Consider the following 42,519-nt stretch of genomic DNA (forward strand, 5'->3'; position numbering starts at 1 on the left):
AGACAGTGATCTACACATCAGTCACCGCAGAGCGCGCTTAGCGATATATATCGCCAACGGCGCTCTGCGGTGACTGTTATGCGCCTCAGGCGCGGCGCCACTCGTCTTCTTCGGCCCAGCGATCCACCGGGTCGTCGTCAATGCGGTCGTGGGAACCCAGGCCGTCATGCGAGTCGTTGGAGAGCTCACGCTGCAAGCTCTCGAGGTCCATGTGTTGACTGCTGTATTTCAGCTGACGAGCAACCTTCGTCTGCTTTGCTTTTGCCCGGCCGCGGCCCATATGGGACCCCCTCGCACAATGACGGGGCGGCCAAACAGTGTGGCGGCCCCGTTCTGGTTTAGAAATCTGTCGTGCCAGTGAGTCTACCGTGTGCCACCGCGGGATGCGGAATCACTGCACCGCAACGCCGGGCAAAGCGCTGGCGAGCCGGGAGAATTTACATCGACGACTTACGCAGTGCCTTGGTGGCGTCGCGTTCGACCTTGGCGGGAAGTCCGCCTTGTGCGAGCAGGTCGCGAAGTTTGTCCGGGTCGGTTCCCGTCGCCAGATCGCGGACGCGCACTCCGTGTGAGGGACGCGAGATCACCTCGACACGATCACCGGCGGCCACCGATCCGGGTGTGCGCACGAGGAGATAAGTGCCCAGGTCGGCGCGGTCCATGAAGCGTTTGACCCAGTGCGCTTCCCGCGCCCATTCCGCGAAGGTCCGGCAGGGGATGCGGGGGATAGTGGCCTCGAGGATCACCTCGTCGCCGACCCGCCAACGTTCGCCGACGATCGCGTCGGTGGTCTCGATCCCCTCGATCCGCAGGTTCTCGCCGAACCATCCCGGCGGCAGTTCGCGGCCGAGTTCGTCCGCCCACCGGCGGGCCTCGAGTTCGCTGTAGGCGTAGACGGCCTGATCGATACCGCCGTGATGTTTGTGATCGACCACATGATCGTCGACCAGCCCGAGGTCCTCGACGCGGCGGGCACCGTCGAGGGGCCGCTTGTCGATACCGCTGGCGCCCACACCCGCGAGCACGACGTCGGTCGACGCCGCGCAGACCGCCAGCACGCGGCCGGTGGCGATCGGGGCGCGGTCGGTGGTCTCCATGGCGGTGGTCATCCTCAGCGCCCCCGCAACTTGTCGATGGCCGCGCGGCCGGCCTGTTCGTGTTCGGAGTCGGTCAGCGAATCGGGGTCGATGGAGGCGTCGACGCCGCGGATCACCAGGGCGGTGTCCACCGGGATCGTGCGTTTGACGAGGGCCAGTCCGATCGGGCCGAACTCGAAGTGATCGACCACACTTCCCAGCCGGCCGACCGCACGTCCGTCGGCGGTGACCGTCTCGCCGGGCTGCGGACGGTTGTCCGCCGATCCGTCGAGGTGCACCAGTGCGAGCCGACGCGGCGGCTTTCCGAGATTGTGAACACGCGCCACCGTCTCCTGACCGCGGTAACACCCCTTGTCCAGGTGTACCGCGCCTTGCTCTGCCACCCCACCGATCCATCCGAGTTCGTGAGGAATGGCGCGGTCGTCGGTGTCCAGACCCAGACGCGGTCGGACGGCGGCGACGCGCATCGCCTCATAAGCCCAGGTCCCGGCCGGGCGTGCACCGGCGGACACGAGTTCATCCCACCAGGTCTCGACCAGATATTCCGGGATCACCAGGTCGATGGTCGGGGTGCGGCGACCCTCACCGGTGGGCGGCATGATGCGCCAGAACCCCAGCGGCTCCTCGTCGTGATGGATCTCGGGCAGGTCGCCGGCCTGGTAGACCTGCGGATTCGCGCCGAGGTCGAGGAGTTCGGCGATGGGGCCGGTCATGATGTCGGGGCCGACCAGCGACAGGACCGCCATGTCGGGACGCGGCGCCACCTCGACCTTGGCCCAGAAGATCATCTTCGACAGGAAATCAGCGAGTGCGTCGGCACGCGTCCCCTCGGTGTCGACCCAGGCGATCTGGTCGACGTCGGTGACCACGAAGTGATCCTCGACCCGCCCGTTGAGGTCGAGGTTGAGGTCTTCGGCCGACCAGCGATCGGCGAGATCGAGAAGATGCTGACTGGAGATGGTGTGCAGCCAGCTCAGGCGCTCTTCGCCGTCGATCTCGATGACACCGCGATGGGATCGGTCGACCACCACGGCCGCACGGGCGGCAGCCCGCTGCTCGCCGAACGGATCGCCGAAATGCCATGCGACGCCCTCGTCGGGGGAGCCCTCCGGTGCGCCGACAGCACCGTCGCCGCGCAGTCTGGGCAAAAGGACCGATTGGGGAGAAAACGCCGAAGCCACGGATCCAATCCTACGTTCGACTGCGATGCGGGGAGTGCCGGCTGTTCTACGCTGTTGCGCATGTCGGAAACCTTGCTGCTGACCGTGGATGTCTCCAACCCGCAGGGCGCCGGTGCCCGAGACGGCGCCGGGGTGAGCGTGCACGACACCTCGACCCCGCTGCTCTACGCCGACGACCTCGCCGCGCTGCGCGGCGACGGCATCTTCGAGACGCTTCTGGTGGCCGGTGGTACCGCGCGCAACGTCGAACGCCACCTCGATCGCTTCGAACGCAGCGCCAAAGCACTGGACCTGCCGATACCCGACCGCGCCACCTGGGAGAGCGCGATCGAGCAGGCGCAGACGCTGTGGGCGGCCGAGCACGACGTCGACGCCGACGCCGTGATGCGCCTGGTTTATTCGCGTGGACGTGAGCGTGATCTCGAACATTCCGGCGAGGGTGAGTCCTGCGTCCCGACTGCGTATCTCACCGTCGCGCCGGCGGGGGAGCGTGGACCCCGGTTGCGCGAGCAGGGCGTGTCGGTGATCACGGTCGACCGCGGGTACTCGATCGACCTCGCCGCCAAGGCGCCCTGGCAGCTCCTGGGCGCCAAGACCCTCAGCTATGCGACGAATATGGCGGCCCTGCGCCATGCCGCCGAACGAGGTGTGGACGATGTGCTCTACACCTCGAGTGAAGGGGTGGTTCTCGAGGCGCCGCGTGCGAGTGTCGTTGCGGTGTATGACAAGACGTTGGTCACCACTCCTCCCGACTACGGGGTGTTGGCGGGGACGACGGTCGCGGCGACCTTCGCGCTGGCCCAGGAGGAGGGCTGGCGAACAGAGACCCGGGCGATGCGGACGCCGGATCTGATCAAGGCCGATTCGGTGTGGCTGATGTCGAGCCTGACGCTCGCGGCGCGAGTGACCTCACTCAACGGTTACGACTACGAGAATCCACTGCGGCCCAGGGAGATCCCGGACCTCGTGCGTCGCGCAGTTTTGGGCGAATAGTCCGGTTTATGTCGCCTCGTTGCCCAATTGTGATGCGGCACTCAGGTCTTTAGTCCTGCGTCGGTCCGCAGGTTTGGTGCAGCATTTGGTCGGGAGTAGCGTGACGGCAGAGCTACTACGCTTGGTAGTAGCTAAGGCTCGGCGATTGAGGCTTCATGGATGTTCTCGACGTTTCACGATGGCAATTCGGAATCACCACGGTCTACCACTTCATCCTGGTACCGCTGACCATCGGCCTGGCGCCGATGATCGCCATCATGCAGACCGTCTGGCATGTGACCGGCAATGTGCAGTGGTACCGGGCGACCAAGTTCTTCGGGAAGATCTTCCTGATCAACTTCGCCCTCGGTGTGGCGACGGGCATCGTGCAGGAATTCCAGTTCGGCATGAACTGGAGCGAATACAGTCGGTTCGTCGGCGACGTGTTCGGCGCCCCGCTCGCCTTCGAGGCACTCGTGGCCTTCTTCCTGGAGTCGACGTTCCTGGGGCTGTGGATCTTCGGCTGGCAGCGACTGCCGCGAGCGGTCCACCTCGCCTCGATCTGGCTGGTCGCCATCGGTGTGACCGCCTCGGCTTACTTCATCATCGCCGCGAACTCGTTCATGCAGCATCCGGTGGGCGCTCACTTCGTCAGCCGCGGACGCGCCGAGATGGTGAGCTTCTGGAAGGTCATCACCAACAACACGACGCTGGCCGCCTTCCCGCATGTGGTGGCCGGCTCGTGGCTCACAGCCGCGACATTGGTCGCCGCCGTCTGCATCTGGTGGATGGCGCGGGACATGGCACGTGCCAAGAAGCTGCGTGACGGCGACGAGGTTCCCGCACAGGGCGGTTCGGTCACGCCGACCGACGGGTCCACGGATGCGGAGGCCGATGCGCTCGAGAAGGATGCCGCGACGCTGTTCCGTCCCGTCACCCGGTTCTCGCTGTGGGTGATGATCGTGGCCGCGGTGATCCTGGTGATCACCGGCGACGTCCAGGGCAAGCTCATGTTCGAGCAGCAGCCGATGAAGATGGCCTCGGCAGAATCGCTGTGCCACACCGAGAAGAGCGCGTCGTTCTCCGTACTGACCATCGGCACGCAGAACAACTGCGAACACGTCACCCGCGTGATCGAGATCCCCGGCGTGACCTCGTTCCTGGGCACCAACAACTTCAACTCGACCCTGCGCGGCGTCGAGGAGCTGCAGCAGGAGCAGGAGGCCCGCTTCGGGCCCGGCAACTACAAGCCGAACCTGTTCGTCACGTACTGGGCGTTCCGCGCGATGATCACCTGGGCGCTCGGCTCGGCTGTGGTGGCACTCGGCGCACTGTGGCTGACCCGCAAGAAGCGGGTCGTCACGTCGCACAGGTTCGCGCTGCTGTGCCTGTGGCTGACGCCGACGCCGTTCCTGGCCAACGCATCCGGGTGGATCTTCACCGAGATGGGTCGCCAGCCATGGGTGGTGGCACCGAACCCGACCGGCGACCCGAACATCCACCTCACGGTCCAACAGGGCGTGTCGCATCATTCCGCAGGTATGGTGCTGGCGACCCTGATCATCTTCACGCTGCTCTACGGGTCGCTCGGAGTGATCTGGTTCCTGCTGATTCGCAGATATGTGATCGCCGGGCCGCTCAAGCACGATGCCGACCCGGCCGAGGACCGCAACCCCTATGACACCGACTCCGATCCGCACGAGCCTTCGGAGACCGAACAACTCTCGTTCGCGTACTGACCGAGAACGGCAAGGATTGACGAGATGACTCTTCCCGAGTTCTGGTTCTGCCTGATCGCCTTCATGTTCTTCGCCTACTTCGTGCTCGAGGGCTTCGATTTCGGCGTCGGCATCCTGATGGGCTTCGTCGGACGGGGGCGCACCGGCCTCGACGGCGACACCCGACGGCGTGTGCTGCTCAACACCATCGGCCCGGTCTGGGACGGTAACGAGGTGTGGCTGCTCACCGCGGGCGGTTCGCTGTTCGCGGCCTTCCCGGAGTGGTACGCGACGATGTTCTCCGGGTTCTACATCCCGCTGTTCATCATCTTGGTCGCATTGATCCTGCGCATCTGCGCGATCGAGTGGCGTCCCAAGATCGACGATGCGCGCTGGCGCCTGGCGGCCGACATCGGTATCGGTATCGGCTCGTGGATCCCGCCGATCCTGTGGGGTGTGGCATTCGCAAATGTCGTGCGCGGTGTGCCGATCGACGCGAACAAGCAGTTCACCGGCAGCTTCTGGAGTCTGCTGAACCCGTATGCACTGCTCGGCGGTGTGACGCTGCTGCTGGTCTTCATCACCCACGGCGCGTTGTTCATCGCGATCAAGACCGCAGGCGAGATGCGCAAAGACGCACTGCGCTACGCCAAGGGCATCGGCCTGCCCGCCGGACTGGTCGCCGCGGCGTTCCTGCTGTGGACCCAGATCTCCTACGGCAAGACCTGGACCTGGGTGGTGATCGCGTTGGCCGTGGTCGCGGTGGCGGTGTGCCTGGTGGCGACCTACCTGGAGAAGGAAGGTATCGGTTTCGCCGCGACGACGGCGGCCATCGGTCTGACGGTGATCCTGCTGTTCGGATCGTTGTGGCGCAACGTGATGCCCTCGACCACGAATCCCGCCTACAGCCTGACGATCGACAACGCGTCCTCGTCGCACTACACACTGGTGGTGATGACCTGGGCGGCGGTGATCGTCGCGCCGGTGGTGCTGATCTATCAGGGGTGGACCTACTGGGTGTTCAAACACCGTCTCACCACCCAGTCCATGCCGCCCAACTCGGGGCTGAAACTCCGGCCGGAGACGGCATCGGCGGTGTCGGCGACCGGTGTCAGCGGCGGAGCGGCGACCGGGGGGACGAGCTCCGGAGGACGGCACGAGGGCTGATGGCAGCCAACGTCGCCCAGGGTGATGCCCTCGGCGGGCTCGACACGCCGGCCTCGACACCGGCACGGCAACAGCCCACGCGGCGTCCGCCGCTGGACCCACGACTACTGCGGCATTCGCGTACCTCGCGCGTCTATCTGGTGGTGACCGCGGGATCGGGAGTCCTCGGAGCCATTACGGTGATCGTGATCGCTGCGATGGTGGCCTCGATCCTCTCCGAGCTGATCGTCGACCCGTCGGCGCGATCGCTGTCACAACAGAGTTGGCATATCGGGGTTCTCGCGGTGGCAGTGGCCGTGCGGGTGATCGCCACGGTGATCCACGACCGGTACGCCCACCGGGCCTCGGCGAAGGTCATCGCCGAGCTCCGGTGCGAAGCCGTCGACAAGATCTCCGACCCGAACCGAACAAGCGTCCGCGAGTTGTCTTCGCGCCGTGAGCATCTGGCGACAGTGCTCACCCGAGCCCTCGAAGCGCTGGAACCGTACCTGTCGGAATTCGTTCCGGCGCTGATCCTCACGGCGATCGTCACACCCGCGGTGATCGTGGCCATCGGGATCGCCGACATCGACTCCGCGGTGATCGTGATCATCACGCTCCCGCTCATCCCGATCTTCATGATCCTCATCGGCAAGATGACCCAGGACAGTACGCGGTTGCGGCTGGATGCGATGAGCCGACTCAGTGCGCAGCTCCTGGACCTGGTGTCGGGGATCCCCACGCTGCGTGCCCTCGGGCGTGCGCGGCGTCCGGCGGCGAAAGTCGCCGAACTCGGTCAGGCGCACCGCAAGACGACCATGCGCACCCTGCGCGTGGCGTTCCTGTCGGGAACGGTGCTCGAACTCCTGGCGACGCTGTCGGTCGCGCTGGTGGCCGTGACCATCGGATTGCGTCTGGTGAAGGGCGAGATGAGTTTGTACGCCGGGGTGTTCGCGCTGATCCTGGCGCCGGAGGCCTACCTGCCGCTGCGTGCGGTGGGCACCCAGTTCCACAATTCGGAGAACGGGCTCACTGCCGCCGACGATGTGTTCGAGATCATCGAGGCACCTGAGGATCACACCACGCGTACGAGGTCGGCCGCGATTGCCGGAACGGCGGTGACGCTGCTCAACGTCGGTGTGCACGGTCGTGACCGGTGGGCGCCGCATCGGCTCAACGGAGTGGCCGCACCCGGGCGGCTGACCGTGATCACCGGCCGCAACGGCTGTGGTAAATCGACCACCCTGCAGGCGATCCTGGGTCTGATCCCGCTCGACGAGGGCACGATCCTGCTCGGCGACATCCCGGTGGCGCAGTTCGATGCCAACAGCCTGTGGGAGCAGGTCGCCTGGCTGCCGCAGGATCCGGTACTCGTGCCGGGAACGGTGGCGCAGAACCTCGAACTACTCGGACCTCTGTCGAGGCCGCTGGCCGAGGTGGCCGCGGCCACCGGGTTCGACGAGGTGCTCGACGAGCTGCCGTCGGGTCTCGACACCGTGCTCGGCACCGGGGGAGTCGGTATGTCGGCGGGCCAGCGTCAACGTCTGGCGCTCACCCGCACACTGGCTTGCGCGGCACCGTTGCTGCTGCTCGACGAGCCGACCGCACACCTCGACGACGCCCACGAGGCACGGGTACTCGCCGCGCTGCGGGCACGTGCGCTCGCCGGCGACACGGTCGTGGTGGTCAGCCATCGCCCGGCACTTCTCACCGGTGCCGACGAGATCATCGACGCCGGAGGCGCTCATGTCGGTTGAGACCGCGGTCGAGAGGCCGGCAGCCGTCGGGGCGAGTGGGGATCCACTACGGCGTGCGCTGCAACTCCTGGGTATCCGACGTCGGGCGCTGCTGAAATCCATGGCACTGGGTGCCGGGGGCGCGTTGTCGGCGCTCGGGCTGGCAACGCTGTCGGCCTGGCTGATCACCCGCGCCTGGATGATGCCGCCGGTGCTCTCGTTGATGATGGCCGTGACAACTGTTCGCGCACTGGGCATCTCGCGCGGACTGTTGCGCTACCTCGAGCGACTGGCCACCCACGACATGGCATTGGATGCGATGTCGCGGGCACGGGCACGGATGTACACCGCGCTCGCCTCGGGTGCGCCCGGCTACTCGGTAACCCTGCGCAGATCAGATCTGTTGGCGCGCACCGGAGACGACGTCGACGAGATCGGCGAGTCGTTGATCCGCGCACTCATCCCGATCGGGGTCGCGGCGGTGACGTCGGTGGCCGCGGTGATCGTGGTCGCGATCGTCTCGCCGTGGGCTGCAGTCGTGACGGCACTGGCGCTGCTCGCCTCCGGTGTGGCGGCACCGATGCTCGCCGCGCGCGGTGCCCGCCGCAGCGAGATCGACAGCGACGCCGCCCGTGACCGCTCGACCGAGGCCACCACCACGCTGCTGTGGCACGGTGCCGAGCTCGCAGTCGCCCGCCGGCGTCGCGAGCTGGTCGAGGAGGTGGCGTCGGCGGAGAAGGACGTGGTCACCTCCCGTGACCGCGGTGTGCGGGTGTCGGCGATCGCCGCGGGCACCACACCCGCGGCGATCGGGGTCTCGGTGCTGGCCGCTGCCCTCATCGGGATCGGATTGTCGGGGTCGGTGTCGCCGATGGTGCTCGGCGTGCTGCTGCTGGTCCCGCTGAGTTCCTTCGAGACCACCGGACCGCTGGTGGCGGCCGGTACCCAGCTGCAGCGCAGCCGTAATGCGGCGCGGCGGGTCATGGCGCTCGTCGACGGTGCTGACGAATCGGAGACGACCGCACAGGGTGGTGACGACCGTGTGCCGGACGTGGTCGAAGGTGACCTCCCCGCGCCGATCGCCGAGCCGGTGACTCTGCGGATCGAAGGTTTGCGGTGGGGATTCCCCGGCGCGCGTGTACTCGGTCCGCGCGCCGGACTGAACCTGGTCTGTGAGCCGGGGGCGCGGGTCGCCGTCGTCGGACCGTCGGGCGCAGGAAAGACCACGCTGCTTCTCACACTGGCCGGACTTCTCGCGCCGCAGTCGGGTTCGGTGTCGGTGTGTGCCGACCACGTAGACCAGCCGCGTGAGTGTGCCCGGTTCTTCGCCGAAGACGCCCACGTGTTCTCCACGAGCATCCGCGAGAACCTGCTCGTATCGCGCGGAGATGCGACGACCGACGAGTTGCGGTCGGCATGTGAGCGAGTGGGGTTGTGGGAGTGGATCTCGGGCCTACCCGACGGCCTGGACACCGTGCTCACCGGCGGCGCGGATGCGCTCTCCGGCGGCCAGCGGCGCCGGCTACTGCTCGCGCGGGCGCTGATCAACACCGCGCCGGTCGTGCTCCTCGACGAACCCGCCGAACATCTCGACCGCGCCGATTCTGAGCGCGTGCAGCGAGAGTTGTTGTCGCGCAACGGCTTGTTCGGACCGGACCGCACGGTGGTGATGGTGACACACCGACTGCCACGCACCGCTGATCCCGATCACATCATCGTCGTCGACTGAGTGGTCTCGACTCAGCGGTCTCAATGGCCCACATCTCGCTCAGGGCGAACGCCCACCCGCCGAAAATCTGTTGCCGCGTGCTCTGGTCGCGCGTAACTTGGCGGTACACGAGGAAGGAGGTGGTCTGAAGTTGTATGACAAACGGACACGTGAGGTGACCATCCGCTGACGGCGGATCGCCGCAAGATTCGGCCTCGTTCGCCAGTCGGCGAATACCAGATGGCCACCCGACCCCCGCATCCGACCAGTCCGGTCGACAGTGCCCGCCTCACGCGGGTGGTGCGGGGGTCGTCCCGTATCCGCGGGCGTTCTGGTCGCGTTTCAGCCGATGTAGCGGGTGAGCTTGGCGCTGAGGCGAGGGAAGAACTCGCCGTCGGAATCGGCGCGCTCCTCGACGTACGCGAGGTCGCCGTCCTCCACGAGTCCGTAGAGTCGTTTGGCGGCGCCGGCTTTGGTGCCGGTCGCCGAGGTGATCACCACGTCGGTGCCCATCTCCCAGGACATCTGGTTGAGAGGTTTGCCGTAGAAGAGTTCGATCCAGCCCTCGGCGTGGGCGAGGAGAACCTCGATCGTGTCGTCCTCGCCGATGCGCCAGAAACCCGACTCACGGAGATCGGGTGCCAGGAATTTCGCGTCGTCGTCGATGCGCCACGAACGCGACTCCCAGTTCAGGTAGTTGCCGCCGTCGTGGCTGACGATGATCTGCTGGGCGAAGTGGTAGTCCTCGCCCGCCACGGGATCGCGACCTTCGCCGTCGCCGCGCCACACGCCGACCAGCGGCAGCAGCCCGAGCAAGCCGGGATGGAGGTCGGGACCCTCGCGAAGGTTGGCCGTGTCGTCGGGGAGAGGTAGATCGGGCAGAACAGGGATGTTCTTGCCACGCGTGTGCTCGGCGCGGGCCGCAGCCCGGTCGATGGCCTCATCTCCCGAACGGGTCACGATTCGTCAGTGACCAGTCGGTAGAGCACGTACAGGCCGAACCACACGATCGCCACAGTGGCGATTCCCAGGAGAACTTCGAAGAAAGTGACCACGAGGAGAGTCTAGCGCGCTCGTTTCGGTGATTGGATGGACCCCATGACCGGACCCGACCCGACCCCCGAGACGACCAGCACCGACGCAACTCCCACGAGCAAGGTGGTGTCGGCCTCGCGGGAGATCGCCGCACCCGCCGACGTGATCTTCGAGTTGATCGCCAACCCGGTAGCCCAGGTGCGCTGGGACGGCAATGACAACCTCGCCGCCGCACCGGTCGACGAGCGCATTCACAACCGCGGGGACATGTTCGCGATGATCCTCACCACCGAGGGGCAGGTGCGGGAGAACCACGTGGTGGAGTTCGAGGAGGGGCGGCGTATCGCCTGGATGCCCGCAGAGCCGGGTCGGCCGCCGTTCGGTCAGCTGTGGCGCTGGGAACTCGAGCCGATCGACCCGCAGCACACCCTAGTCACGCATACCTACGACTGGACCCGTCTGGAGACCCATGTCCCGATGCGCGTGGCCCGGGCCGAGGCGACCGGCGTGGCCAACCTCGCCGCCTCCCTCGATCGGCTAGCCGAGCTTGCCGAGGCGGTTGAATCGGGCTAGCCGAGCTTGCCGAGGCGGTTGAATCGGGCTAGCCGAGCTTGCCGAGGGTTCACTCGGCTGACCCCGCCATCACCCCGACGGGGCGGATGGCAAAAAACGTCCCCGTGAGGGCGGCGGAGGGCAATATGCCCTCGGCGGCCGTCACGGGGACGGTGTTTGCCACGCGACCGGTCAGCACCGGCCGGCGAGGCCCTACTTGACCGTGATCTCGTAGGTGTGGATGCCGGGACCGGTCGGCTCGACGGTGGTCTCACCGTTGCCGCTGCGCGACAGCGCGCGCAGGGTCCAGGTGCCGGGGGCGGCGAAGAAACGGAAGTCGCCAGAACCCGAGGCCACCACCTCGGCGGTGAACTCGCCGGTCGAGTCGAGCAGACGCACGAATGCGCCTGGTACCGCGGTACCTTCGGCATCGACGACCTGCCCGGTCAGCACGGTTTCCTTCTCGGCGTCGATGTTCGACGGCAGGGTCTGGCCCTGCTTGGGTGCTCCACACATGGTTACTTGCCCTCTCCCAGCTCGATCGGTGCGCCGACGAGCGAACCGTATTCGGTCCAGCTGCCGTCGTAGTTCTTCACGTCGGACTCGCCGAGCAGCTCGTGCAGTACGAACCAGGTGTGGCTCGAACGCTCGCCGATGCGGCAGTAGGCGATGGTCGACTTGGACTTGTCGAGGCCGGCCTCACCGTAGATCTTGTCGAGTTCCTCGTCGGACTTGAAGGTGCCGTCTTCGTTGGCCGCCTTGCTCCACGGCACGTTGATGGCGCTGGGGATGTGACCGGGACGCTGGCTCTGCTCCTGGGGGAGGTGAGCAGGTGCGAGGATCTTGCCGGAGAACTCGTCGAGGCTGCGCACGTCGACGAGGTTCTTGGTGCCGATGGCGTCGATGACCTCGTCACGGAAGGCGCGGATCGAGTTGTCGGGCTCCGACGCCTTGTAGGTGGTGGCGGTGCGGGTCACGGCGTCCGACGAGAGCGGGCGTCCGTCGAGTTCCCACTTCTTACGGCCGCCGTCGAGGAGCTTGACATCGTTATGGCCGTAGAGCTTGAAGTACCAGTAGGCGTAGGCGGCGAACCAGTTGTTGTTGCCTCCGTAGAGGATCACCGTGTCGTCGTTGCCGATACCGCGCTGCGAGAGCAGCTCGGAGAACTGTTCGGCGTTGACGAAATCGCGGCGGACCTGATCCTGCAGGTCGGTCTTCCAGTCGAGCTTGACCGCGCCCGGGATGTGACCGGTGTCGTAGGCGCTGGTGTCCTCGTCGACCTCGACGAACACGACGTTGTCGGTGTCGAGGTTCTGCTCAGCCCAATCAGCGCTGACCAGGACGTCATTACGTGCCATGGTATTTCCCTTTCGGATGGAGATCTCGTGATGCAGTTGTGTCGAGAGTGGGTTCGGTGAGCGTTGCCACCGCAGTACCGGCGGCGCTCACGCAGGAAGGCGCGCACCGAACGGCATGGAGAAGCCGGACTACCTCACACGCTGAGGTGATCGCGCGCAGGGATGCGATCGCCGACTAGAGACAGCAACAGGTGACGAGACGACAGAAGTCGATCGCCAGTCGGCGGGTGAGCATCAACTCACGACGCGGTTGCATACCGGCGAGGATACCGCAGAGCCCGCGGACCTCATAAGGGGTCCGCTGCTGATGGGGGACACATCGTCGGGTCGCACGACCCGATCCGAACCGGTCGAACGTCCGACTCGCCGACGCGATCGGCCGAGCGCACCTCAGAGATCCGATGTCGTCGGGCGCGCGGAGCGCGGGAAGAACTCGACCGCTCTGAGCCGTCGCGGCGTCTGCTCGCGCGCGGAGCCGTCAGCCGACCCGGCGTCGGCGAACTCGCCGCCGAGGATCACGTCGGACCCCTCGGTGTGTGCCTTCACCGCGACCATTCCCCACGGCAGGGGTAGCACCGGGAGGGTCCGCGTGAATGCGGCGAGGGCCGCCTGCCGCTGTGCGGCGTCGAGGTCGGGGGACGCGTGTTCGGCGGGCCCGCTGTAGAAGCCGGTGGCCACCACGCGCAGCGCACCGTCGACCACGTGCAGGTCGACGGTCACCGAGACCGTGCGCCGCAGCCCCGGCGCGACGGTGACGGTCCCCGTCGTCAGGATGCCGGTGGAGGCCGACAACAGGCCGTCGCCGGGGCCGCCACCGCCGGCCTTGTCGCGGGGTGCCGGCGTGGTCACCGTGAGGTCGGTGATGCCCAGGAAGCGCCCGAAGTTCACCGAGTCCAGCCGCAGCGAACCGTTCGCGTCGGACACCGTCAGCACATCGTGCGGGCCCACCGACCAGCGGTTGCCGGGCAGGGAGACCTCGTGCAGGGTGGATCGCAGGTCGCCGTGGCGTCCGTCGCCGAGGTCGACGCCGCGCGCGGTGATCCCGACCCGCGGATACTCGTGATGGCGCATCGACGAAGCGAAGGGGAACCCGCCGATCGTCACCTCCGGGTCGTAGTCGAGGCCGGATCCGCTCCTCAACGAGGTGGAGAGCCGATTCTCGGCGCTGATGGCCAGGCCGGTATCAACGGCGAACAGTGCGGCGATCACCACCACAGCCACGACGACCACACCGATGATCGTCTTGCGCACCGCACTGCTCATTCCTGGTGTTCGTTCCTGTCGGGTCGTTCCGGGCGTGGCCCTGATCGGCTGAGGATCTGCCGTCGAATGACCTGATCGGGGCCGGTCAGATGCGGCCCGAACCGAGCCAGATCGGCTCCGGCGACATACTCTGTTAACAGCGGAATGCCGGTTTGCGGTTATTCTGTCACCTGTCTCGTACTAGTTGGTAAGGCAACGTACACATAAGTTCATTCGAGATCGGAGTGGTTTGTGGATCTCTTGCTGTTGACAACCGATCCCACCCCGGAGTCCGTTCTGCCGTCGTTGTCATTGCTGGCTCATACCGTTCGTGTCGTCCCGACCGAGGTGTCTTCGCTGATGGAGGCGGGTAACGCCGACGTCGCGATCGTCGATGCGCGTAACGACCTGGCCGCCGCGCGAGGTCTGTGTCGACTGCTCGGCAGTACCGGTTCGCCGACCCCGGTGGTGGCTGTGCTCACCGAGGGCGGACTGGTGGCGATCAACGCTGAATGGGGTGTCGACGAGTTCCTGCTGCCGGCCACCGGCCCGGCCGAGCTCGACGCCCGGTTGCGACTTCTGGTCGTGCGCACCCGCGGTGTCACGACCGAGGAGTCCACCGGCAAGGTGGCGCTCGGCGAACTCGTGATCGACGAAGGTACCTACACAGCTCGTCTGCGCGGTCGTCCGCTCGACCTCACCTACAAGGAGTTCGAGCTGTTGAAATATCTCGCACAGAACGCCGGACGGGTGTTCACGCGTGCGCAGCTGCTGCAGGAGGTGTGGGGCTATGACTTCTTCGGCGGCACCCGCACCGTCGACGTCCACGTGCGACGCCTGCGCGCCAAACTCGGCAGCGAGCACGAGGCGCTGATCGGGACGGTGCGCAACGTCGGCTACAAGGCGGTTCGACCCACCCGTGGGCGCGGCGACACCGAGGACAGCGGTGATGTCGGCGACGACGTGAGCGGCATGGACATCGACGACATGCCCGACCCCGGTTTCGGTGACGGACTCGACGACATCGATGGACTCGACGGTCCTGACATGCCGGAAGGATCGCTGTCTGGCGACCAGGGTCAACCCAACCGGCCCGGCGGCCTGAGCCAACCCAACCGGCCCGGCGGCCTGAGCCACACCACCAGGCGGGGATGATCCGGTGACTGCCACCACCGTCGACACCGTCGTCGACGAGCTGGATCCGACTGTGATCGCCACAGTCGAACGGATGCTGGCCGAGGCAACCGCGGCCGACGGTGTGGCGCCGCTCTCCGAGCAGGCCGCGATGGCCGTCTCCCGACCAGTTGCCGGTGACGGAGTCACCCATCTGCTCGCCCGTGATGCGAACGACGACGCGGTGGTGGGCTATGCCAACCGGATCGCCGGACGCGACGGCGAACCGTCGATGGTCGAAGCCGTGGTCGAGGTGGGCGCACGGCGCCGGGGCCACGGTCGAGCGTTGGTGTCGGCGGCGCTGGAGCGCGGTGACAACGTGGGCAGTCCCGACATGAGCGGCGACGAGCAGGTCCGCGCCTGGGCGCATGGAGACCTTCCCGCGGCGCGAGCGCTGGCTGCCAGTCTCGGGCTGACGCCGCTGCGTGAGCTGCTGGTGCTGCGTCGGCCGCTAGGGCGTGACGCCCCGGAACTTCCGGAACTGACTGTGCCAGAAGGGATTCGGCTCGTCACCTACGCCGATGTCGCTGATCCCGATGCCGCCGAGGCCGAGATCTTGCGGGTCAACAACGCGGCCTTCGACTGGCATCCCGAACAGGGCGGCTGGACCAGTGACGAGATCACCGAACGGATTCAGTCGGAATGGTTCGATCCGGCCGGTTTGTTCCTGGCCTACGACGAACCCGAGTCGGGCCGAGAACCCACCCGGCTGCTCGGGTTCCACTGGACCAAGGTGCACGCCGACGAGAACCCACCCATCGGTGAGGTCTACATCGTGGGCGTGGACCCCGCCGCGCAGGGCCGAGGACTCGGACGTCTGCTGACGCTGGCCGGCCTGCATCATCTGCGTGACGGCGACCTCGGCGAGGTGGAACTGTATGTGGAGGGTGACAACACCGCCGCACTGCACACCTACGAACGGCTCGGTTTTACGCGGTTCTCTGCCGACGTCGCCTACGGCTGATACCGACGCTTTCTACGGGTGGAGCCGATCCGGGGCGCTGACCTGTACAGATCCGGGACCGCGAGCGACCCGGGGGTGATGCACACGTGCCGGGCAGACGTACGAAGGGCGAATTTCGTCCAATTCACCTTCCGTTTACCTTTCATGCCCGAGGTGTCCACCGTCGGTCCCTAGGGTCAGTGCGACCCAGGTAGGGGCCGACAGCGTCCTTACCACGCTTTCACCTGGAGGGACCGTTCGTGAAAATCAATCGTGTCGGCGCTGCGGCAGCATCGGTGGCCGTCGTTTCCACACTCGCCTTGGGCGCGTGCAGTAGCAACTCTGACAAGAACAGCGCCGACAGCAGCGTGGCTCCCGCTTCCAAGGTGGCCGACATCAAGTGCGACGGTAAGCAGTCACTCAAGTCGAGCGGTTCGACGGCCCAGGCCAACGCCATGAAGGTGTTCTCGACCTCCTTCGCCAAGACCTGTCCCGGTTTCGAGCTGAGCTACGGTGGCGGTGGCTCGGGCCAGGGCGTCTCGGACTTCACCCAGAACCTCACCGACTTCGGCGGCAGTGACTCGCCGATCAGCGGTGCCGACGCACAGGCCGCCGAGAAGCGCTGCGGTGCCGAGGCCTGGAACCTCCCGCTGGTGTTCGGGCCGATCGCGGTGGCCTACAACATCGACGGTGTGTCCGACCTCGCACTCTCGGGCCCCACGCTGGCCAAGATCTTCTCCGGTGAGATCAAGAACTGGAACGATCCGGCCATCGCCGCCGAGAACCCGGGCGTCTCGCTGCCCAACCTGGCCATCTCGGTGATCTACCGCGCCGACCAGTCGGGCACCACCGACAACTTCCAGAAGTACCTGACGGCAGCGGGTGGCTGGACCAAGGGCACCGGCAAGACCTTCAACGGCGGTGTCGGAGAAGGTAAGCAGGGCAACCCGGGTGTCGGTTCGGCTGTGAAGCCGACCAAGGGGTCGATCGCCTACGTCGAGTGGGCGTTCGCCAAGTCGAACGGTCTGTCGATGGCCAAGATCATCACCGACCAGGACAAGACCGGCGTCGAGCTCAACGCCGAGTCCGGTGGCAAGACCATCGAATCGGCCACTCTGAAGAACGGCGCCGACGATCACAACATGGTCATCGACACCGCGTCGTTCTACAAGCCGACGACCGCTGGCGCCTACCCGATCATGCTGGCAACCTATTCCATCGTGTGCTCCAAGTACTCTGACAGCTCGACGGCTGCCGGGGTGAAGACCTTCCTCTCGGTTGCCTCGGCGCCGCAGAACCAGGGCACCGATCTGGAGAACGCGGGGTACATCCCGCTGCCTTCGGAGTTCCAGACCAAGCTGCAGTCGGCAATCGACGCGATCCAGTAGCAACTCACTGCAGCCTGACAGGGCGATGAAAGACATGTCTGTGGATGACACAACCGGGATGGGCCCGGGCTCGACGGAAACCTCGTCGAGCCCGGGCGCCATGCCCCCCGACCGATCCGATCGCCGGCTGACCCCGGAGGCCGACCAGGCCGAGCAGGAACTCCACCGGGGACTGCACGATCACCGCGGCGCCTTCGCCGACCGGATGTTCGCCGGTCTGGCCAGCTGGACCGGCGTCTTCGTGATCGTGGTGATCGCCGGTATCGGCATCGCCCTGCTCGTCGACGCGATCCCGGCGTTGACGCGCAACAACGTCAACTTCCTGTTCTCCTCCGACTGGAAGGTCGGAGCGCAGGACTTCGCCGACGGCCAGGCCCGCTTCGGCATCTGGGAACTCTTCCGCGCGACCGCGCTGTCGTCGCTGTTCGCGCTGGTCCTGGCCACGCCGATCGCGATCGGGATTGCGGTGTTCCTCGTCGAATACGTCCCGAAGAGGATTTCTCGGCCGCTCAGCGCCGCCATCGATCTACTCGCGGCGGTGCCGTCGATCATCTACGGCCTGTGGGGTATCTACATCCTCGCGCCGTTCATCGCGCCGTTCGCGCAGTGGCTCAACGACAATCTCGGCTGGTTCTTCCTGTTCTCCACGGGGAAGACCTCGATCTCCGGCGGCGGCACGATCTTCACCGCAGGCATCGTCCTGGCGATCATGATGCTGCCGATCATCACCTCGATCACCCGCGAGGTGCTGCGCCAGACGCCGGCCGGCCAGAAGGAGGCCGCCCAGGCGCTCGGCGCCACCAAATGGGAGGTCATCCGTATGACGTCCTTCCCGTATGCCCGTTCGGGCATGATCTCGGCGGCGATGCTCGCACTCGGCCGTGCGCTCGGCGAGACGATCGCGGTGATGATCATCCTGAGCGCGGCAGTCGGCCGGCTCAAGTGGTCGCTGTTCGAGGGCGGTGACACCTTCGCCTCGAAGATCGCCCGCGACGTGGGCGAGTTCATCGGTAGCAAGGACGCGCAGGGCGCCTACATCGCGGCCGGTCTGGTGCTGTTCGTCCTGACCTTCGTGGTCAACGCGATCGCCCGTGCGGTCGCCGGCGGAAAGGTCAACGGATGAGCGTGCAGACGGACACCGCCTCGGGCGGACCGGTCAAGGCCTCCGGAAGCGCCTTCCGCGACATCTCGTTGCGGCGGAAGCTGTCCAACAACCTCGCATGGGTGATCTTCGGCGTGTGCTTCGTCGTGGCACTCATCCCGCTGGTGTGGCTGCTGGAGACGGTGATCTCCAAGGGTGTCGGTGCGATCACCGACCCGCACTGGTGGTTCGGCGACGCCTACGCGATCGACACCACCAGCGATTACTCGGCCGGTGTCGCCCACGCCATCGTCGGTTCGGTGATCCAGGCCGGTATCGCGACGATCATCTCGGTCCCCATCGCGGTGATCACCGCCGTGCTGTTGGTGGAATACCCGACCAATCGTCTGGTCAAGCCCGTCTCGTTCATGATCGACATCCTCGCCGGAGTGCCGTCGATCGTGGCCACCCTGTTCATCTTCACCGTCTTCGTGATCGGTCTGGGCCTGGGGCAGAGCGCATTCATGGTCAGCCTCGCGTTGATCCTGATGATGGTGCCGATCGTGACGCGGTCCAGCGAGGAGATGCTCAAGCTGGTTCCCGACGAGCTGCGTGAGGCGTCGTACGCACTGGGGATCCCGAAGTGGAAGACCGTGCTGCGCATCGTGATCCCGACGGCACTGTCGGGCATGCTGTCGGGCATCTTCTTGGCAATCGCTCGCGTGATGGGCGAGACCGCTCCGGTGCTGATCCTCGCCGGGCCGGCGAGTTCACGGGTCCAGACGAATCCGTTCAGCGGGGGTATGGAATCGCTGCCGCTGTTCATCAAGGACATGTGGGCATCGGCCCAGGGCGCCTCGTCGTTCTACTACTGGGGTGCGGCGTTGACGCTGATCATCATCATCGCGGTACTGAATCTGATCGCGGCGTTGCTGGCGAGATACCTCGCACCCAAGACGAAGTGACGTCGCGCGGCATCCCGCAGATCACGCAATCGAGCAGACCCGGCAATCGAGAAGTACCCAGCAAGTAGGGAATTGCAATGGCCAAGCGCCTGGACATCAAAGATCTCAACATCTATTACGGCAAGTTCCACGCCGTGAAGGATGTGTCGCTGTCGGTCCCGCCGCACAGCATCACCGCCTTCATCGGACCGTCGGGCTGCGGCAAGTCGACTGTGCTGCGCACGCTCAACCGGATGCACGAAGAGGTACCCGGTGCATACGCGGAGGGCAAGGTCCTCCTCGACGGTGAGGACATCTACGGCAAGGGCATCAGCCCGACCGCGGTGCGGACCACCATCGGCATGGTCTTCCAGCGCCCGAATCCGTTCCCCACCATGTCGATTCGCGACAACGTGGTGGCGGGCCTGCGATTGCAGGGCGTACGTAACAAGGCCGCGCTCGACGAGGTGTGCGAACGCAGCCTGCGTGGCGCGAACCTGTGGGACGAGGTGAAGGACCGTCTCAAGAAGCCCGGCGGCGGGCTCTCGGGCGGTCAGCAGCAGCGTCTGTGCATCGCGCGCGCGATCGCCGTGTCGCCCGACGTCCTGCTCATGGACGAGCCGTGTTCGGCACTCGACCCGATCTCGACCCTGGCGATCGAGGACTTGATGGGTGAACTCAAGAAGGACTACACGATCGTCATCGTCACCCACAACATGCAGCAGGCCGCACGCGTGAGCGATCAGACCGCGTTCTTCAACCTCAAGGGGCAGGGACAACCCGGGCGGCTCGTGGAGATCAACGACACCGAGACGATGTTCTCCAACCCGACGGAGAAGGCGACCGAGGATTACATCTCAGGTCGGTTCGGCTGACCCACCGCGGCCACCACGACAGAGTGGCGAGACAGAGAAACGGCCCGGAAGTGTTCCGGGCCGTTTCTCTGTGGGGTGAATCCATTATGCGCTCTCGCAGGTGCTGCGCAGGTGAACCACAGAAAAAGACCGTGGGAATGATCTGCCGGTCGGCGATCGCTCCCACGGTCCGTTCACACCCGGTGATCGACATCGATCCCGTCGACTGCGATGCACACCGAACAGTGAACTGGCGCAACCGAACTCAGATGTAGTCGTCCTCGAGGCGTTCCTCGGCCTCTTGGAACTGTTCGGGTGTCTTGCCGGTGGCCTGGAAGACCACGCGGCGACCGATGAGCACCGCGTGGTCGGCGAAACGCTCGTAATAGCGTCCCAGCAATGTCACGTCGACGGCGGCGGCGACCCCGTGTCGCCACTCGCGGTCCATCAGCACGGTGAACAGGTGACGATGCAGGTCGTCCATTGCGTCGTCGTCCTCACGAAGCTGGATCGCATCCGTGGGATCCTGGCTGTTGAGCACCTCCCGCGCGGCTCGTGCCATCTTGACCGCGAGCCGGCCCATCTCCGCAAAGTAGCCGTTGACCTCTTCTGGCAGCGCATGTGCGGGGTGGCGACGACGCGCGACCTTCGCCACGTGCAGGGCCAGGGCACCCATCCGGTCGACGTCGGCGACGATCTGGAAACCGCTGACGATCGCGCGCAGATCGCCCGCGACGGGGGCCTGCAGTGCGAGCAGAGCGAATGCCTGCTCCTCGGCGTCGGCCGAGAGCACCGTGATCTTCTCGTGGTCGGTGATGACCTGTTCGGCGATGGCCAGATCTGCCTGCAGGAGGGCCTGTGTTGCACGCTCCATGGCGATCCCCGCCAGTTCGCATTCTTCTCCGAGCGTGGCGTTCAATCCTGCCATCTGCTCGTGGTACGCAGTTCTCACACGCCAAGCCTACGGCGTATCGAACAGCCTGTGGTGCTGCCAGGGTGAACTGCGAATGAACGTGTCCACCTCGTGCGGTTCGTCTTGTTCGGGCCGTCGGGACGTGGTCGCGGCGGGCTCGAAAGTGTTACCGCCGGCCGGCTGCTGTCTGGTCACGAGTGGGGGCCGGGGAGTGGCCGGCGGCGACTACTGGCAGGTGGTGTCTGCGGCGTTGGTGACCGACAGGTCGTCGGGCAGCGCGCTGTGTTCGTTCGACTGCGGCAGTTTGGCGGCGGTCAGCGAGCCACCCGGGGTCGGTGCCGAGCGTAGATCGTCTTTGTAGTCCTTGCCGACGATCACCTCTACCCCTGACTTCACGTTGTCGTCGGGCTGGATGGTCGCATCGGCGAACATCGCCGCCACGGTCGCCGCGGCGTCTTCCTGGCCGGGGCCGTACCGCACCACGGTCGACGGATAGAGCTCGGAGGCATCGGCGACCCCGCGAACGTCGAAACCGTCGTTGCTCATGACGTTGGAGACCCCCGTCGCGACTCCGACCCCGCCCGTGCCGTTGAGCACTCGCACGCCGACGTCGCCGGAGGACTGCGCGGTTGCGGTCACCTCGACCGGCGTCTGGTCGGTGGAGGCGGTGTCGGTGGATTTGGGGGCCGAACTCGGTGCGGGTGTGGGCCGCTTCTTCTTCGTGGAGTCGTCGGTCTTCTTCAGCTCGGCCTCACCGGGCAGCGGCTGGTCGTCGATGATCGCGTTGAAGATGGCGTTGATGTCGTCGGTGCGCGGGATCTCGTTGTTGGCACCGTCAGTGGTGGTGCCGGCGGTGGGGATCGTCAGGAATGTCACGCGTCCGGCCTGCAGCCCCTGCATCGACTGGGCGAGGTCGAGCAGGTTGTCGGTGCTGATGTTGTCGACCTTGCTGTACTTGATGAATGTGGAGATGATCCCGTTGAGCTTCGACGGATTCGACAGCACATTGCCCGACAGCAGCGAGCGCAGCATCGACGAGAGGAACAGCTGCTGACGTTTGATCCGGCCGTAGTCGCCGTTGCCCTCGGTCTCGATGGTGCGGGCGCGCACGTAGTTCAACGCCCGCGGCCCGCGCAGCGTGTAGGAACCCGGGCGCGACAAGATGTTTCCGAGTTCGTAGTCGTAGAGCGGGGTGGTGGAGCACACGCGGACACCGCCGATCTTGTTGACCACCTGCTCGAAACCGTAGAAGTCCATCGCGATGAAGTGGTTGATGTTCAGACCGGTCATCTTGGTCAGCACCTGAACGGCGCATTTGGGTCCGCCGAAACCGTAGGCGGTGTTGAGCTTTGCGCCGGTCTCGGCGGGCACCACGGTGGTGGGGTCATAGGTTCCGGTGTCGTTGTTCCACGACTGACACGACGGGCGGTCGATCTGTAGATCACGCGGAAACGACACGGCGACAACACGACTGCGGCTCGCGGGGATGTTGACGAGGATCACGGTGTCCGACCGCGCCCCACCCGCGTCTGCGGTGGTGCCGGCGCCGACGTCGCCGTTCATACCCGAGCGGGTGTCGGTGCCGACGATCAGGTAGTTCTGGTCGCCCGACTGGGCGCCGATGTTGCGGATGTTGCGGTCGGAGGAATCGACGGCAGTGATGTTGTTCCACTGACCGTTGGTGTGCTTGAGATAGCCCCACACCACACCGGTGCCGACCAGTGACAGCACGCAACCCACGATCATGAGGATGCGTCCAGCCCCGGTGGCCACGGCCAGCGAGCGGCCACGATCGCGGGTGGCCGGCCTTCGTCCGCCTGGGGTGGTCGGCGCGACGATCCGCGAACGCAATGCGGTGCGGTCTCGTTGACCCTCGCGCGGATCCTCGCCAGTGGTGGTCTCGGGGGACGCTGCTGGAGTTGTGACTTCGCCGGCCGCGGATTCGCGAGCTGCGGCAGTGTCGGGTGTGGCCCCGGAGTCTGTGTCCGTGGAGTCTGTGGGTTCAGTGGATGTGGGTTGGGCTTGTGTGTGCTCGGTAGGCGTGGGTTCGGTGGGCGTGGATGGTGAGACCCCGCCGCTCGAGTCGCCGCTGCCCAAGTGCCCACTGTTCGAGTTGCTGCTGTTCGAGTTGCTGTCCGGGATCGGGGTGGCGGATCGGACGAGCGGGAGCTTGCGGGTGGCGTCGGGATCTGCGGCGGGATCGGTGGCGGCCGCACCAGAGGCACCGCTCGGCCGTGAGCCGCCGGTCGAGCCTGATCGAGATGACGGTGTCGAGCGAGATGACGGTGCCGAGGTCGCCTCAGCATCGTCGTCGAGTCGAGCCATCAGCTCGCGGACGGTGAGGCGACGAGTCGAGGCGCTGCGATGATGTCCGCGGGTCCGGGGTTCGCGCAGTACCTCGTCGGTGGGTCGGCTCAGCGACCGGCCGATCTCGTCGGCGCGCCGCTCGGATGAGGGGCGAGTCGTCGGTGCCCCGGCCTGCGAGTCGGCCGCTGCCCCTGATTCCGGTGGCCCGGAGCGCGAGGACCCCGACGGGTCGTGTCCACCGCGGAACTCACGACGCGCGCGAGGGCGATACCGCGGGCCGCGAGAGCCTGCGTCCTCGTCGTCGCTCACTCATGTTCCTTCACTGCTGTGGTCACATCTCGTCACGATTGCGTGACGAGATCGTACCGACGGACCGGGCATCTCACCCGTACACACCGCCGAGCTCCCACAAAGTACCTGTCCCGTGCCCCGCCTGCCCGACGGTGACCTACCTGCCCGGCGCGGCCATCTATCCGCCCGAGTGCATCACCTCGGCGCCGGCGGGGACGGCGTCGTCGTCGGGATCGTCGAGCCACCCGTCGGGCAGTGCGACCTTCGCCGGTGATCCCTGTCGTCCGCGCGGGCCGTGCCCGTCGGAGGGGAAGGGGGCGTCGGCGGGCAGTGTCGACACCAGTTCGGCGAGCTCATCGACGGTGCGGACGAGCGACATCTGCGCACGGATCTGAGAACCGACCGGAAAACCGCGCAGGTACCAGGCGACGTGCTTGCGGATTTCCCGCATGCCCTTGTCCTCGCCGTGGTGATCGGCGAGCAACCGTCCGTGGCGGATGATGATCGCACCCACCTCGCCGAGGTTCGGCGAGGCCGGGGCCGGTGTGCCGTTGAGTTCGGCGCTCAGTTCGGCGAACAGCCACGGCCGTCCCAGACACCCACGGCCGACCACCACGCCGTCGCAACCGGTCTGGCGCATCATCGCCACGGCGTCGGGTGCTTCGAAGATGTCGCCGTTACCGAGCACCGGTACCGACGTCACATGTTCCTTGAGTCGTGCGATCTCATCCCAGTTCGCCTCTCCGGAGTATCGCTGAGAGGCGGTACGAGCGTGTAGCGCAACAGCTTTTGCACCTTCCTCGGCGGCGATGCGGCCGGCGTCGAGATGTGTGTGGTGCTCGTCGTCGATACCCACGCGGAACTTCACGGTCACCGGGATGTCGGTGCCTTCGGTGGCGCGCACGGCTGCAGCGACGATGTTGGCGAACAGACGCCGCTTGTAAGGGATCGCCGAACCGCCGCCCTTGCGGGTGACCTTGGGGACCGGGCAGCCGAAATTCATGTCGATGTGATCGGCGAGGTTCTCGTCGACGATCATCTTCGCTGCGGCATAGGTGTATTCGGGGTCGACAGTGTAGAGCTGCATCGACCTCGGATTCTCATCCGGACCGAAGGTGGTCATGTGCATCGTGGTGGGGTGGCGTTCCACCAACGCGCGTGCCGTCACCATCTCGCAGACATACAGACCTGACACCGTGCCGGTGCGTTCGAGCTCGAGTTCACGGCACAGCGTGCGGAAAGCGACGTTGGTGACCCCGGCCATCGGCGCCAGGACCACCGGGCTCGTCAGGTCGATCGACCCGATCGACAACGCAGGTGTCCGGGCGGGCGTGGTTGGCTGCTCGGATGCAGACGCGGCCCCGGTCTCGGGCAGCCGACCAGGTGCGCTCGGACGCTCGATGATGGTGCTCACCTGATCGAGGGTAGAAGCCCACCGGGGTCAGGTGCCAATCGCCGGTATGACCCGAGCCGCAGCGCCGCCCGTAACGCCGCCGCGCGTGTCGAGGAGGACAGCGAGGGCAGCGGCCGTCTCAGGAGGCCTGGGCCTCGCGCTTCTTGGCCTCACGGGCCAGTGCGCGATCGCGCATCTCCTCGAACCTGAGGGTGTCCTTCTCGAGCTTCTCGAGGAAGTCGGCGAGCTGGTCGCGAGCGGCCTCGCCCTTGGCGGTGAAGTCCTCGCGCTCGAAGACCTTCCATTTGCGCAGTACCGGCTGGACCACCTCTTCGAGGTGCTGTCGCAGGTCGTAGATACCGTGCTTGGCCATCAACACGCCGTGACGGCGGAAGTTGGGCATGCCCGCGCCGGGCATCTGGAAGTTGGTCACGATGTCGGTGACCGCCTCCATGGTCTGGTCGGGCGCCACGTCGAGGGCGCTGCCGCAGATGTTGCGGTAGAAGATCATGTGCAGGTTCTCGTCGGCGGCGATGCGCTGGAGCATGCGGTCGGCGATGGGGTCGTTGCAGGCCTTGCCGGTGTTGCGGTGGCTCACACGTGTGGCGAGCTCCTGGAAGGTCACATAGGCCACCGAGTGCAGCAGACCCATCTGGCCGCCGTTGGCCTGGATCTCGGCCATGTGCTCGCCGGCCTGCGTCTCCGGGTTGAAGCCGTTGGTCATGTGCACCATGCGGTCGGCCTCGAGGGCGGCCGGGTCGACACCGCGGGTGACCACCAGGTAGTCGCGCATCACGATGCCGTGGCGGTTCTCCTCGGCGGTCCACCGACCCACCCAGTGGCCCCAGGCGCTGTCCATCGAGAAGTTCTCGGCGATCACCCGGTGGTAGGAGGGCAGGTTGTCCTCGGTGAGCAGGTTGGTGATCATCGCGGCCTTGGCGACCTCGTCGAGCTGCGACTGCTCGGGGTCGTAGTCGACACCGCCGAGCGCAGCGAAGTTGCGGCCCTCATCCCACGGCACGTAGTCGTGCGGGTTCCAGTTCTTCGCGATCGACAGGTGCCGATTGACGTTCTCTTCGGCCACCGGCGCGAGTTCGCGCAGGAGCTCAAGCTGGCTCAGCTCACGTGTCATGGATCGACCTTTCCTCGGAGCGTGACGGTAACGAGGGTACGTCATGGCGCTGACGGTCCCAAGGGGAAACTTACGGTGCAGTAGCTTTTCACGAAGGGTGGCGGCCTCGTCGGACGCGCGCACGTGTGCGGTGTGTGAAAGGCTCCCCCTCGATCATCGCCGGGGAGGCCGAAATGGCACCATTATCCCCGGTTTTGTGAGCTATATCCCTGTGCTTTACCCCTCGTGAGCGGTGTTCACGCACTACGAGGGGGGTTTCGGCGGGGAGCCGTGGTCGGCACACGACTCGGCTGGGGGCGGTGCGAGGGGGAGGAAGACAGTGTCGTCAGGGCTGGACACGGGGCAGCGGATCGCCGGGTACGAGGTGGTCTCCGAACTGGGGCGCGGCGGAATGGGATCGGTGTATGTGGTCCGGCATCCGCGGCTGCCGCGCACCGACGCGCTGAAGGTGCTGCACGAGGGCTTCGGCGACGATCCCGATCTGGTCGCGCGATTCACCCGCGAGGGCGACGTGTTGGCCTCCCTCGATCACCCCAACATCGTCACGGTCTTCGACCGGGGGATGGACGACGGGCGATTGTGGATCGCGATGGAGTATGTACCCGGAGTCGACGCTGGGCGGCTGTGCTCGGCGGGTCCGGTCCGTCCGCAGATCGTCGCCGACGTGATCTCCGGTGTCGCCGCGGGACTCGACTTCGCCCATCGGCGCGGGATCGTCCACCGGGATGTGAAGCCGGCGAACATCGTCGCCACACCGGGCGGCCAGCAGGGGCGACCGGCGGAGGTCAAGCTCACCGACTTCGGGATCGCCGGCATCTTCGGCGAGACGGTCACCGCACCCGGACACGACCCGGGTGAACCCGGCGCCAGCCAGACGGTCGGCACGCTGCGCTACGCCGCCCCCGAACAGATCTCGGGTGGACCGACCGACCACCGCGTCGATGTGTACGGACTCGGCGTCACCGCCTACGAGATGCTGACCGGCGGATTGCCCTTCTCGGCGACCGATCATCAATCGCTGATGGCAGCCCATCTGATCGCCGACGTGCCGCCGGCATCGTCGAGATGCCCCTACCTCGGTGAGCGTGTCGATCGGGTGCTCGCACGCGCGATGGCCAAAGCCCCCGCCGATCGATATGCCACCTGCGGTGAATTCGCTACGGAGCTGTCTGCAGCGCTGGCCGGGGTGCCGGCCACCTCGACAGGCGTTGCCGACGCAGCGATGCGCCCCGCCGGCGCGCCGGGCAGCACTGCTGCGGTGAGCGGCGGTCCGGGCGGCAACGGTCTGGGCGGCAACAATTCGGGCGGCAACAATTCGGGTGGCAACGGTGCGGGATTTGCCGGGTCCGGTCGCGATCCCCTCGGCGACAACGGGTGGGAACGCACAGAGCAGATTCGTCCTACGCCCGCCACACCCGCGCGTGAGGTGCCGTTCTCGGCACCGGAACGCCGATCCCGGATTCCCGCGTGGATACCGCTGGTCGCCGCAGCGGTGGTCGCGGCCGTGGTGGGTGCCGTCGTCGCGGTGAGCGTGGGTGGGGACGAGCAGCCCGCCGCACTCGCCGCCCCGGGCGCACCCACGGCGGCGATCGACGGTGATGCGTTGACGCTGTCGTGGAAGCCGGTCACCGATGCCACGAGCTATGAGGTCCGATCCGACGAGGGGGTCGTCTACTCCGGGTCGCAGACCTCGGTGCGCCAGCAACTTCCGCTGCCGGGCACCCACCGTTACTCGGTTGCCGCCCGATCGGCCGACCGGGCGGGATCGGACTACGGGGCGCAGTCCGCGCCGGTGACCGTCGACGAGGGGTGGGGTGCGCTCACCGGTCTGGTCGGGCTGATGCCGGCGCTGCTGCCTGCGACGCCGACCGCCGCAGGCTTCGGCGGCATGCACTGCACCGGACTCGAGGGGTCCACCGATCCGGCCAATCCTGTTGCCGGACAGATGTTCTGCAACGGTGCCGGTCGTAACACCGCCGGCCTCGGCCCCGCCGACTCGGTCACCGTCGCCGCATACGCCGATCGCGCGACGCGCGACAAGGCACTCGCCTCGACCCTGTTCCGGACACCGTCGGCGCGCGTCACCACGGTCCAGCGCCATCCTGCCCGCGTGTTCTGGAAGAACGTGCGCGGGGGAGGTCTCGCCTATCTGGTGTTCGACGACAACGAACGAGCAGGTGTGGTGATCACCGTCTCGGTCACGCGGCGAGACGGTGTGGCAGCGAAGAACACGACGATGCGGATGCCGGTATGAGCAAGAAATCGACGATGATGTACTCGGTCACCGCCGAGATGGAACCCGCTCGGTCACTGCGTGGCGGCGGAAACGGCGGTGGCACACGCGGTCTGAAGTGGCCGGTGCTCGCCGGGGCGGTCATCGTCGCGGCGATCGTGGGGATCCTGATGTATCTGGTGGTCCACTCGTTCGTCGGCGAGGACACGCCCGCCGCGGCCGGTGTCCCCTCGGCGCCCACGGTCACCGCGACCGCCGATCACGTGGCGATCTCGTGGAAATCGGTGTCGGGTGCGCAGGGCTATGTGGTCAGCCGTGATGGTCAGGTGATCTACCGCTCCACGAAGTCGGGCGATGACACGACCCGTTTCGACGATTACTCGGCCACTGCGGGAGAGCACACCTACACGGTGTCGGCCATCGGTGACGATGATCGCCTGTCGGCGGCGTCGGCCGGCGAGAAGGCAACCGCGCCACAGGGTTACGGAGAGATCGCGCCACTGATGCGGCGACTGGGCACCCTCTTGCCCACGGCGCCGGGGGGGACCGGATTCGACGACATGCGCTGCGTGGTCCGCCGCGCACCGGTGGTGGGTGCTGATCAGTCGGGTGCGCAGAGCACCGCGCGGCTCGTCTGTGATTCGCCCAAGTCTGATTCGCCCAAGTCTGATTCGCCCAAGTCCGATTCGCCGAAGTCGCAGACTCATCCGCCGCTCACCTGGTACGTGGACTTCTGGGACAGCTCCAAGGCGCGCGACCTGGCGGTGCCGTCGTTTGCGCCGGGTGCCACGAAAGTCACATGGGCGCATGGTGATGCCTATCAGGTGGCGCCACAGGGCACGTCGGATCTGATGCTGACGTTCTCCGATCCGGACCGGTCGGCGATCAGCATCCTGCTCAATTCTGATCCGAATGCGCTGTGGGCGCCGAAGGATCTGCTCGACTACGCGAATTCGCTGCCCGTCGGCAGATGATCGGTGCGGCGGTGTGCGATGGTCTGGGCATGCGGTGTTGCCCCAGAACGGTTCTGCGACTCAGCTGGGATCAGTAGCGTGTGACGCACACGGTGACCGGGGGCCGCTCCCACCAGTACGACCACTGATGTGACGTGCACAACCGGGACTGTCTGGCTCCCTGGTGGACTGAACGCACCCGCATGCTGCCTGCTGATCCGCATGCCGCCGGGGCGATCCAGGCGTTGTCGGTGGGCCGGGTGTAGCAGCCGTCGGTGATCAGATCGACCACCAGACACAGCGTGTGGCCGTCGGAGTGCAGCTGTGACACGCCCACCGCGCAGGAGTCGCCGGCGCCACCCACTGCAACCACCGCATACGGTGCCTGCGACGTGCGGCAGGTCGCGCGCTCGAATCGCCGGTCGACCACCGCGCCGCAGTCACCCACTCCCACAGCGGCGTCGGCGTCCGACGCGATGGGCGAGGAGTCGGGGGCGGAGATGCGCGTGTCCTCGGAACCGCTTGCCCGCTGCGACAGGGTGACAGCGCAGAAGATCGCGGTGGCGACCACCACGGCCACAGTCGCGACGAACCAGGGGACCGGTGATCGGTTCCCCTGGTTCGTGTGACTGTCGGCCATTCCGTGTTCCCCCCCCCGCGTGCGCGCTGGTGCGTGAAGGTATTCCAGCACAGCGCACATCGACCAGCCCGACCAGCCGTCGCGGACGGCGACTGGTCGGGCGGGATCAACGCGGGATCATATCGTGGCCATGTGGCGTCGACCTGGCCGTTCTGTCTGTCGCCGGCGTCAGTCCTCGGTGACGCTGAGCGCCACATCGATGTTGCCGTGGGTGGCGTTGGAGTACGGGCACACCTGGTGGGCCTTCTCGGTGAGCTCGAGCGCCTTGTCGTGGTCGACATGGGGGAGGGTCACCTCGAGGGCGACGGCGAGTCCGAAGCCGCCCGCGTCGTTCGGTCCGATCGACACGCGCGCGCCGACAGCGGAGTCGGTGACATCGGCGCCGTCCTGCTTGGCGACCAGTCGCAGCGCGCTGTGGAAGCACGCGGCGTATCCGGCGGCGAAGAGCTGCTCGGGGTTGGTGCCCTCACCCGACCCGCCCATCTCCTTCGGTGCGGCGAGGTTCACGTCGACCTTGCCGTCGTCGGTACGCGCGTGGCCGTTGCGTCCGTCGCCGGTGGCGAGTGCTTCTGCGGTGTAGAGCGTCTTCATGGTGACTCCTTGTGGTTGATGGATGAGAGTTCGGGTGGTCATGCGTGTCTACGTGCGGGCAACTGTCTTGTGCCGCAGGACATTCGTGAGACGGTTGAGTGCATCGCGAAGCTCTTCGAGCTCATCGACGGTGAACTCATCGCCGTCGTGCGACGGTTCGGCGTCGAGCGGTGTGTCGGCCGTGATGGCTGCCGCCACCACGCAACCGGCGCGCATCCGCATCTGCGCTCCGGACTCGGTGAGCGACACCAGAACCGAGCGCTCGTCCTCGGCCGAACGCGCGCGCTCGATCAGTCCGAGGGTCTGGAGACGCTTGAGAAGCGGGGACAGTGTCCCGGAATCCAGTGCGAGACGGTCACCAATCTGGCTGACCGTCACGTCACCGTCGGCCTCCCACAGCACGAGCATGACCAGATACTGCGGATAGGTGAGCCCGAGTTCCTGCAGCCCGGGACGTTCGGCGGCCGTGATCGCTCGCGAGGCCGAATACAGGGCGAAGCACAGGTGCTCGTCGAGGCTGGGTGGTGTGCTCACAGAAAAGACGGTATCGCACAATCAGATTGTGCACAACCTAATTGTGCGAAACTCAGTGTCTCGTAGCGTTGAGGGACGGTGACCGGGGAGATGCGATCAGGCGGCGTCGTCGGCACTGATGCCGGCGCCCGGGCGCAGTTCTTCCGGATAAGGGGGACGCGCGTGATCCTCGGCGTTGTAGGTGCAGCCGGGGCCGTAGGTGTGGGGGCCGCTGCACTGGTCGGGGACCGGCGTGGGTCGTCCCCAGATGTAATTGCTCATGGGTTGTGCTCCGCATCGTCCGGTGGAGCCCGACGCCCACGGTGGTGCCGGATTGCCTGGTGGGAAGTATTCCTGTCCATTGGGTCAGTTGGCGACCTGACGAAACGGGCATCACCGGACATAAGGTGGTGAGAGACGGGTCACAACCGCCGATCTGCCGGAATGTGCGCCGGATCGACCAGATCGCGCAGGACCGCCAGATCGGTCTCATCCAGTGCGCGATCCGTGGCGAGGATGCGGCACCAGATGGTGCCGAACACGAGGTCGGCAATCAGGTCGTCGGACATCTGCTCGGGGGCGTCACCGCGAGCGCGGGCACGCGCGACGATCTCGGTGAGCGCCGCGCGGCGCTTGTCCAGGAATCCGTCCCGGAAGCGCAGTGCGAACTGCGGGTCGAATTGCGACTCGGCCATCAGGCTGCGGAGAGCCGGGGTCACGCCGGGGATGGCGAGGAGGGTGAACGAATCGCGGAGGAACTCGTCGAGTTCGTCCCGATAGGCCCCGCGGTCGGCCACCGACACTCGCAACTGCGCCTTGGTGGCGAGTGCCTCCAACAGGACATCGGCCTTGGTCGGCCACCAGCGGTAGACGGTCTGCTTACCCACGCCGGCGCGTGCAGCGATCCCTTCGATGGTCAGGTTCCGATATCCCTCGTCACGGGTCAGTTCGAAGGCTGCGGTCAGGATCGCCATTCGCGAGTGCTCGCTGCGTTTGGGGCCGCGTCTGACCGGATCGGATGTCGGCATGTGCCCAGACTAACAAAGCGAGACGCGACGGACCGCTTTTCGGCTATGGTGAATAACGAACCGTCACGTCTCGCGAAAGAGGTGGAGTCATGCCCACAACCCTGGTCATTGGTGGTAGCTCCGGAATCGGACTGGCGGCCGCCGTCCGGCTCAGTACGCTCGGCGACATCGTTCATGTCGCCGGTCGCGATCCGCGCCGGCTCGCTGATGCGGTCGGCACGCATCCGGCGTTGCTACCTCACGAACTCGACGCGGGTGATGCCGACGCAGTGGCCGCGCTCGTGGCGGATCTCGTCGAGGAGTACGGCAGCCTCGACCGGCTGATCGTGACGCTCAGCGGGAACGAGGGCGTGGGTGCGCTCGCCGAGCTCGACCTCAGTACCTTGCGTGCGGCCTTCGAGGAGAAGTTCTGGCCGACCCTCGCCGCTGTCCAGGTGGTGGCCCCGCACCTGGCTCCCGGTGGGTCGATCACCCTGGTCGGTGCCGTCACCGCTCGCGTGGGAATGCCCGGAACTGCCGGCCCCGGATCACTCAACGCCGCCGTCGAAGGTCTCGTCCAGCCGCTGGCCGCCGAGCTCGCACCGATCCGTGTCAACGCGGTCTCGCCCGGTTACGTTGACACCCCGTGGTGGGACATGGTCCCTCAGGATGACAGGAATGTGCTGTTCGGTGAGATCGCCGAGACGTTGCCCACCAAGCACATCGCCACTGCCGACGATGTCGCCGAGGTGATCGTCCTGCTGGCCACCAACCCCAATCGCACCGGAACAGTTGTCGAATCCGATGGCGGTGCACACCTGACGGCATGAGGCCGCGCGTGGTGAATCGATCGGGCGCACTACTGGGCCCGCTGGTGCCCCCTCTCGGGCTCGAACCGAGGACCTGCGGATTAAAAGTCCGTAGCTCTACCAACTGAGCTAAAGGGGCCGATCGCCGTGACTCTCATCAGGGCACGGGAAAGCTTACAAGGTGATGTGATCATCCGGGGAGGTGGTCCCTCGTCGCCTGTAGCGGCGATCGGAGCGGATGTGATGCGCCCAAGGAATTCAGCCAATCCTCGACGCAATGAGTGATCGGATCGACCACGAGTATCCGGCGTAGGTGACGCCGGTGATGCTCCGCGACGCTCGGCGCCTGTGCCGCGGCGATACCCGTGGTGCCCCAGAACAACGCGGCCATTGCGACTGCGCCGGCGCCACAAGCCTCGGATCTGCCGTGCATGTGCGGGACCAGGTCCGCCACGAGACAGCCGCAATGGTGTCGAAAGCCTTGTCGTGCAGACTATCTCGCCGATATCGGAGGTGCCGGTGCCAGTGCGGGTGCCAGTGCGGGTGGGCACGCATCACGCGCAGAGCGTTGCGCGCCGGGTGGTCTGTGCAGCGCCTTGGCCCGAGCGTCTGCGTCGGCGAGCCCACGGATTGAGGTAGTGCGCTACGCGTTTCCCTCGGCCACGCACGTGGCGGAATGGGTGTCACGGCACCGATCGATGACGCCCGGCACCGCACTCCCACCAGTCTCGCCAACCAGGGATCTCACCATGTTCATTGCAGTCATCGCGATCATCATGTCGTTCATCGTGGTCGGAGCACTCGTCAACCCCTACGTCGCCGACTTCGACGGGCAAGACATCCGCGCGGCCCGTCGCCGACGAGTGCGCCGCGAGCGTCGTGCGATGCGTCGCGACCGCCGGGCGGCCCGACGTGACGCGCGCCTGCTGCGCGCGATCGAGGAGCCCACCTCTCCAGTCACCGCGGGTCGGTGGAGCGGGATGCTCGCCAGCAGCCGGATCGCGTTCGCGCGGATGCGTTGGCCGTAGTGCCGCCCGGATCCCCACTGGACTCCCTGCCACCTTCCAAGGACTTCACAGACTCGGTGGTCACACTCTCGGCATGACCCTCACGAGTGCGTCACCGACCGCGCATGCCGACCATCACGCATATGCCGTTCGACCAGGTGGCAGTCGAGCTGTGCGGTGGAGTGTGATCGCCCTCATCGTGGTCGCAGCGATCGCAATTCGATTGCCGTTCTTGCATTTCCAGACTCTGGACTACCAGAAGTTCCTCAGCCGCTGGTACGACACGCTCGATCAGGGTGGGTTCTCGGCGCTCAAGCACAAATTCGCCGATTACAACTATCCCTACCTCTACCTGATATGGGTACTGACCGCATTGCACATCCCGTCGCTGATCGGGATCAAGGCGATCTCGATCGTCTTCGATGTCGTCCTGGGGTTTTTCGCCTATCGCATAGCGGCGCTCAGGACGCAGAACTTCTGGATCCGTGCCCTGGCGTTCGCACTCGTGGTGCTGTTGCCGTCGGTCGTGGCCAACAGTGCCTACTGGGGGCAGGCCGATGCGATCTATTCGGCCTTCGCGCTGGGCGGCGTGTATTTCCTGATGCGACCGAACCCGTTGTCGGACGGTCTCTCCCGATCGGACGCTTGGTGGGCGTGCGTGTTCTTCGGCTTGGCAGTGAGTTTCAAGTTGCAGGCGGTGTTCATCTTCCCTGTGCTGATCTGGTTGGTGCTCCGGCGCTACCTGCCGTGGTACTCGCTGATCGCGATCCCAGTGGTCTATCTGCTCGCCGACATCCCCGCACTGGCGGTCGGTGCACCAGTGAAGACAGTGCTCTCGGTGTATCTGGACCAAGCCGATTCCAACAAGTCACTCACGCTGGGAGCAGCAAATCTCTACCAGCTCATCCCGATCTCCGGTGATGTCACATGGCTGGCTCACGCGGGTATCGCGGCCGCGGCCCTGGTGATCATCGCGTTCCTGGCGTGGTCGTGGTTCGCGCGGCCGGGGGTGACCGCGACGTCGATCCTGGTGGTCACGACTGCTGCTGCGGTGATCGTGCCGTTCCTGCTGCCGAACATGCACGACCGATACTTCTACATGGCCGAGGTGCTGACGGTCGTCATGGCTTTCTACCTGCCCATGCGCTACTGGATCATGCCGATTCTCGTGCAGGCTGCCGCCATCGGCGTCTATCACTCGTCGCTGACCGGTGATCAGGGACGCGGCTTCGGGGGTATGAACGGGGGTGGCCCCGGGACAATGGGGCAGAACGGACCCGGCACCCCGCCGACAGGCCAGACCACCGGAGCAGCTGGCCAATCTGCCAACGGTCAACACGACTTTCGCGGTGGTGGCCCCGGCTCCGGGAGTCCCGAGCAGCGCGGCTTCACCGCTGACCACCGACAGGGCGGATTCGGTGGCGGCGGTCGACGGGCAGGGTCGGCGTACTCGTCCGGACGCGGCGACACCGCGCTGACGGTGTATGCCAGCTTCATGGCGGCAGCGGCGCTGGGAATGATCGCGACCGTGGTGCAGACCTGTCGCCGGCGCACGTGACCAGGCACTTAGCTGACCGAATTGTGGCTATTGCCAGCCCAGTTCGACGGCTCCGGTTGTATCGATGCGCCCACTCTTGATTGAGTGGGGGTATGTCATCTGAGGCGAGCACCCCCGGCAGAGCCCATGAAACACGGAGATTCGACTTCGTGGTGTTCGGCGTCACCGGTGGTCTCGTCATCGCCTTCGTCATCTGGGGGCTCGTCGACAAGGAAAACCTGAACTCTGTCACCGCCGACGTCCTGAAGTGGATCACCGACAACATGGGGTGGCTGTTTCTGATCGCGGCCACCGGGTTCGTGCTCTTCGCGATCTATCTGGCGTTCAGCAAATACGGGCGGATACCCCTGGGACGCGACGGCGAGGCTCCCGAATACCGCACCGTCAGTTGGATCGCGATGATGTTCAGCGCGGGTATGGGAATCGGGCTCATGTTCTACGGTGCCAGTGAGCCGCTCGCGCACTACGTGACCGCACCGCCGGGGACCAGTGCACACGACGTCTCGATTGCGATGGCCACCACCATGTTCCACTGGGGCCTGCACCCGTGGGCCATGTATGCGGTTGTCGGCCTTGCCATCGCCTACAGCACCTACCGCCGGGGGCGCAGCCAGCTCCTCAGCGCGGTGTTCGCCCCGTTGCTCGGGCATCGGGCAAACGGGCTGGGCGGCAAGGTCATCGACATCCTGGCGATTTTCGCGACGCTGTTCGGCACTGTCGCCTCGCTCGGTCTGGGTGCTGCTCAGATCGGTTCGGGGTTCGAAGAGGTCGGCTGGGTGTCGAGCACGGGCAAACTGCTGCTCGTCGCGATCATCGCGGTGCTGACCGCAGCGTTCGTCGCGTCGGCGGTGTCGGGCGTCGCCAAGGGCATCCAGTGGCTGTCGAACATCAACATGGTGTTGGCGCTGGTGTTGGCCGTGTTCGTGTTCGTGGTCGGCCCGACTGTGTTCATCCTCAACGTACTGCCCACCACCATGGGCTCCTACGCGTTCGACATCACCTGGTTCTCGTCGCGCTCGTCGGCCACCGTCGACGCCTCCGGTCAGAAGTGGCTGGCCACCTGGACGATCTTCTACTGGGCATGGTGGGTGTCGTGGACACCGTTCGTCGGGATGTTCCTGGCCAAGATCAGCCGCGGGCGCACGATCCGCGAATTCGTGATCGGCGTGATGCTGGTGCCCACCTCGGTGTCGGTGGTCTGGTTCTGCGTCTTCGGTGGCACTGCCATCAATCAGGAGATGCATGGGAAGAACCTGTCCGGTAGCACCGACGAGGAATCCCAGCTGTTCGACATGCTGGGCAACCTGCCGTGGACCGGAATCGCGTCGGTGCTGGTGATGCTTCTCGTTGCCATCTTCTTCGTCTCCGGCGCCGACTCCGCCTCGCTCGTGATGGGAACGCTCTCGCAGCGGGGGGCCGACGAGCCGTCCAAATCGGTGACGGTCTTCTGGGGTGTGCTCACCGGCGGTGTCGCCGCGCTGTTGCTGTGGGCCAGCGGCAACGACGCGCTCAACGGCATCAAGACGATGGCGATCATCGCCGCGTTGCCGTTCGTGGTGGTCATGATCGTCATGTGTGTGGCGCTCTACAAGGATCTCCGACACGACCCGTTGATCCTGGCGCGCCACCGATACGTCACCCGTGTGCGCGACAAGGTGCGCGCCGAGGCCGGCGAACTCGCCGACTCGACACCGACGGACGGATCGCCGGTTGCGAGTTCCACGGCAGGCGAGACCTCGACCACCTGAGGCCAGGGCCGGGTCTGAATCGGCGCGCTGATTCGACCCACAGCCGATTCGACACCGCGGAGGCGACTCGGGGTGGCCCATCTGGCTCGTGACCGGGTGATGACGCATATCTTTGACCCATGTCGCCGATCTGGGTCGTGGTCATCGTCGCCGCTGCTGTCTCGTCACTGTGCTGGATCGCCTCGCTGGTCACCGGCGACACCTCGTGGGTGGACCGGATCTGGTCGGTGGTCCCGGTGGTCTACATGTGGATCTTCGCCGGCGCAGCGGGTTTCGATGACATGCGGCTGATGGTGATGGCGGTGCTCACCACGTTGTGGGGGATCAGGCTGACCTTCAACTTCGCCCGACGCGGGGGATACACGGGCACCGAGGACTACCGGTGGGCCATTCTGCGCGAGAGGATGTCGAGCTGGCAGTTCGCGGCGTTCAACCTGTTGTTCATCGTGATCTATCAAAACCTGCTGCTGGTGCTCATCGCGCTGCCCGGCTACAGCGCCTTCGAACACCAGGGTGGGTTCGGCGTCGCCGACGTGGTGATCGCGGTCCTGTTCCTGTGTGCGCTGGTCGGGGAGACGGTCGCCGATCAGCAGCAGTGGGATTTCCACGCGTGGAAGAATGCCGAGACCGCGGCCGGCCGCACTCCCTCTCCTCGGTTCAACACCCGGGGACTGTTCCGCTTCTCGCGTCACCCGAACTACTTCTTCGAGATTGCCCAGTGGTGGTTGATCTTCGCCTTCGGTGCGGTGGCGGCCGGGTCGCTGTGGCAGTGGACGATCATCGGCGCGGTGCTGCTGACGGTCCTGTTCATCGGGTCCACCGTGCTCACCGAGTCGGTCACCCTGTCGAAATACCCCGAATACGCCGAGTACCAGCGTTCCACCTCGCCGATCGTGCCGTGGTTCCCGCGCCGTCCGCAGCAGCGGCTGGCGCACTGAACCGAGTCGTCACGGGGCCGGTGTTCTGAGTCGGGCGGTCACGCAGACGCAGAAGCGAATCCCCATCGGCTGTGCAGCCGATGGGGATTCGCGCTCACATGTCGAGCATGGCAGGGCTCGTGTTCAGCGGTACGCCGTCACACGTGCGCGTGGCCGGCCTTGTCGATGGTCACGTGTGCGGTCAGCGCGGCGACCAGATCGATCCGTCCCCAGCCGCCGTCGGCGCCTGCCTTGTCGAGCGGGTATCCGGCGGGCAGAGCGGTCTGCTGCAGGATCTCCAGACGCTGTGCATCGGTGAGGTGCGGGAAGGCCGCACGCAGCAGCACTGCCGATTCGGCCGGGATGGTGCTCGCGGTCTTGGGTGCGATCCGCGGGAACCCGTAGGTCAGCCGTGACGTGAAGACCGCCGCGTCGGCTGCCACCGCGTCGCCGAGTCCGTCAGCCTTGATCGACGCTGCGATCGATCGGTGGGTCTGCTTCTCCAGGACCGTGCGCAACTGAACGCCCGCTTCGTCCACGAGACGGTTGAATGCGGGATCCGCCAGGCGGTCGGCGGCGATCGCCTGGCCCATCATGCGTCCGCCGATCACATCGAGCGGGTAGTGGACGCCGAGCACGATGCGGGCATTGCCGATGTCGGAGGAACGGGTGAGGATCTGCGGACCGAGTTCGGGCAGCCAGTCGGCCAGCAGCAGACCCTTCCAGTACGCCTGAGTGGTGTGACCCGACGGATAGGACGGGTCGCGGGTCACCTGATAGGTGTTGCCCCCGGGTCGGTCGTAGTGGTGGAAACGGTTGGGCGCCACGATGAACGGGCGGGGGTTGTTGAAGTACAGCTTCTCGATCGCGGTGGTGCCCAACGGCAGCGACGTACGTGCGGCGTCACCCTTGAGCAACGCGGTGACCTTGGGGAGCTTTCCCTCGTTCCAGGCGGTGCGGAATGCCGCGCCCAGCGTGGGGCCGAGTGCATAGCTCAGTGAGATGGCGCGATCGTCGTAGTTGATGGCGATCGCATCGGCCTGCTGAGCCTTGGTGGCGGCGTTGTTGATCTTCGCGGCGGTGTCGAGATTCTGGGCGATGATCTCCGGGTGCGCCGAGCGCAGGGTGGTGAACCCGTCGACGATCGTGAGATAGCTGCCGCGCGACGGCGCGTCAGACGGAAACGGTCCGAGAAGCTCAGCTGTGGTGAATCCCGACGACGCGGTGTGGGCGGCGGCGGGCGTGGCCGGGGCCGGGGCAGCGTCGGCGACCGGCGCCGAGGCAAGGCCCAGGACGACAGCTGTTGTTGCGGTGAACAGGGCCGTCATCGGCCGCACAGTGGTGATTCGCACGAACCGAAACCCTATCCCGGTGCGCGTGACCAATTGGTGAACGATGGATGACGAGGTGTGGAACGCGGTTCCCTCTGCGCTGTGACCAGGGGATTTGGCGGTTTCCGGGCGGCGTGATCTAGGCTGTAGCGCGCCCGCCGGAATGACGATCGGCGAGCGCAAGCAAGGCCCTGTGGCGCAGTTGGTTAGCGCGCCGCCCTGTCACGGCGGAGGTCGCGGGTTCAAGTCCCGTCAGGGTCGCTCAGAATCATCTGGTCGACAGTCGGTGAAGCGTTGCCGATCATCTCTGCACCCGACCAGGTGGCCCGTCGGCGAAGCCGCCCAGGTGCTCAGTTGGTACGAGTGTCCGCCTGAGATGCGGAAGGTCCCCGGCTCGATTTTCCCTGCAGATTCGATGTGTCCCGCAGATGCCAGAGCGTCGGGATTCGGCGTCATCATCGGATTCGGTGGTATTGCCGAGGTCGTCGAGCCACAGTCGGTGTGCAGTAGCGGGCGTGCCGCCCGAGGCCTGGCCGCAATCCGGGGAAATCGGCTCGACCAGGCGATTTGTGATTGGTGTGGACCGTGTCCTAAGCTAAGTCGGCTCCCGAACGGAGAACCGGCCCCCTTCGTCTAGCGGCCTAGGACGCCGCCCTTTCAAGGCGGTAGCGCGGGTTCGAATCCCGTAGGGGGTACGCCTGGGCCCTCTTCGGGGGTGCAGATAACAGAACAAGGCCCTGTGGCGCAGTTGGTTAGCGCGCCGCCCTGTCACGGCGGAGGTCGCGGGTTCAAGTCCCGTCAGGGTCGCCTGAGGTCTCGGTGTTTCACCGGTACCTTCCGGCCAGGTAGCTCAGTTGGTACGAGCGTCCGCCTGAAAAGCGGAAGGTCGTCGGTTCGATCCCGACTCTGGCCACCGTGAAAGCCACCCCGCAAGGGGTGGCTTTCGTCGTTGTACGGGTGCTGTCCGGGCGTCCCCCGGGGCCCGGTCGAGTAGGGCCGTCGAATAGGACGTCGAACAGGGCTCAGTGCACGTCCTGCGTGATGAACCTCGGATGGTCGAGCTTCCAGGTCCCCACTGCGACGAGGCTGGCGAAGCCCGCGAGTGCAAGCAATGAGCTGTGTGTGTCGAGTGCGGTGAAGATGGTGCCGCCGATGCCGGCGCCGAGGAGGAATCCGGCGTAGGTGGTCAGATGTGGCAGCCACGCCCAGCGCTTCACCTTCGCCGCATGCATGGCGACGCCCTGACCGATCTTGACCAGGGTGCCGGTCATGTAGGACAGGGGCATCACCACCTCGCCGCGACGGCTGATGGAGGTGTTCAGTGCACCGAGACCGAAGGCCAGACACAGCACCGGTATCGCGCCGATCGCATGTCCCTCGTCAACGAGGATCACATCGCACAGCCAGGCGAGGATCGCAGCCCCCATCGTCATCAGCGTGGCACCGTGACGAGCCTTGCGCCACAGGCGAAGCCGCGCCAGCGAGGCGGCGATGACACCGGCTGTGAACACCGCGACTGTCGCCAGCGCACTCAGCGCCATCACATGCTGACCTTTGAAATGCTCGAGCACCAGGCGCTCGGAGTTTCCGGTCATGAAGGTCACGTACCAGCCGGAGGTGTAGAGCCACGCGGCAGCGCCGGTCGCCCCCGCGAGTGCGGCCAGTGTTGCCGCCAGGACCATCTCTCGCACGTCGTAGAACGGTCCGAGTGCGGGGTGTTTGTCGTTCAGATCGGTGGCATTCCACGTCATCGACTTCACCTGCCCCAACGTAGACATCACCATCGAGAAATCGGGGTTCATGTGATCAACGTGATGGCACCACGGAATACGTGAGCTTGAGCGTGCGGGAGGCAGATGTGCAGTGCCTGTGCTAACCGCACGGGACGATTTTTGCCACTCAGCGTCGGAAACCATAGCCCCTTCGGACCCCCGTGCAGACCGATTTCGGTCGGATCCCGCCATGTCCAGAACCAATCGGACCCATCGCCAGCGGGTATTGGACGGCCGCGGTGGATGCGGATGACGATCGATACATGCCCACCACAGACCGGAGTCCGTCCTCGTCACAGCCCTCGGGATATGACGGCGCCGGCCGGTTACCACTCGAAGGCGTGCGTGTGGTCGCACTCGAGCAGGCTGTCGCCGGGCCGTTGGCCACCCGACACCTTGCCGATCTGGGTGCGCGCGTGATCAAGCTCGAGCGACCTGGCGAGGGCGACTTCGCCCGCAACTACGACCGTGCCGTGCACGGTCTCGCGGCACATTTCGTGTGGCTCAACCGATCCAAGGAATCGGTCTGTGTCGACCTGAAGACGCCGGCGGGCCGCGAGTTCGCTGCTGCACTGATCGGCTCCGCAGATGTGTTCATCCAGAATGCCGCACCGGGCGTGGTCGACAGGCTCGGCCTCGACGCCGAGACCCTGCGTGCCGAGAACCCTTCGCTGATCGTGGTGAACATCAGTGGCTACGGGACATCAGGTCCTCGGCGCGACCGTAAGGCCTACGACATGCTCGTATAGGCCGAGTCCGGGATGATCTCGGTGACCGGCACCCCGGATACACCCACGAAGACGGGCGTCCCCAACGCCGACATCGCCGCGGCGCTGTACTCGGCGATGTCGATCCTCTCCGCACTGTTCCGACGTGAGCGGACCGGGGCGGGTGCCACCGTCGACGTGTCGATGTTCGACTCGGCGGTGGAGTGGATGGGCTATGCCATGTACACGCAGATGTACGCCGGTACTCAGGTCGCGCGGATGGGGCTCGGCCACGCGTCGATCACCCCGTATGACGCCTATCCCACCTCCGACGGCAGCATCCTGATCGGGGTGCAAAACGATCGCGGGTGGCAATCCCTGGTGACCGACGTGTTCGGCGATCCCGAGCAGGCGACGAACCCGGATTTCCTCACCAATGAACAGCGTGTGCGCAATCGGGAGGCGTGGGGCCTGGTGCACGGATAGGTGACAGGGTTAGTCACGCGGCCTGAGGGGCCTCGTGGTTGATGATGGTCTCGAATTCAATGGGGGTCAATCTGCCGAGGCGG

At 66.0% G+C, this 42,519-nt stretch carries 37 protein-coding genes, 5 tRNA genes and 1 pseudogene; 24 read left to right on the top strand and 19 right to left on the bottom strand.

The window, feature by feature from the left end; translation table 11 throughout:
• Nucleotides 1–85: 85 nt before the first annotated feature.
• From IEW22_RS10285 to ygfZ, 3 genes are all read right to left on the bottom strand, one after another.
• Nucleotides 86–280, bottom strand: a complete 195-nt coding sequence (locus tag IEW22_RS10285) for a DUF3073 domain-containing protein (protein ID WP_188586518.1) — start codon at nt 278–280, stop codon at nt 86–88.
• Nucleotides 281–437: 157 nt separating this feature from the next.
• Nucleotides 438–1,109 carry an MOSC domain-containing protein gene (locus tag IEW22_RS10290; RefSeq protein ID WP_188586519.1) on the bottom strand — a complete coding sequence of 224 codons (672 nt, stop codon included), beginning with the start codon at nt 1,107–1,109 and terminating at the stop codon, nt 438–440.
• A gap of 2 nt (nt 1,110–1,111) precedes the next feature.
• Entirely contained in the window at nt 1,112–2,278 is a 1,167-nt protein-coding gene (gene ygfZ, locus IEW22_RS10295; protein WP_373284167.1) for a CAF17-like 4Fe-4S cluster assembly/insertion protein YgfZ, read from the bottom strand.
• 60 nt (nt 2,279–2,338) lie between these two features.
• On the opposite strand from ygfZ, the gene IEW22_RS10300 reads away from it, so the two are divergent.
• From IEW22_RS10300 to cydC, 5 genes are all read left to right on the top strand, one after another.
• Nucleotides 2,339–3,271 (top strand): aminodeoxychorismate lyase, encoded by a 933-nt coding sequence (locus IEW22_RS10300; RefSeq protein WP_188586520.1) that lies wholly within the window; start codon nt 2,339–2,341, stop codon nt 3,269–3,271.
• A 155-nt stretch (nt 3,272–3,426) separates the two neighbouring features.
• The gene (locus IEW22_RS10305; protein ID WP_188586521.1) at nt 3,427–4,989 is read left to right on the top strand and encodes a cytochrome ubiquinol oxidase subunit I; all 1,563 of its coding nucleotides are present in this window, start codon (nt 3,427–3,429) and stop codon (nt 4,987–4,989) included.
• Nucleotides 4,990–5,013: 24 nt separating this feature from the next.
• On the top strand, nt 5,014–6,135 hold the full coding sequence (gene cydB, locus IEW22_RS10310; RefSeq protein ID WP_188586522.1) for a cytochrome d ubiquinol oxidase subunit II: 1,122 nt from the start codon (nt 5,014–5,016) through the stop codon (nt 6,133–6,135).
• Entirely contained in the window at nt 6,135–7,871 is a 1,737-nt protein-coding gene (cydD, locus tag IEW22_RS10315) for a thiol reductant ABC exporter subunit CydD (protein ID WP_188586523.1), read from the top strand. Before cydB ends, cydD begins: the two co-directional genes overlap by 1 nt.
• Nucleotides 7,861–9,579 carry a thiol reductant ABC exporter subunit CydC gene (cydC, locus tag IEW22_RS10320; protein ID WP_188586524.1) on the top strand — a complete coding sequence of 573 codons (1,719 nt, stop codon included), beginning with the start codon at nt 7,861–7,863 and terminating at the stop codon, nt 9,577–9,579. The genes cydD and cydC overlap by 11 nt, the downstream gene beginning before the upstream one ends.
• A gap of 321 nt (nt 9,580–9,900) precedes the next feature.
• Here the strand turns inward: cydC and IEW22_RS10325 are convergent, their stop codons facing one another.
• Nucleotides 9,901–10,518, bottom strand: coding sequence for an FABP family protein (locus tag IEW22_RS10325; RefSeq protein WP_188586525.1), 618 nt, complete (start codon nt 10,516–10,518; stop codon nt 9,901–9,903).
• A gap of 138 nt (nt 10,519–10,656) precedes the next feature.
• On the opposite strand from IEW22_RS10325, the gene IEW22_RS10330 reads away from it, so the two are divergent.
• On the top strand, nt 10,657–11,166 hold the full coding sequence (locus tag IEW22_RS10330) for an SRPBCC family protein (RefSeq protein ID WP_188586526.1): 510 nt from the start codon (nt 10,657–10,659) through the stop codon (nt 11,164–11,166).
• A gap of 192 nt (nt 11,167–11,358) precedes the next feature.
• Here the strand turns inward: IEW22_RS10330 and IEW22_RS10335 are convergent, their stop codons facing one another.
• The 3 genes from IEW22_RS10335 to IEW22_RS10345 form a co-directional block, all read right to left on the bottom strand.
• Complete coding sequence (locus IEW22_RS10335; protein ID WP_188586527.1) at nt 11,359–11,661, bottom strand: DUF1416 domain-containing protein; 303 nt, start codon at nt 11,659–11,661, stop codon at nt 11,359–11,361.
• A gap of 2 nt (nt 11,662–11,663) precedes the next feature.
• On the bottom strand, nt 11,664–12,503 hold the full coding sequence (locus tag IEW22_RS10340; RefSeq protein ID WP_188586528.1) for a sulfurtransferase: 840 nt from the start codon (nt 12,501–12,503) through the stop codon (nt 11,664–11,666).
• A gap of 390 nt (nt 12,504–12,893) precedes the next feature.
• Complete coding sequence (locus tag IEW22_RS10345) at nt 12,894–13,766, bottom strand: LmeA family phospholipid-binding protein (protein WP_188586529.1); 873 nt, start codon at nt 13,764–13,766, stop codon at nt 12,894–12,896.
• Between the two features lie 231 nt (nt 13,767–13,997).
• Here IEW22_RS10345 and IEW22_RS10350 point away from each other — a divergent pair, with 231 nt between their 5' ends.
• From IEW22_RS10350 to pstB, 6 genes are all read left to right on the top strand, one after another.
• Nucleotides 13,998–14,900 carry a winged helix-turn-helix transcriptional regulator gene (locus IEW22_RS10350; RefSeq protein ID WP_229742434.1) on the top strand — a complete coding sequence of 301 codons (903 nt, stop codon included), beginning with the start codon at nt 13,998–14,000 and terminating at the stop codon, nt 14,898–14,900.
• Between the two features lie 4 nt (nt 14,901–14,904).
• Nucleotides 14,905–15,882 carry a mycothiol synthase gene (mshD, locus tag IEW22_RS10355; RefSeq protein ID WP_373284168.1) on the top strand — a complete coding sequence of 326 codons (978 nt, stop codon included), beginning with the start codon at nt 14,905–14,907 and terminating at the stop codon, nt 15,880–15,882.
• Between the two features lie 239 nt (nt 15,883–16,121).
• The gene (gene pstS / locus IEW22_RS10360; RefSeq protein ID WP_188586530.1) at nt 16,122–17,249 is read left to right on the top strand and encodes a phosphate ABC transporter substrate-binding protein PstS; all 1,128 of its coding nucleotides are present in this window, start codon (nt 16,122–16,124) and stop codon (nt 17,247–17,249) included.
• Nucleotides 17,250–17,283: 34 nt separating this feature from the next.
• A complete protein-coding gene (pstC, locus tag IEW22_RS10365; protein WP_188586531.1) occupies nt 17,284–18,372 on the top strand; it encodes a phosphate ABC transporter permease subunit PstC in 1,089 nt (362 codons plus the stop codon).
• The gene (gene pstA, locus IEW22_RS10370) at nt 18,369–19,295 is read left to right on the top strand and encodes a phosphate ABC transporter permease PstA (protein ID WP_188586532.1); all 927 of its coding nucleotides are present in this window, start codon (nt 18,369–18,371) and stop codon (nt 19,293–19,295) included. The genes pstC and pstA overlap by 4 nt, the downstream gene beginning before the upstream one ends.
• Before the next feature lie 77 nt (nt 19,296–19,372).
• A complete protein-coding gene (pstB, locus tag IEW22_RS10375) occupies nt 19,373–20,149 on the top strand; it encodes a phosphate ABC transporter ATP-binding protein PstB (protein WP_188586533.1) in 777 nt (258 codons plus the stop codon).
• Nucleotides 20,150–20,393: 244 nt separating this feature from the next.
• Here pstB and phoU read toward each other — a convergent pair whose 3' ends face one another.
• The 4 genes from phoU to IEW22_RS10395 all read right to left on the bottom strand — a co-directional run bounded on the left by phoU (nt 20,394) and on the right by IEW22_RS10395 (nt 26,164).
• Nucleotides 20,394–21,080, bottom strand: coding sequence for a phosphate signaling complex protein PhoU (gene phoU / locus IEW22_RS10380; RefSeq protein WP_188586534.1), 687 nt, complete (start codon nt 21,078–21,080; stop codon nt 20,394–20,396).
• A gap of 186 nt (nt 21,081–21,266) precedes the next feature.
• A complete protein-coding gene (locus tag IEW22_RS10385) occupies nt 21,267–23,657 on the bottom strand; it encodes an LCP family protein (protein ID WP_229742436.1) in 2,391 nt (796 codons plus the stop codon).
• Nucleotides 23,658–23,817: 160 nt separating this feature from the next.
• Nucleotides 23,818–24,903, bottom strand: a complete 1,086-nt coding sequence (gene dusB, locus IEW22_RS10390) for a tRNA dihydrouridine synthase DusB (RefSeq protein WP_229742446.1) — start codon at nt 24,901–24,903, stop codon at nt 23,818–23,820.
• Nucleotides 24,904–25,171: 268 nt separating this feature from the next.
• A complete protein-coding gene (locus IEW22_RS10395) occupies nt 25,172–26,164 on the bottom strand; it encodes an acyl-ACP desaturase (protein WP_188586535.1) in 993 nt (330 codons plus the stop codon).
• Between the two features lie 319 nt (nt 26,165–26,483).
• On the opposite strand from IEW22_RS10395, the gene IEW22_RS10400 reads away from it, so the two are divergent.
• Nucleotides 26,484–28,418: a serine/threonine-protein kinase gene (locus tag IEW22_RS10400; protein WP_188586536.1), complete on the top strand. Its 1,935-nt coding sequence runs from the start codon at nt 26,484–26,486 to the stop codon at nt 28,416–28,418.
• Nucleotides 28,415–29,371 carry a hypothetical protein gene (locus IEW22_RS10405; protein ID WP_188586537.1) on the top strand — a complete coding sequence of 319 codons (957 nt, stop codon included), beginning with the start codon at nt 28,415–28,417 and terminating at the stop codon, nt 29,369–29,371. The genes IEW22_RS10400 and IEW22_RS10405 overlap by 4 nt, the downstream gene beginning before the upstream one ends.
• Before the next feature lie 70 nt (nt 29,372–29,441).
• Here the strand turns inward: IEW22_RS10405 and IEW22_RS10410 are convergent, their stop codons facing one another.
• The 5 genes from IEW22_RS10410 to IEW22_RS10430 all read right to left on the bottom strand — a co-directional run bounded on the left by IEW22_RS10410 (nt 29,442) and on the right by IEW22_RS10430 (nt 32,122).
• On the bottom strand, nt 29,442–29,990 hold the full coding sequence (locus tag IEW22_RS10410; protein WP_188586538.1) for a hypothetical protein: 549 nt from the start codon (nt 29,988–29,990) through the stop codon (nt 29,442–29,444).
• A 168-nt stretch (nt 29,991–30,158) separates the two neighbouring features.
• Nucleotides 30,159–30,581 (bottom strand): organic hydroperoxide resistance protein, encoded by a 423-nt coding sequence (locus tag IEW22_RS10415; RefSeq protein ID WP_188586539.1) that lies wholly within the window; start codon nt 30,579–30,581, stop codon nt 30,159–30,161.
• A 48-nt stretch (nt 30,582–30,629) separates the two neighbouring features.
• On the bottom strand, nt 30,630–31,115 hold the full coding sequence (locus IEW22_RS10420; protein ID WP_188586540.1) for a MarR family winged helix-turn-helix transcriptional regulator: 486 nt from the start codon (nt 31,113–31,115) through the stop codon (nt 30,630–30,632).
• Nucleotides 31,116–31,211: 96 nt separating this feature from the next.
• Nucleotides 31,212–31,376, bottom strand: coding sequence for a hypothetical protein (locus IEW22_RS10425; RefSeq protein WP_188586541.1), 165 nt, complete (start codon nt 31,374–31,376; stop codon nt 31,212–31,214).
• A gap of 140 nt (nt 31,377–31,516) precedes the next feature.
• A complete protein-coding gene (locus IEW22_RS10430; RefSeq protein WP_188586542.1) occupies nt 31,517–32,122 on the bottom strand; it encodes a TetR/AcrR family transcriptional regulator in 606 nt (201 codons plus the stop codon).
• 89 nt (nt 32,123–32,211) lie between these two features.
• Here IEW22_RS10430 and IEW22_RS10435 point away from each other — a divergent pair, with 89 nt between their 5' ends.
• Nucleotides 32,212–32,931: an SDR family oxidoreductase gene (locus tag IEW22_RS10435; protein WP_188586543.1), complete on the top strand. Its 720-nt coding sequence runs from the start codon at nt 32,212–32,214 to the stop codon at nt 32,929–32,931.
• A 42-nt stretch (nt 32,932–32,973) separates the two neighbouring features.
• Here IEW22_RS10435 and IEW22_RS10440 read toward each other — a convergent pair.
• A tRNA-Lys gene (locus IEW22_RS10440) sits at nt 32,974–33,049 on the bottom strand.
• A 610-nt stretch (nt 33,050–33,659) separates the two neighbouring features.
• Between IEW22_RS10440 and IEW22_RS10445 the strand changes: the two genes are divergently transcribed.
• The 4 genes from IEW22_RS10445 to IEW22_RS10460 all read left to right on the top strand — a co-directional run bounded on the left by IEW22_RS10445 (nt 33,660) and on the right by IEW22_RS10460 (nt 38,161).
• Nucleotides 33,660–33,938: a hypothetical protein gene (locus IEW22_RS10445; RefSeq protein ID WP_188586544.1), complete on the top strand. Its 279-nt coding sequence runs from the start codon at nt 33,660–33,662 to the stop codon at nt 33,936–33,938.
• A 73-nt stretch (nt 33,939–34,011) separates the two neighbouring features.
• Entirely contained in the window at nt 34,012–35,475 is a 1,464-nt protein-coding gene (locus IEW22_RS10450) for a hypothetical protein (RefSeq protein WP_229742438.1), read from the top strand.
• Nucleotides 35,476–35,567: 92 nt separating this feature from the next.
• Complete coding sequence (locus IEW22_RS10455) at nt 35,568–37,223, top strand: BCCT family transporter (protein ID WP_188586545.1); 1,656 nt, start codon at nt 35,568–35,570, stop codon at nt 37,221–37,223.
• Between the two features lie 119 nt (nt 37,224–37,342).
• On the top strand, nt 37,343–38,161 hold the full coding sequence (locus tag IEW22_RS10460; protein WP_188586546.1) for a DUF1295 domain-containing protein: 819 nt from the start codon (nt 37,343–37,345) through the stop codon (nt 38,159–38,161).
• A gap of 137 nt (nt 38,162–38,298) precedes the next feature.
• Here IEW22_RS10460 and IEW22_RS10465 read toward each other — a convergent pair whose 3' ends face one another.
• Nucleotides 38,299–39,492: an acid phosphatase gene (locus IEW22_RS10465; protein ID WP_229742441.1), complete on the bottom strand. Its 1,194-nt coding sequence runs from the start codon at nt 39,490–39,492 to the stop codon at nt 38,299–38,301.
• A 166-nt stretch (nt 39,493–39,658) separates the two neighbouring features.
• On the opposite strand from IEW22_RS10465, the gene IEW22_RS10470 reads away from it, so the two are divergent.
• The 4 genes from IEW22_RS10470 (at nt 39,659) to IEW22_RS10485 (ending at nt 40,384) form a co-directional block, all read left to right on the top strand.
• A tRNA-Asp gene (locus IEW22_RS10470) sits at nt 39,659–39,732 on the top strand.
• A 361-nt stretch (nt 39,733–40,093) separates the two neighbouring features.
• Nucleotides 40,094–40,166: transfer RNA gene (locus tag IEW22_RS10475), tRNA-Glu, on the top strand.
• A 38-nt stretch (nt 40,167–40,204) separates the two neighbouring features.
• Nucleotides 40,205–40,278: transfer RNA gene (locus tag IEW22_RS10480), tRNA-Asp, on the top strand.
• A gap of 32 nt (nt 40,279–40,310) precedes the next feature.
• A tRNA-Phe gene (locus IEW22_RS10485) sits at nt 40,311–40,384 on the top strand.
• A 109-nt stretch (nt 40,385–40,493) separates the two neighbouring features.
• Here the strand turns inward: IEW22_RS10485 and IEW22_RS10490 are convergent.
• On the bottom strand, nt 40,494–41,273 hold the full coding sequence (locus tag IEW22_RS10490; protein WP_229742442.1) for a YoaK family protein: 780 nt from the start codon (nt 41,271–41,273) through the stop codon (nt 40,494–40,496).
• A 233-nt stretch (nt 41,274–41,506) separates the two neighbouring features.
• Between IEW22_RS10490 and IEW22_RS10495 the strand changes: the two are divergent.
• Nucleotides 41,507–42,409: pseudogene (locus tag IEW22_RS10495) on the top strand (CaiB/BaiF CoA transferase family protein); the annotation flags it as partial.
• Nucleotides 42,410–42,519: the final 110 nt, after the last annotated feature.

This window comes from Gordonia jinhuaensis, assembly GCF_014639795.1.
GTDB classification, from domain to species: domain Bacteria; phylum Actinomycetota; class Actinomycetes; order Mycobacteriales; family Mycobacteriaceae; genus Gordonia_B; species Gordonia_B jinhuaensis.

What these genes read in the sequence shown, in the direction of transcription:
- IEW22_RS10285 (WP_188586518.1), bottom strand. Translation starts at nt 280, where the DNA reads ATGGGCCGCGGCCGGGCAAAAGCAAAGCAGACGAAGGTTGCTCGTCAG.
- IEW22_RS10290 (WP_188586519.1), bottom strand. Translation starts at nt 1,109, where the DNA reads ATGACCACCGCCATGGAGACCACCGACCGCGCCCCGATCGCCACCGGC.
- IEW22_RS10300 (WP_188586520.1), top strand. Translation starts at nt 2,339, where the DNA reads ATGTCGGAAACCTTGCTGCTGACCGTGGATGTCTCCAACCCGCAGGGC.
- IEW22_RS10305 (WP_188586521.1), top strand. Translation starts at nt 3,427, where the DNA reads ATGGATGTTCTCGACGTTTCACGATGGCAATTCGGAATCACCACGGTC.
- cydB (WP_188586522.1), top strand. Translation starts at nt 5,014, where the DNA reads ATGACTCTTCCCGAGTTCTGGTTCTGCCTGATCGCCTTCATGTTCTTC.
- cydD (WP_188586523.1), top strand. Translation starts at nt 6,135, where the DNA reads ATGGCAGCCAACGTCGCCCAGGGTGATGCCCTCGGCGGGCTCGACACG.
- cydC (WP_188586524.1), top strand. Translation starts at nt 7,861, where the DNA reads ATGTCGGTTGAGACCGCGGTCGAGAGGCCGGCAGCCGTCGGGGCGAGT.
- IEW22_RS10330 (WP_188586526.1), top strand. Translation starts at nt 10,657, where the DNA reads ATGACCGGACCCGACCCGACCCCCGAGACGACCAGCACCGACGCAACT.
- IEW22_RS10335 (WP_188586527.1), bottom strand. Translation starts at nt 11,661, where the DNA reads ATGTGTGGAGCACCCAAGCAGGGCCAGACCCTGCCGTCGAACATCGAC.
- IEW22_RS10340 (WP_188586528.1), bottom strand. Translation starts at nt 12,503, where the DNA reads ATGGCACGTAATGACGTCCTGGTCAGCGCTGATTGGGCTGAGCAGAAC.
- IEW22_RS10345 (WP_188586529.1), bottom strand. Translation starts at nt 13,766, where the DNA reads ATGAGCAGTGCGGTGCGCAAGACGATCATCGGTGTGGTCGTCGTGGCT.
- pstC (WP_188586531.1), top strand. Translation starts at nt 17,284, where the DNA reads ATGTCTGTGGATGACACAACCGGGATGGGCCCGGGCTCGACGGAAACC.
- pstA (WP_188586532.1), top strand. Translation starts at nt 18,369, where the DNA reads ATGAGCGTGCAGACGGACACCGCCTCGGGCGGACCGGTCAAGGCCTCC.
- pstB (WP_188586533.1), top strand. Translation starts at nt 19,373, where the DNA reads ATGGCCAAGCGCCTGGACATCAAAGATCTCAACATCTATTACGGCAAG.
- dusB (WP_229742446.1), bottom strand. Translation starts at nt 24,903, where the DNA reads ATGGCCGGGGTCACCAACGTCGCTTTCCGCACGCTGTGCCGTGAACTC.
- IEW22_RS10395 (WP_188586535.1), bottom strand. Translation starts at nt 26,164, where the DNA reads ATGACACGTGAGCTGAGCCAGCTTGAGCTCCTGCGCGAACTCGCGCCG.
- IEW22_RS10405 (WP_188586537.1), top strand. Translation starts at nt 28,415, where the DNA reads ATGAGCAAGAAATCGACGATGATGTACTCGGTCACCGCCGAGATGGAA.
- IEW22_RS10410 (WP_188586538.1), bottom strand. Translation starts at nt 29,990, where the DNA reads ATGGCCGACAGTCACACGAACCAGGGGAACCGATCACCGGTCCCCTGG.
- IEW22_RS10415 (WP_188586539.1), bottom strand. Translation starts at nt 30,581, where the DNA reads ATGAAGACGCTCTACACCGCAGAAGCACTCGCCACCGGCGACGGACGC.
- IEW22_RS10425 (WP_188586541.1), bottom strand. Translation starts at nt 31,376, where the DNA reads ATGAGCAATTACATCTGGGGACGACCCACGCCGGTCCCCGACCAGTGC.
- IEW22_RS10430 (WP_188586542.1), bottom strand. Translation starts at nt 32,122, where the DNA reads ATGCCGACATCCGATCCGGTCAGACGCGGCCCCAAACGCAGCGAGCAC.
- IEW22_RS10435 (WP_188586543.1), top strand. Translation starts at nt 32,212, where the DNA reads ATGCCCACAACCCTGGTCATTGGTGGTAGCTCCGGAATCGGACTGGCG.
- IEW22_RS10445 (WP_188586544.1), top strand. Translation starts at nt 33,660, where the DNA reads ATGTTCATTGCAGTCATCGCGATCATCATGTCGTTCATCGTGGTCGGA.
- IEW22_RS10450 (WP_229742438.1), top strand. Translation starts at nt 34,012, where the DNA reads ATGACCCTCACGAGTGCGTCACCGACCGCGCATGCCGACCATCACGCA.
- IEW22_RS10455 (WP_188586545.1), top strand. Translation starts at nt 35,568, where the DNA reads ATGTCATCTGAGGCGAGCACCCCCGGCAGAGCCCATGAAACACGGAGA.
- IEW22_RS10460 (WP_188586546.1), top strand. Translation starts at nt 37,343, where the DNA reads ATGTCGCCGATCTGGGTCGTGGTCATCGTCGCCGCTGCTGTCTCGTCA.
- IEW22_RS10490 (WP_229742442.1), bottom strand. Translation starts at nt 41,273, where the DNA reads ATGAACCCCGATTTCTCGATGGTGATGTCTACGTTGGGGCAGGTGAAG.